56 protein-coding genes (2 of these 56 running past the window's edge) are annotated in these 55,771 nt (G+C 71.3%); 8 read left to right on the top strand and 48 right to left on the bottom strand.

The annotated features are described in order from the left end of the window. The 10 genes from pheT to infC form a co-directional block, all read right to left on the bottom strand. On the bottom strand, positions 1-263 hold the 5' portion of the coding sequence (pheT, locus tag ABIC29_RS17405; protein WP_354247460.1) for a phenylalanine--tRNA ligase subunit beta. It extends 2,278 nt beyond the left edge of the window; 263 of the gene's 2,541 nt are visible here — the first part of the coding sequence; the start codon lies at positions 261-263; the stop codon falls past the left edge of the window. A gap of 4 nt (positions 264-267) precedes the next feature. After that, positions 268-1,308, bottom strand: a complete 1,041-nt coding sequence (gene pheS, locus ABIC29_RS17400; RefSeq protein WP_116082663.1) for a phenylalanine--tRNA ligase subunit alpha — start codon at positions 1,306-1,308, stop codon at positions 268-270. Positions 1,309-1,374: 66 nt separating this feature from the next. Continuing rightward, positions 1,375-2,301: an amino acid ABC transporter permease gene (locus tag ABIC29_RS17395; protein ID WP_116082665.1), complete on the bottom strand. Its 927-nt coding sequence runs from the start codon at positions 2,299-2,301 to the stop codon at positions 1,375-1,377. Further along, the gene (locus ABIC29_RS17390; protein WP_116082668.1) at positions 2,298-2,948 is read right to left on the bottom strand and encodes an amino acid ABC transporter permease; all 651 of its coding nucleotides are present in this window, start codon (positions 2,946-2,948) and stop codon (positions 2,298-2,300) included. The genes ABIC29_RS17395 and ABIC29_RS17390 overlap by 4 nt, the downstream gene beginning before the upstream one ends. 60 nt (positions 2,949-3,008) lie before the next feature. Further along, the gene (locus tag ABIC29_RS17385) at positions 3,009-3,869 is read right to left on the bottom strand and encodes a glutamate ABC transporter substrate-binding protein (protein ID WP_354247456.1); all 861 of its coding nucleotides are present in this window, start codon (positions 3,867-3,869) and stop codon (positions 3,009-3,011) included. Between the two features lie 53 nt (positions 3,870-3,922). Further along, positions 3,923-4,711 (bottom strand): amino acid ABC transporter ATP-binding protein, encoded by a 789-nt coding sequence (locus ABIC29_RS17380; protein ID WP_116082673.1) that lies wholly within the window; start codon positions 4,709-4,711, stop codon positions 3,923-3,925. Positions 4,712-4,790: 79 nt separating this feature from the next. Then, entirely contained in the window at positions 4,791-5,594 is an 804-nt protein-coding gene (locus ABIC29_RS17375) for a TrmH family RNA methyltransferase (RefSeq protein WP_116082675.1), read from the bottom strand. A gap of 96 nt (positions 5,595-5,690) precedes the next feature. Next, entirely contained in the window at positions 5,691-6,077 is a 387-nt protein-coding gene (gene rplT, locus ABIC29_RS17370; protein ID WP_067877568.1) for a 50S ribosomal protein L20, read from the bottom strand. Positions 6,078-6,108: 31 nt separating this feature from the next. Further along, a complete protein-coding gene (gene rpmI, locus ABIC29_RS17365; protein ID WP_092968518.1) occupies positions 6,109-6,303 on the bottom strand; it encodes a 50S ribosomal protein L35 in 195 nt (64 codons plus the stop codon). A 54-nt stretch (positions 6,304-6,357) separates the two neighbouring features. Then, the gene (infC, locus tag ABIC29_RS17360) at positions 6,358-6,978 is read right to left on the bottom strand and encodes a translation initiation factor IF-3 (protein ID WP_116082678.1); all 621 of its coding nucleotides are present in this window, start codon (positions 6,976-6,978) and stop codon (positions 6,358-6,360) included. A gap of 336 nt (positions 6,979-7,314) precedes the next feature. Here infC and ABIC29_RS17355 point away from each other — a divergent pair, with 336 nt between their 5' ends. After that, entirely contained in the window at positions 7,315-7,770 is a 456-nt protein-coding gene (locus ABIC29_RS17355; RefSeq protein WP_354247451.1) for a DUF1844 domain-containing protein, read from the top strand. A gap of 51 nt (positions 7,771-7,821) precedes the next feature. Here ABIC29_RS17355 and ABIC29_RS17350 read toward each other — a convergent pair whose 3' ends face one another. The 9 genes from ABIC29_RS17350 to ABIC29_RS17310 all read right to left on the bottom strand — a co-directional run bounded on the left by ABIC29_RS17350 (position 7,822) and on the right by ABIC29_RS17310 (position 19,174). After that, positions 7,822-8,601 (bottom strand): DNA-formamidopyrimidine glycosylase family protein, encoded by a 780-nt coding sequence (locus ABIC29_RS17350; protein ID WP_354247448.1) that lies wholly within the window; start codon positions 8,599-8,601, stop codon positions 7,822-7,824. After that, the gene (locus ABIC29_RS17345; RefSeq protein WP_354247445.1) at positions 8,588-13,141 is read right to left on the bottom strand and encodes an ATP-dependent helicase; all 4,554 of its coding nucleotides are present in this window, start codon (positions 13,139-13,141) and stop codon (positions 8,588-8,590) included. Before ABIC29_RS17345 ends, ABIC29_RS17350 begins: the two co-directional genes overlap by 14 nt. Positions 13,142-13,201: 60 nt before the next feature. Beyond that, positions 13,202-14,575 (bottom strand): pyridoxal phosphate-dependent decarboxylase family protein, encoded by a 1,374-nt coding sequence (locus ABIC29_RS17340; RefSeq protein WP_354247442.1) that lies wholly within the window; start codon positions 14,573-14,575, stop codon positions 13,202-13,204. Between the two features lie 91 nt (positions 14,576-14,666). Next, positions 14,667-15,434 (bottom strand): SseB family protein, encoded by a 768-nt coding sequence (locus ABIC29_RS17335; protein WP_354247510.1) that lies wholly within the window; start codon positions 15,432-15,434, stop codon positions 14,667-14,669. An 85-nt stretch (positions 15,435-15,519) separates the two neighbouring features. Then, a complete protein-coding gene (gene priA, locus ABIC29_RS17330; RefSeq protein ID WP_116082690.1) occupies positions 15,520-16,269 on the bottom strand; it encodes a bifunctional 1-(5-phosphoribosyl)-5-((5-phosphoribosylamino)methylideneamino)imidazole-4-carboxamide isomerase/phosphoribosylanthranilate isomerase PriA in 750 nt (249 codons plus the stop codon). A 104-nt stretch (positions 16,270-16,373) separates the two neighbouring features. Next, on the bottom strand, positions 16,374-17,012 hold the full coding sequence (hisH, locus tag ABIC29_RS17325) for an imidazole glycerol phosphate synthase subunit HisH (RefSeq protein WP_116082692.1): 639 nt from the start codon (positions 17,010-17,012) through the stop codon (positions 16,374-16,376). Further along, complete coding sequence (gene hisB, locus ABIC29_RS17320; protein ID WP_116082694.1) at positions 17,009-17,623, bottom strand: imidazoleglycerol-phosphate dehydratase HisB; 615 nt, start codon at positions 17,621-17,623, stop codon at positions 17,009-17,011. The genes hisH and hisB overlap by 4 nt, the downstream gene beginning before the upstream one ends. A gap of 9 nt (positions 17,624-17,632) precedes the next feature. Further along, positions 17,633-18,736, bottom strand: coding sequence for a histidinol-phosphate transaminase (locus tag ABIC29_RS17315; RefSeq protein WP_116082696.1), 1,104 nt, complete (start codon positions 18,734-18,736; stop codon positions 17,633-17,635). Between the two features lie 96 nt (positions 18,737-18,832). Beyond that, positions 18,833-19,174 carry a LysM peptidoglycan-binding domain-containing protein gene (locus ABIC29_RS17310; protein WP_116082698.1) on the bottom strand — a complete coding sequence of 114 codons (342 nt, stop codon included), beginning with the start codon at positions 19,172-19,174 and terminating at the stop codon, positions 18,833-18,835. Between the two features lie 325 nt (positions 19,175-19,499). On the opposite strand from ABIC29_RS17310, the gene lexA reads away from it, so the two are divergent. Then, complete coding sequence (gene lexA, locus ABIC29_RS17305; RefSeq protein ID WP_116082701.1) at positions 19,500-20,192, top strand: transcriptional repressor LexA; 693 nt, start codon at positions 19,500-19,502, stop codon at positions 20,190-20,192. A 96-nt stretch (positions 20,193-20,288) separates the two neighbouring features. On the opposite strand, the gene metE is transcribed toward lexA, so the two are convergent. The 3 genes from metE to hflX all read right to left on the bottom strand — a co-directional run bounded on the left by metE (position 20,289) and on the right by hflX (position 25,466). After that, positions 20,289-22,637, bottom strand: a complete 2,349-nt coding sequence (metE, locus tag ABIC29_RS17300) for a 5-methyltetrahydropteroyltriglutamate--homocysteine S-methyltransferase (protein ID WP_354247435.1) — start codon at positions 22,635-22,637, stop codon at positions 20,289-20,291. Beyond that, entirely contained in the window at positions 22,634-23,617 is a 984-nt protein-coding gene (locus ABIC29_RS17295) for a methylenetetrahydrofolate reductase (RefSeq protein WP_116082706.1), read from the bottom strand. The genes metE and ABIC29_RS17295 overlap by 4 nt, the downstream gene beginning before the upstream one ends. 325 nt (positions 23,618-23,942) lie before the next feature. Next, positions 23,943-25,466, bottom strand: coding sequence for a GTPase HflX (gene hflX, locus ABIC29_RS17290; RefSeq protein ID WP_354247432.1), 1,524 nt, complete (start codon positions 25,464-25,466; stop codon positions 23,943-23,945). Positions 25,467-25,545: 79 nt separating this feature from the next. Here hflX and ABIC29_RS17285 point away from each other — a divergent pair, with 79 nt between their 5' ends. Further along, positions 25,546-26,154 carry a class I SAM-dependent methyltransferase gene (locus ABIC29_RS17285; RefSeq protein WP_354247429.1) on the top strand — a complete coding sequence of 203 codons (609 nt, stop codon included), beginning with the start codon at positions 25,546-25,548 and terminating at the stop codon, positions 26,152-26,154. Between the two features lie 62 nt (positions 26,155-26,216). Here ABIC29_RS17285 and dapF read toward each other — a convergent pair whose 3' ends face one another. From dapF to ABIC29_RS17200, 16 genes are all read right to left on the bottom strand, one after another. Further along, the gene (gene dapF, locus ABIC29_RS17280) at positions 26,217-27,098 is read right to left on the bottom strand and encodes a diaminopimelate epimerase (RefSeq protein ID WP_116082712.1); all 882 of its coding nucleotides are present in this window, start codon (positions 27,096-27,098) and stop codon (positions 26,217-26,219) included. 4 nt (positions 27,099-27,102) lie between these two features. After that, positions 27,103-28,023, bottom strand: a complete 921-nt coding sequence (gene miaA / locus ABIC29_RS17275) for a tRNA (adenosine(37)-N6)-dimethylallyltransferase MiaA (protein WP_116082714.1) — start codon at positions 28,021-28,023, stop codon at positions 27,103-27,105. A 16-nt stretch (positions 28,024-28,039) separates the two neighbouring features. Then, complete coding sequence (gene miaB, locus ABIC29_RS17270; RefSeq protein WP_354247425.1) at positions 28,040-29,668, bottom strand: tRNA (N6-isopentenyl adenosine(37)-C2)-methylthiotransferase MiaB; 1,629 nt, start codon at positions 29,666-29,668, stop codon at positions 28,040-28,042. A 12-nt stretch (positions 29,669-29,680) separates the two neighbouring features. Further along, positions 29,681-30,523 (bottom strand): regulatory protein RecX, encoded by an 843-nt coding sequence (locus tag ABIC29_RS17265; RefSeq protein WP_116082719.1) that lies wholly within the window; start codon positions 30,521-30,523, stop codon positions 29,681-29,683. Positions 30,524-30,560: 37 nt separating this feature from the next. Next, complete coding sequence (gene recA / locus ABIC29_RS17260; RefSeq protein ID WP_116082722.1) at positions 30,561-31,643, bottom strand: recombinase RecA; 1,083 nt, start codon at positions 31,641-31,643, stop codon at positions 30,561-30,563. A 271-nt stretch (positions 31,644-31,914) separates the two neighbouring features. Then, positions 31,915-32,154 carry a DUF3046 domain-containing protein gene (locus ABIC29_RS17255; protein WP_354247421.1) on the bottom strand — a complete coding sequence of 80 codons (240 nt, stop codon included), beginning with the start codon at positions 32,152-32,154 and terminating at the stop codon, positions 31,915-31,917. Between the two features lie 82 nt (positions 32,155-32,236). Then, positions 32,237-32,545: a helix-turn-helix domain-containing protein gene (locus tag ABIC29_RS17250; protein WP_055858886.1), complete on the bottom strand. Its 309-nt coding sequence runs from the start codon at positions 32,543-32,545 to the stop codon at positions 32,237-32,239. Between the two features lie 192 nt (positions 32,546-32,737). Continuing rightward, positions 32,738-33,265 (bottom strand): CinA family protein, encoded by a 528-nt coding sequence (locus tag ABIC29_RS17245; protein ID WP_116082727.1) that lies wholly within the window; start codon positions 33,263-33,265, stop codon positions 32,738-32,740. Between the two features lie 5 nt (positions 33,266-33,270). Then, complete coding sequence (gene pgsA / locus ABIC29_RS17240; RefSeq protein WP_354247417.1) at positions 33,271-33,882, bottom strand: CDP-diacylglycerol--glycerol-3-phosphate 3-phosphatidyltransferase; 612 nt, start codon at positions 33,880-33,882, stop codon at positions 33,271-33,273. An 83-nt stretch (positions 33,883-33,965) separates the two neighbouring features. Next, entirely contained in the window at positions 33,966-36,896 is a 2,931-nt protein-coding gene (locus tag ABIC29_RS17235) for an FtsK/SpoIIIE family DNA translocase (RefSeq protein ID WP_354247414.1), read from the bottom strand. A gap of 110 nt (positions 36,897-37,006) precedes the next feature. Next, positions 37,007-37,498, bottom strand: coding sequence for a GNAT family N-acetyltransferase (locus tag ABIC29_RS17230; protein ID WP_116082735.1), 492 nt, complete (start codon positions 37,496-37,498; stop codon positions 37,007-37,009). Between the two features lie 193 nt (positions 37,499-37,691). After that, positions 37,692-39,368 carry a ribonuclease J gene (locus ABIC29_RS17225; protein WP_354247411.1) on the bottom strand — a complete coding sequence of 559 codons (1,677 nt, stop codon included), beginning with the start codon at positions 39,366-39,368 and terminating at the stop codon, positions 37,692-37,694. Positions 39,369-39,472: 104 nt separating this feature from the next. Beyond that, positions 39,473-40,447, bottom strand: coding sequence for a 4-hydroxy-tetrahydrodipicolinate synthase (gene dapA, locus ABIC29_RS17220; RefSeq protein WP_055858911.1), 975 nt, complete (start codon positions 40,445-40,447; stop codon positions 39,473-39,475). A 167-nt stretch (positions 40,448-40,614) separates the two neighbouring features. Beyond that, the gene (locus tag ABIC29_RS19035; RefSeq protein WP_502915500.1) at positions 40,615-41,502 is read right to left on the bottom strand and encodes a type IV toxin-antitoxin system AbiEi family antitoxin domain-containing protein; all 888 of its coding nucleotides are present in this window, start codon (positions 41,500-41,502) and stop codon (positions 40,615-40,617) included. A 228-nt stretch (positions 41,503-41,730) separates the two neighbouring features. Next, on the bottom strand, positions 41,731-42,336 hold the full coding sequence (locus ABIC29_RS17205; RefSeq protein WP_116082743.1) for a dihydrofolate reductase: 606 nt from the start codon (positions 42,334-42,336) through the stop codon (positions 41,731-41,733). Next, positions 42,333-43,142: a thymidylate synthase gene (locus tag ABIC29_RS17200; protein WP_116082745.1), complete on the bottom strand. Its 810-nt coding sequence runs from the start codon at positions 43,140-43,142 to the stop codon at positions 42,333-42,335. Before ABIC29_RS17200 ends, ABIC29_RS17205 begins: the two co-directional genes overlap by 4 nt. A gap of 155 nt (positions 43,143-43,297) precedes the next feature. Between ABIC29_RS17200 and ABIC29_RS17195 the strand changes: the two genes are divergently transcribed. From ABIC29_RS17195 to ABIC29_RS17180, 4 genes are all read left to right on the top strand, one after another. Continuing rightward, positions 43,298-43,765: a thioredoxin family protein gene (locus ABIC29_RS17195; protein ID WP_354247407.1), complete on the top strand. Its 468-nt coding sequence runs from the start codon at positions 43,298-43,300 to the stop codon at positions 43,763-43,765. Beyond that, positions 43,752-44,258, top strand: coding sequence for a DUF4395 domain-containing protein (locus ABIC29_RS17190; RefSeq protein ID WP_354247404.1), 507 nt, complete (start codon positions 43,752-43,754; stop codon positions 44,256-44,258). Before ABIC29_RS17195 ends, ABIC29_RS17190 begins: the two co-directional genes overlap by 14 nt. 78 nt (positions 44,259-44,336) lie before the next feature. Continuing rightward, positions 44,337-44,762, top strand: a complete 426-nt coding sequence (locus ABIC29_RS17185; RefSeq protein WP_116082753.1) for an OsmC family peroxiredoxin — start codon at positions 44,337-44,339, stop codon at positions 44,760-44,762. Position 44,763: 1 nt separating this feature from the next. After that, positions 44,764-45,666 carry a TIGR01777 family oxidoreductase gene (locus ABIC29_RS17180; protein WP_116082755.1) on the top strand — a complete coding sequence of 301 codons (903 nt, stop codon included), beginning with the start codon at positions 44,764-44,766 and terminating at the stop codon, positions 45,664-45,666. Here ABIC29_RS17180 and ABIC29_RS17175 read toward each other — a convergent pair. Beyond that, entirely contained in the window at positions 45,641-46,078 is a 438-nt protein-coding gene (locus ABIC29_RS17175; protein ID WP_354247400.1) for a hypothetical protein, read from the bottom strand. The two genes, ABIC29_RS17180 and ABIC29_RS17175, sit on opposite strands and share 26 nt — an antisense overlap. A 25-nt stretch (positions 46,079-46,103) precedes the next feature. Next, the gene (dapB, locus tag ABIC29_RS17170) at positions 46,104-46,898 is read right to left on the bottom strand and encodes a 4-hydroxy-tetrahydrodipicolinate reductase (RefSeq protein WP_116084673.1); all 795 of its coding nucleotides are present in this window, start codon (positions 46,896-46,898) and stop codon (positions 46,104-46,106) included. A 38-nt stretch (positions 46,899-46,936) separates the two neighbouring features. On the opposite strand from dapB, the gene ABIC29_RS17165 reads away from it, so the two are divergent. Then, complete coding sequence (locus ABIC29_RS17165) at positions 46,937-47,458, top strand: GNAT family N-acetyltransferase (RefSeq protein WP_354247396.1); 522 nt, start codon at positions 46,937-46,939, stop codon at positions 47,456-47,458. 128 nt (positions 47,459-47,586) lie between these two features. Here ABIC29_RS17165 and ABIC29_RS17160 read toward each other — a convergent pair whose 3' ends face one another. From ABIC29_RS17160 to ABIC29_RS17125, 8 genes are all read right to left on the bottom strand, one after another. Continuing rightward, entirely contained in the window at positions 47,587-48,189 is a 603-nt protein-coding gene (locus tag ABIC29_RS17160) for a histidine phosphatase family protein (RefSeq protein ID WP_116082762.1), read from the bottom strand. A 24-nt stretch (positions 48,190-48,213) separates the two neighbouring features. Then, positions 48,214-49,596, bottom strand: a complete 1,383-nt coding sequence (locus ABIC29_RS17155) for a M16 family metallopeptidase (RefSeq protein WP_354247393.1) — start codon at positions 49,594-49,596, stop codon at positions 48,214-48,216. Positions 49,597-49,645: 49 nt separating this feature from the next. Continuing rightward, on the bottom strand, positions 49,646-50,743 hold the full coding sequence (locus tag ABIC29_RS17150; protein ID WP_354247390.1) for an aldo/keto reductase: 1,098 nt from the start codon (positions 50,741-50,743) through the stop codon (positions 49,646-49,648). A 208-nt stretch (positions 50,744-50,951) separates the two neighbouring features. Further along, on the bottom strand, positions 50,952-51,764 hold the full coding sequence (locus ABIC29_RS17145; RefSeq protein WP_354247387.1) for an HpcH/HpaI aldolase/citrate lyase family protein: 813 nt from the start codon (positions 51,762-51,764) through the stop codon (positions 50,952-50,954). After that, on the bottom strand, positions 51,761-52,318 hold the full coding sequence (locus ABIC29_RS17140) for a MaoC family dehydratase (RefSeq protein ID WP_354247384.1): 558 nt from the start codon (positions 52,316-52,318) through the stop codon (positions 51,761-51,763). Before ABIC29_RS17140 ends, ABIC29_RS17145 begins: the two co-directional genes overlap by 4 nt. Before the next feature lie 9 nt (positions 52,319-52,327). Then, a complete protein-coding gene (locus ABIC29_RS17135) occupies positions 52,328-53,515 on the bottom strand; it encodes an acyl-CoA dehydrogenase family protein (protein WP_354247382.1) in 1,188 nt (395 codons plus the stop codon). Then, on the bottom strand, positions 53,505-55,571 hold the full coding sequence (locus ABIC29_RS17130; protein ID WP_354247379.1) for an acetyl/propionyl/methylcrotonyl-CoA carboxylase subunit alpha: 2,067 nt from the start codon (positions 55,569-55,571) through the stop codon (positions 53,505-53,507). Before ABIC29_RS17130 ends, ABIC29_RS17135 begins: the two co-directional genes overlap by 11 nt. Positions 55,572-55,686: 115 nt before the next feature. Further along, positions 55,687-55,771, bottom strand: the 3' portion of a protein-coding gene (locus ABIC29_RS17125; RefSeq protein ID WP_116082775.1) for a TetR/AcrR family transcriptional regulator. It continues 497 nt past the right edge of the window; only the last 85 of its 582 coding nucleotides appear in the window; the start codon falls outside the window, past its right edge; it ends in the stop codon at positions 55,687-55,689.

Below are 55,771 nucleotides of genomic sequence, written 5' to 3'. Positions count from 1 at the left end.
CCGTGCACGGCCTCGCCGCCATCGGCCGCGGTCTCGCCCTCCGGCGCGACGCGCACCTGGCACCAGCGGATCGTCTTGCCGTTCGACTGCGGTTCCTCGACGAACTCGAGCACCTCGCCGACGACGATGGGGCCGACGAGGTCGAACGTGTGCACGCCCTCCTCCTCGAGTCCGAGCTCGACCAGGGCGGCGTGCACCTGCTCGGGCGTCGTTCCGGGAACGAGCTCGACGTACTCGGCGAGCCAACTCAGCGGCACTCGCATGTCTTCAGACCACCATTCCGAACTGCTGGGAGAACCGGATGTCTCCCTCGACCATCTCGCGCATGTCCTGCACGCCGTTGCGGAGCATGAGGCCCCGCTCGATGCCCATGCCGAACGCGAACCCCGTGTAGACCTCGGGGTCGATGCCCGCCGAGCGGAGCACGTTCGGGTGCACCATGCCGCATCCGCCCCACTCGATCCAGCGCGGACCCGACTTGAAGGTCGGGTGCCAGAAGTCGAGCTCGGCCGACGGCTCGGTGAACGGGAAGTAGCTCGGGCGCAGGCGCACCTTGGCCTCGTCGCCGAAGATCGACTTCACGAAGTGGTCGAGCGTGCCCTTGAGATGGGCCATCGTGAGGCCCTTGTCGACCGCGAGGCCCTCGAACTGCATGAAGACCGGCAGGTGCGTGGCGTCGAACTCGTCGGTGCGGTACACGCGGCCCGGAGCGAGCACGTAGATCGGCACGTCGCGGTCGAGCATCGAGCGCACCTGCACGGGGCTCGTGTGCGTGCGCATCACGAGGTGCGCCTCGGGCGGGTCGACGAAGAAGGTGTCCTGCATGGCGCGCGCCGGGTGGTCGGCGTCGAAGTTCAGCGCGTCGAAGTTGAACCACTCGCTCTCGACCTCCGGGCCCTCGGCGATCTCCCAGCCCATGCCCGTGAACACGTCGCACACACGGTCTTCGAGGAGGGCGAGCGGATGCCGCGAGCCGGCGGTGTACCGCGACGGCAGCGCCGTGACATCCACCGCCTCGGCCTCGAGCTGGGCTGCCGCCTCGGCGGCGACGATCTCGTTCTCGCGGGCGGCGAAGGCCTGGTTCACCCGACCACGCGCCCCGCCGACGAGCTTGCCGAGGGCGGCCTTCTGGTCGTTGGGGACGTTGCGGAGTTCGGCGTTCAGCTGGGCGAGTTCGCTCTTCTCGCCGGTGTGCTCGGCGCGGACGGCCTTCAGCGCGGCGGAATCGCCGGCCGAGGCGATCGCGGCGAGGGCCGCGGCGACCGCGGACTCGACGGACTGCTCGGTGATTTCACGGGGCTCGGACACAAGGAACGAGTCTAGCGGTCGGGCGCGGTCGGGACGGCCGGGCGAACGGCTCCCGACGCGCGGGCGTCAGCCCTGGCCGCGGCTCTCGGACTCTCGTGCCGACGCGACCGCCTGGGCCACGAGGAGGCCCTGGGTCGGGTCGTCCGCCGCCGGGCCCTTGCCCGTGTGGTAGCGGCGGTCGGTGCGCCTCGCCAGCCAGCGGGCGAACCACGAGAGCGACAGGTCGATCACGAGGTAGAACACGAACGCGATGCACCACAGGGTGAACAGGTACCGGTTTCCGTAGAAGCTGCCGAGGTTGTTCAGCGTGACGCGGAGCAGCTCGGGGTAGCCGACGATGTAGGCGAGCGACGTGTCCTTCAGCAGGACGACGAGCTGGGCGACGATGATCGGCAGCATCTGACGGAACGCCTGCGGGAACTCCACGAGCATCTTGGACTGCAGCGGGCGCATGCCCACGCTGAGCGCCGCCTCGCGCTGCCCCCTCGGCAGCGCCACGAGACCCGCCCTGAGCGCTTCGCCGATGAGCGCGCCGTTGTAGATCGCGAGCGCGGAGACGACGGCCCAGTACTGACCGGTGCCGGCGACGAGCAGGATGAACAGCATCATCAGCAGCACGGGCATGCCGCGGAAGAACTCGATGAGCACGGCCGTGGGAATGCGGATCCACGCGATCGTCGAGCTGCGCAGCAGCGAGAGGACGATGCCGAGGGCGATGGCAAGCACCGCGGCGACGGCAGCGGCGCGCAGCGTTCCCCAGACGCCGACGCTGATGATGAACCCCCACATCTCGGGGTCGGAGGCGATGTTCCAGCGAACCGCGTCGAACATGCCCGGCAGGGTGACGCCCCCGGATTCGCGCGGCGCGTTGAGGGTCGCGAAGACCCAGCCGAGGCCGGCGACCACGACGACGGCCGTGACCGCCGAGAGGATGCGGGAGAGGCGACGGGCCTTGGGCCCGGGCGCATCGAACAGGACACTGGCGCCGCTCATCGCTGCACCACCCACTTCCGCTCGAGTTGCGTCGCGAGCAGGCCGAGCGGCACGGTCACGATGAGGTAGAAGAACGCGACGCCGACCAGCACCGCGATGACGGCGTCGCCGTTCGCGTTCGCGAGCGTGCGGCCGACGCCGAACAGCTCGCTCACGAATCCGACGCCGCCGACGACCGAGGTGTTCTTCGTGAGGGCGATCAGGACGTTGATGAGCGGAGGGATCGTCATGCGGAACGCCTGCGGCAGCACGATGAGCGAGACCGTCAGGCTGAAGCCGAGACCGAGGCTGCGTGCGGCCTCGGCCTGGCCGACGGGCACGCCGTTGATGCCGGACCGCAGTGCCTCGGCGATGAACGGGGACGTGTAGACCGCGAGCGCGATCATGCCGGCGGCGAGGTACGGGAGCTCCGAACCCAGGATCGGGAGGATCACCGCGCAGAAGATCACCACGAGCGTCAGCGGCGTGTTGCGGATGATCTCGGTGTAGACCGTGGCGATCACGCGCAACGTCGCGATCGGCGAGATGCGCATCGCGGCGATGAGCGTGCCGAGCACGAGCGCGCCCGCCCCGCCGACCGCGAGGAGCAGCACCGTCATGCTGAAGCCCTGCAGGTAGAGCGGGAGATTCGCGATGACGACGTCCACGCGGTTCCTCTCGGTGGGAAGGAGCGGACCCGGGCCCAGCGGGGCCCGGGTCCGTTCGGATCAGTAGCGGTCGACCGCGGGCGGGTCCACGAACGGCAGCACCGTGCCGGCCGTGGCGTTCCAGGCCTCCTCGTAGCGGCCGTCCTCGTAGGCCTCTTCGAGCACGTCGTTGATGAACATGCGGAAGTCGGTGTCGTCGAGCTTCACGCCGATGCCGTAGGGCTCCTCGGTGAACGGCTCGCCGACCACCTTGAACTCGCCCTCGTTCTGCGCGGCGAGGCCGGCGAGGATCACGTTGTCGGTGGAGACCGCGACGACGGCGCCCTGGCGGAGCGGCTCGAGGCAGTTCGAGTACGTGTCGGTCTCGAGCACCTCGGCACCGAGTTCCTTGAGGTTCGCCGCCGGCGTCGAGCCGGTCACCGAGCACACGGGCTGGCCGACGAGGTCCTCTTCGCTCGTGATGTCGTCGTTGTCGGCGAGCACGAGGATCGACTGCCCGGCCAGGTAGTACGGACCGGCGAAGGAGATGACCTCCTTGCGCTTGTCGTTGATCGTGTACGTGGCGACGACGAGGTCGACCTGGCCGCCCTCGATGAACGGCTCGCGGTTGGCCGAGACGGTCTCGGTCCAGGTGATGTTCTCCTCGTCGATGCCGAGCTCGGACGCGATGATCTTGCCGATCTCGACGTCGAAGCCCTCGGGGTCGCCGGACGGGCCGACGAGGCCGAAGAGAGGCTGGTCGAACTTCGTGCCGATCGTGATCTTGCCGGCCTCCTGCAGGCGCGCCATCGTGGTGCCCGCCTCGAAGGTGGGGGCCGGCTCGGCCGTCTCCTCGGCTTCGCCGCCGCCGCTCGTGCAGCCTGCGAGGGCGAGTGCTGCGGCCGCTGCGGCCGCGACGAGGGCGATTCTCATGCGTGTCATGTCCGTTGCCTCTTTCTGTGTGGTGATTCCCCGCCGCTCGTGACGGCGCGGGTCTAGTGGTCGAGGATCTTGGAGAGGAAGTCCTTCGCGCGGTCGGACTTCGGATCGTCGAAGAAGTCCGCAGGCGTCGCCTCCTCGACGATGCGACCGTCGGCCATGAACAGCACCCGGTCGGCCGCCTTGCGCGCGAACCCCATCTCGTGGGTCACGACGATCATCGTCATGCCGTCCTTCGCGAGCCCGACCATGACGTCGAGGACCTCGTTGATCATCTCGGGGTCGAGCGCGCTCGTCGGCTCGTCCATGAGGATGAGCTTCGGGTTCATCGCGAGCGAACGGGCGATCGCCACGCGCTGCTGCTGCCCGCCCGAGAGCTGGGCGGGGAGCTTCTTCGCCTGGTTCGCGACGCCCACGCGCTCGAGGAGCGTCATCGCCTCGGCCTCGGCGGCCTTGCGCGACATCCGCTTCACCTTGATCGGCGCCAGGGTGACGTTCTCGAGCACGGTCTTGTGCGCGAACAGGTTGAACGACTGGAAGACCATGCCGACGTCGGCACGGAGCTTCGCGAGCCCCGCGCCCTCTTCGGGCAGTCGCTGCCCGTCGATCGAGATCGTGCCCGAATCGATGGTCTCGAGCCGGTTGATGGCACGGCAGAGGGTCGATTTACCCGATCCGCTCGGGCCGATGACCACGACCACCTCGCCGCGGTTCACGACCGTGTTGATGTCGTTCAGGACGTGCAGTTCGCCGAAGTGCTTCTCGACGTTCTCGATCACGACGAGCGGCTCCCCCCGACGCACCGAGATGTTCGACGTCGGCGGTTCGGGCTGGGTCGGGTCCATACCCCCCAAACTAGGGCGCGCAGGGCACCGCGGTCAGGATCGCACGCGCTTGGTTACCTTTTCGTAACCCGCCACGGCGTCAGGCGCTGCGCTGGGCGAACGCGCTCTCGTACAGGCAGACGGATGCCGCGGTCGCGAGGTTCATCGACTCGGCGTGCCCGTAGATGGGCACCGTGACGACGCGGTCGGCGAGCTCGAGCTGCTCGTCGAGCAGCCCCCTGGCCTCGTTGCCGAAGAGCCACGCCGTCGGCTTCGCCAGGACCCCGTCGGTGCGCGCGGCGAGGAGGTCGTCGCCCTTCACGTCGGCGGCGAGCACGGTCAGGCCGGCGGCCCTGGCACGCACGAGCACGTCGGCCAGGTCGGCTCCGACCGCGACCGGCACGTGGAAGATCGACCCCGTCGAGCTGCGCACGACCTTGGGGTTGTAGAGGTCGACCGCGCGACCCGTGAAGACGACCGCGTCGGCGCCCGCGGCATCCGCGGCCCGGACGATCGTGCCGGCGTTGCCGGGGTCGCGCACCTCTTCGAGGATCGCGATGAGCTTCGGGGATGCCGCGAAGACGTCTTTCACCGCGGTCGGGAACTGGCGGCACACGGCCACGAACCCCTGCGGGGTCACCGTGTCGGCCATGGACTCGAGCACCTCTTCGGTGACGTACTCGAGCTCGAGGTCGACCTCCTCGGCCGCGGCGACGATCTCGGGGTGGCGTTCGACGGCCGTGGGCGTGGCGAAGAGCTCGAGGACGAGCTCCGGCCGGAACCGCAGCGCCTCGGAGACCGCCTGCGGCCCCTCGAGCAGGAACAGCCCGGTCTCGGAGCGCGACGCCTTCTTGGCGAGCTTCGCGACCGAGCGGACACGGGGCGACCTGGGGTTCTCGAGCATGAGGCAATTCTAGGGCGGGAACGCGGAACGGCCCGGCACCACCCTGCTGATCGTGCAGGGGGTGCCGGGCCGTTCGACGTGCGTCGAAGGTGCTGCTTACGCGGCGGTCTTCGGAGCCGAGGTGTCGGCCGGGAGGGCCTTCTTGGCCGACTCGACGAGCGCGGCGAACGTCGCGGGCTCGTTCACGGCGAGCTCGGCGAGGATACGACGGTCGACCTCGATGCCCGCAAGGCCGAGGCCCTGGATGAGGCGGTTGTACGTGAGGCCGTTCGCACGCGACGCCGCGTTGATCCGCTGGATCCAGAGGCGACGGAAGTCGCCCTTCTTCTTGCGGCGGTCGTTGTACGAGTAGACGAGGGAGTGGGTGACCTGCTCCTTGGCCTTGCGGTACAGACGCGAACGCTGGCCGCGGTAGCCCGCAGCGCGCTCGAGGATGACGCGACGCTTCTTGTGGGCGTTGACCGCCCTCTTCACTCTTGCCATGACTCTGTTTCTTCCTTACGGGTCTCGCGGCTCAGTGGCCGAGAAGCTTCTTGATGACCTTGGCGTCGGGGGCCGACACGACCTTGTCCTGGTTCAGACGGGCCTTGCGCTTCGAGGCCTTGACCTCGAGGTTGTGGCGCATTCCGGCCTGCTGCTTCTTGATCTTGCCGCTGCCGGTGATCTTGAAGCGCTTCTTGGACCCGGAGTGGGTCTTCTGCTTCGGCATCTCGTGTGTCTCCTTGGTTCTGCCGCCAACTCGTGGCGGACGTGGGTGTCTGGCCTACGCCTCTGCGGCGTCGGCCGTCTGCGTCTCGGCCTCGCCGTCGGCATCCGCCGACGGGCGCGACTTCGCCGCAGCACGCTGTGCATTCGCCTCGGCCTTGGCCTCGGACTTGTTCTTGAGAGGGGCGATCACCATGACCATGTTGCGGCCGTCGATCGTGGGGTTGTGCTCGACCGTGCCGAACTCGGCGACGTCTTCGGCGAAACGCTGCAGGAGGCGGACGCCCATCTCGGGGCGCGACTGCTCGCGGCCTCGGAAGAGGATCATGGCCTTGACCTTGTCGCCGGACTTCAGGAAGCCGATGGCGCGCTTCATCTTGGTCTCGTAGTCGTGCTTGTCGATCTTGAGACGGAACCGGACCTCTTTGAGGATCGTGTTCGCCTGGTTGCGCCGGGCCTCTTTCGCCTTCTGCGCAGCCTCGTACTTGAACTTGCCGTAGTCCATGATCTTGGCGACCGGGGGCTTGGAGTTCGGAGCGACCTCGACGAGGTCGAGATCGGCTTCCTGCGCGAGCCGCAGGGCCACCTCGATCTTCACGACGCCGACCTGCTCTCCTGCGGGACCCACGAGGCGGACCTCGGGAACGCGGATACGGTCGTTGGTACGGGGATCGCTGATGCGGGTACTCCTCTACTCAAGCTTCTTCACTCGATGGGAGACCGGATGCCGCCCATCGTTTCGAGAGCGAAGATCCACGCACGCCGAACGGAATCACACCGATCTGCACTGCGGCCCCCTGACTACCCCAGGCTCTCGACCGTTGCGGGTCTCGGGCCATGCGGCGGAGGGCATTCAACCCGGTAACCTTGATGAAGCGGTAAGCGCGGGTGGGAGAATCTCCACTTTCGTACTGGGACAAGCCCAGCCGTACTGGGACAAGCCCAGCCATGCCGGGGCAAGCCCCGACGTGCCGGGTTCGAGACCCGGACCGAACGAGTCTAGCAGAGGATGTCTGTGATCGAGAATTCAGACGAGCCCACCTTCGCCGGCGGATCCCACGAGGATCACGTCGACGGACGCACCGAGAGCCGGCCGGCCGGCCGCGAGGCGGACACCGGGCCGGATCACGCCGACCTCGAGGAGGCGGTCGACGACGCCACGCGCGACATCGCCGAGGTGCCCGCCGTCGAGATCATCACCACCGCGGCCGTGCACCTGATGAGCGCCGCCGCCGTCAAGGTCGGCCTCGCCGACGACCCGGCGTCGCAGATCGACCTCGACGAGGCGCGCAAGCTCATCAACGCGCTCGCCGGGCTCATCACCGCCGGCGCGCCCGAGATCAGCGACATGCACGCGCGCTCCCTGCGCGACGGCCTCCGCTCGCTGCAGCTCGCGTTCCGCGAGGCATCCGTCATCCCCGACGCCATCGGCCAGGGGCCGGGCGAGAAGTGGACCGGACCGGTCAACTGACCTCGCCCACGCGCTCACCCCTGAGGGGTCGCCGCGCTCCGCGGCGACCCCTCAGAGCTGGCAGCTCGGGCACCAGAACGTCACCCGCTCCTCGAGGTCGGTGCGGCCGAGGTCGCCGCGCTCGATGCGCGTGCCGCAGCGTCGGCACGCCTCGCCGGCGCGCCCGTACACCCAGAGCCGCCGTCCGCGACGATCGACGCCGGTCGTCACGCGTGCGGCGCGATCGCGGTTCGCGACGATCAGGCGCCGCCCGAGCGCCACGACCGCCGGCAGGTCTGGCACGCTCGCCACGGTGCGCTGCGGTCGGATGCCGCGGAGGAAGCACAGCTCGTTGACGTAGACGTTGCCGAGGCCCGCCAGGTTGCGCTGGTCGAGCAGCGCGACGGCGACGGGCGTCTCCGAGCTCGCCGCGAGCCGGCGGACGGCTTCGTCGGCGCTCCAGTCGGGGCCGAGCAGATCGGGGCCGAGGTGCTCGAGCGCGGCGGCCTCGTCGGCCCGTGCCAGCACCTCGAGGAGCCCGAGCTCGAAGCCGATCGCCGTCGCGTCGGCCGTCTCGAGCACGACGCGCGCGAGGTGCGCCGGCTTGGGCCAGCGCTCCCCCGGTGCCACGACGCGCCACTCGCCCTCCATCTTCAGGTGCGAGTGGATGCTCCACCTAGGGGTCCGGATGAGCAGGTGCTTGCCGCGGGCGACGACCTCGTCGACCCGCTCCCCGGCGAGATCCGCCGTCGCGAACCTCGGCACCCGGAAGTCGGTCCGCAGGAACTCAGCCCCCGCGAGCGCCGCGTGCAGGCGCGCAGCCGCCCGGAAGACGGTGTCACCCTCTGGCATCGAGTCGCAGTCCCTTCGGCGTCTCGCCGAAGCCCGCGGCCCGCAGGGCATCACCGAACGGGGTGCCGAGCACGAATGCGCCGTTGACGCTCTCGACGGCCAGCCGTCGCACACGACCGGTGCGCACCAGCGCGGCGACGGCCTCGGCGGCCTGCTTCAGCACGACCTCGTCGGCGACGTAGGAGAGCATCGTCTTGCCGCCGCGCTCGACGTACGCGACGAGCTCGCCGTCGGCGACCACCGCGAGCGCGCCCGCCTTCCGCGCGGCGCGATGCGAGCTCTCGCCGGGAGGATCGGGCCAGGGCAGCGCCGCGCCGTACGCATTCGCGGGGTCGGTCGCCGCGAGCACGAATACCGTGCGGGTTGCGTCGGGCCGATCGTCGCGGTCTGCGAAGCCGCGCAATCGGTCGACGGCGCCCGGGCCGGCGAACTGCGCTGCGCCGAGCCCCTCGACGAAGTAGCCGCGTCGCGCGCGACCCGACTCCTCGAATCCGCTGAGCGTGCGGTAGACGAGGGCGAAGCCGCCGAGCACGCCCTCGGCGACCGCCGTGCCGCGCGTCACGACGCCGTGGCGGTCGAGCATGGTCTCGGCGAGCGCGTGCGCGCGACGGGTGGCATCGGCATCGGGCACCGGGAGGATCGACCAGCGCCCCGCGACCGACGGCGGCCCGGAGCGCATCACCGCCGACGAGGCGCGCGGGAGGGAGCGGCCCCGCATCATGCGCGAACGCGGCGTGGGGCGCGTCGTGCGATGCGCGCTGCGCCCGCCGGCGATGAGCGAGCGGACCGGCGCGAAGGTGTCGTTCGTGACGAGGCCGGCCCACACGAGACCCCACAGCGCCTCGACGAGTTCATCGTCGACCACTGGTGCCTCGAGGCTTCCGAACCGGCCGACGGCGTCGGAGAGCTGCCGGAAGAAGTAGGCGCCGCCCGACCCGAGCGCGACGAGCACCTCGCGCTGCAACGCGGTCGTCTCGACGCCGATCGGCGGGTCGAGGGTCAGCGGCGCGGACTCGGCGAGGTGCAGCGTGATCCAGCCGTCGTCGCCCGCGAGCGAACCCGACCCCGACCACACGACCTCGCCCGTGGTCATGAGCTCGTCGAGCATCGCCGGACTGTAGTCGGACACCCGGGCCGGCAGCACGAGCGACTCCCACGCGGACGCCGGAAGGCGCACGCCCTCGAGCTGCTCGACCACCGAGAGCACCCCGTCGATGCCGCGGAGCCGCCCGCCGACGTTCTGCCAGACGGGCAGGAACCGCGCGAGCACAGGCTGCGGCACCGGTTCGACCTCGTGTCGGAGCGCCGCGAGCGAGCGCCGCCGGATCTTGCGGAGCACCTCGGCGTCGCACCACTCGGTCGCGGTGCCGTTCGGGCGGAACTCGCCCTCGACGACCCGACGCTCATCGGCGAGCCGGCGCAGCGCACCCTTCGCGACCGCGACCCCGATGCCGAACCGGTCCGCGAGCTCGTCGGCGGAGAACGGCCCGTGCGTGCGTGCGTAGCGGCTCACGAGATCGCCGAGCGGGTCGCCGACGTGCTCGGCGAACGCGACCGCGACGCCGGGTGGAACGGGCACGCCGAGCGCATCGCGGAGGCGCCCGACGTCTTCGATCGCCGCCACGTGCGCTCGCCCTGCGAAGGTCAGCCGGACCGCCCGACGCGCGGCCACGAGCTCGTCGACCGCGGCGACCGGATCGGTCTCGGCCTGCACGCGCTCGGCGAGCTCGTCGGCGGTGAGCGGACCGAGCCACCGCAACGCGTCGGCCACCCCCTCGACGCCGCGCACCCGGCGGTCGTCGGCCAGGCGCTGCAGCTCGCGCTCGGTCGTCGTGATGACGCCGGGATCGAGCAGCTCGCGCAGTTCGACGCGACCGAGCAGTTCGCCGAGCAGGGCCGTGTCGATCGCGAGGGCCGCGGCCCTGCGCTCGGCGAGCGGCGAATCGCCCTCGTACATGAACGCGCCGACGTAGCCGAACAGGAGCGAGCTCGCGAACGGGCTCGGCGACTCGGTCGTGGTCTCGACGAGGCGCACACGGCGCGCACCGACATCCCGGACCAACTCGACGAGTGCGGGCACGTCGTAGACGTCTTGGAGCACCTCGCGCACGGTCTCGAGGATGATCGGGAAGGTCGGGAACGCGCTCGCGACCTCGAGCAGCTGCGCCGAACGCTGGCGCTGCTGCCACAGCGGCGAGCGCCGCCCCGGTTGGTAGTTGGGCAGCAGCAGCGCCCGCGCCGCGCACTCGCGGAAGCGGCTCGCGAACAGCGCCGACCCCCCGACCTCGTCGGTCACGAGCTGCTCGAGCTCGTCGGCCTCGAACACGAACAGGTCGGCGCCGGGCGGGTCGACCCCCGTGTCGGGGATGCGCACGATGATGCCGTCGTCGGCCGCGACGGCCGCACCGTCGACCCCGTGCCGTTCCCTGACCCGCGCGGCGACGGCGAGCGCCCACGGCGCGTGCACCGGCATGCCGAACGGCGAGTGCAGGATGACGCGCCAATCGCCGAGCTCGTCGCGCGTGCGCTCGACGACGAGCGTGCGATCGGACGGCACGTGACCCGTGGCCTTCGCCTGGTCGGCGAGGAAGGTGACGAGGTTGCGCGCTGCGAAGGCGTCGAGCCCGGCGGCCGTGACCCGATCGCGTGCGTCGGACTCGTCGGCCGCGACGATCTCGCGCATGAACGCGCCGAGGGCGCGCCCGAGTTCGGCCGGTCGGCCGAGTCCGTCGCCCTTCCAGAACGGCACCCGGCCGGGTTGCCCGAATGCCGGGACGACGTTGACGCGATCGAAGGTGATCTCCTGGATGCGCCAGCTCGTGGCGCCGAGCGCGAACACGTCGCCGACGCGGGACTCGTAGACCATCTCCTCGTCGAGCTCGCCGACGCGCCGGCCCCCGGACTCGTCGCCGACGAGGAAGACGCCGAACATGCCGCGGTCGGGGATCGTGCCGCCGCTCGTGACGGCGAGGCGCTGCGCGCCGGGCCGGCCGACGAGGGAGCCCGCCTCGCGGTCCCAGATAAGGCGCGGCCGGAGCTCGCCGAAGCGATCGGACGGGTACCGGCCGGCGAGCAGGTCGAGCGTCGCCTCGTAGGCCGAGCGCGGAAGGCCGCCGAACGGGGCGGCCCGGCGCACGGCATCGAACCACTCGTCGACGTCGAGCTCGTCGACCGCCGCCGCCGCGATCGTCTGCTGGGCGAGGATGTCGAGCGGGTTCGCGGGCACCCGCATGGTCTCGATCGCGCCGGCGAGCATGCGTTCGCTCGTCACGGCGGCGTGCACGAGGTCGGCACGCTGCTTCGGGAAGATCACCCCGCGCGAGACCTCGCCCACCTGGTGGCCGGCACGCCCGAGCCGCTGCAGCCCGCTCGAGACCGAGGGCGGCGACTCGACCTGCACGACGAGGTCGACCGCACCCATGTCGATGCCGAGCTCGAGGCTCGAGGTGGCGACCACGCACCGGAGCCGGCCGCTCTTGAGGTCGTCCTCGATCTCGGCGCGCTGCTCCTTGCTGACCGACCCGTGGTGCGCTCGCGCCAGCAGCGGGGGCGCACCGGACGTCTGGCCCGACTGCGCCATGACGGCGGCGGGTGGCCCGCTGCCGGCGGCCGCGACCAGCAGCGCCTCGCGCTCCGTCGCCTCGAGCGAGAGCTCGTTGAGCCGTGCCGTGAGCCGCTCGGCCAGGCGCCGGGAGTTCGCGAACACGATCGACGAGCGGTGCGCGAGCACCCGGTCGAGGATCGCCTCCTCGACGTGCGGCCAGATCGAGCCCGTCGCGTCGTCGCTCGCGGGCAGTTGCGCCATGTCCTCGACGGGGACGACCACCCGCAGGTCGAACTTCTTCTCGCTCGGCGGTGCGACGATCTCGACGGGCGCGCTCGCGCAGAGGAACCTCGCGACCTCCTCGACCGGGCGAACGGTCGCGGAGAGGCCGATGCGCTGCGCGGGCTTCGGCAGCAGCGCGTCGAGGCGTTCGAGCGAGAGCGCGAGATGGGCGCCGCGCTTCGTGGCGGCGACCGCGTGGATCTCGTCGACGATGATCGTCTCGACCGTGCGGAGGGTCTCGCGCGCCTGCGAGGTGAGCATGAGGAACAACGACTCCGGGGTCGTGATCAGGATGTCGGGAGGCGTGCGCAGCATGGCCCGCCGATCACTGGCGGGGGTGTCGCCCGACCTGACGCCGACGCTCACGTGCGGCGGCTCGACGCCGAGCCGCTCGGACACGCGGGCGATGCCCGTGAGGGGTGCGCGCAGGTTGCGCTCGACGTCGACCCCGAGCGCCTTCAACGGCGAGAGGTAGAGCACCCGGGTTCCCGGCGGACGGGGACCGCCCTCGCCCGGCTCCGCTTCGGCGTGCAGACGATCGATGGCGGAGAGGAACGCCGAGAGCGTCTTGCCCGAACCGGTGGGGGCGACGACGAGCGCGTGCGCGCCTCGGCCGATCGCCCGCCACGCGGCGGACTGCACGGCCGTGGGCGCGCGGAAGGACTCCGCGAACCACGTTCGCGTCGCTTCGGAGAAGGCCTCGAGCGCGTCCACCCCTCCATCCTGCCGCCCACGGCCGACAGCCGGGCCTCCCGAGGCCGGATCCGCGGTGGTTCAGCCCGCCAGCGCGCGCCGGACGGCGTCGAGCGTCGCGTCGGCCGCTGCGGCATCCGTCGCCCGATTGCTGACCGAGAACCGCAAGATGTCGCGGCCGCGCCACCGCGACGGATGCGCGAGCGCGACGCCGTCGACGTCGAGGGCGCGTGCGATCGTCGCGACGTCGTGGCCCTCGAACCCGACGCACACCTGCGTGAACACGACCTCGTTCAGCACCTCGACGCCGTCGATGCGACCGAGGCCCTCGGCGAGCGCCGTCGCCGAGTCGGCGAGCCCGTCGACGAGGTCGGCGACCCCCGAGCGTCCGAGGGCGCGCAGTGCCGCATAGGTCGGCACCCCCCGCGCGCGCCGCGAGAGCTCGAGCACCCGGTCGGCCGCGTCGATGCCGGTCTCCGCGGCCGGCAGGTAGGCCGCGTGCATCGTCATGGCGGCCACGAGCGGGGCGGGATCGGCCACGGCGACGATGCCGGCGTCGTAGGGCACGTTGAGCGTCTTGTGCGCGTCGGTCGCCCACGAGTCGGCCTCCTCGACGCCCGCCACGAGGTGCCGCAGCCGCCCGCTCGCCGCCGCCCAGAGCCCGAACGCGCCGTCGACGTGCGCCCACGCCCCCGCCGCGTGGGCGATGCCGATGCACGCCTCGAACGGGTCGGATGCGCCCGAGTGGATGTTCCCGGCCTGCAGGCACACGATCGCCGGGCCCGATCCCCCGGCGAGCGCCGCGGCGAGCGCGTCGGGCAGGATGGCACCCTGGCGGTCGGTGGGCACGTCGATCGGCCGGCCGAGGCCGAGCCAGCGGAGCGCGACGTCCACCGACGGGTGATGCTCGTCGCCCGCGAGCACCCGGATGCGCGGCGCCCCCTGGATGCCGTCGGCTGCGTCGTCCCACCCGACCCGCTCGAGCACGGCATGCCTGGCCGCCGCGAGCGCGACGAGATTCGCGGTGGTCGCCCCGGTCGTGAACCCCGCGACCGTGCCCTCCGGCAGGCCGAGGAGGTCGCAGGTCCATTCGGCCGCGAGTTCCTCTGCGGCGTTCACCCCCGGCGTGACCTCGCGGAGCGCCGCGTTCTGGTCCCATGCCGTGACCAGCCAGTCGGCCGCGAGCGGCGCCGGCGCGGTGCCGCCGATCACCCAGCCGAAGAACCGCGGCGACTGCATCACGATGAGTCCGGGTTCGACGGCCGCACTCAGCTCCTCGACGACCAGGGCGGCGTCCATGCCGCCGTCGGCGAGCTCGCGGCCGAGCGCGTCCTTCACCTCGTCGATGCCGACGCTCGGCGCGATCCGGCGATCGCGGATGCCGTCGAGCCATCGGCCGGCCAGCCGCGCGGCGGTCTCGAGCGGTTCGTGGAACTCGTCTGCGACTCCGGGCATCATCGCTCCTTCTCGGCGCGATTCTCCACCCGTGCGGGGAGTACGGCAACCGCCGCCCTGCCGGGCGACCGGGAGAGCTCCGGACGCCGGTTCAGGATGCCGCGCGCAGCCGCACCTTCAGCGAGTCAACGCCCGTCGCGATGACGTCGTCGGCCGCCCACCGTTGCGCGAGGCGGGCGAGCACCGCGTCGAGCTCGGCGCGCTCCAGCCCGGAGACCAGTTCGAGCACGACGACGAGCTCCGGCCCGAGCAGGCGCATGTCGGGATCGCCGTCGACGAGATCGACGCCGAGCACCGCGAGTTCGGTCGCGATCGAGCGCGCGAACGCCTCGCGGACCGTCTCGGACTCCGCCGCCGGCCGCCATTCGTGGCTCTGCGCCACCGCCCACACCGCGCCGCGGCGCAGGCCGAACTCGGTCTCGGAGCCGGGGTCGAGCACCACGTGATCGGTGCCGTCGTCGGCGGCCGCGAGTGCGACGCGCACGCCGTCGGCGGGCACCGGGCGGGCGTTCGGGTTCCAGCGCCGCATCGCGTCGACCGAGCTGAACACGGGCAGCACGGGCCGGCCGTCGGGGCCCTGCACGGTGACGATCGAGAGCTCCTGGCTCTTCTCGACCGCGAGCCCGTGCTCGCCGATCTCCGTGCCGCCGTCGCCGAGCTCGGCGAGCAGCGGGATCAGCACGCGCGAGGTCGCGAACGCCTGCACCACGTCGACCGGGCCGCCGTCGCCGGCGCGGAACCGCGCGATCGCGGCCACGAGGTGCGGCGGCGCGCTGCCGTCGTCCTGCGCATGCGCGTTCGACTCGAACGACCGGCCCGCCCACGGGGTCCCGGCCGAGTCCGCGGTGCCGCCCGGCATCAAACGGTCGGGCGTCTCCGGCGCGACGCCGCCGTCGGCGACCTGGCCGGTGCCGCCGCGACCCTCGTCACCGACCGCCTCGGGGTCAGTGGGACGCGACATCCAGCGCCTCGGGCAGCGTGAACGCGCCCGCGTACAGCGCCTTGCCGACGATCGCGCCCTCGAGGCCGAGCGGCACGAGCTCGCGGAGCGCGACGATGTCGTCGAGGCTCGAGATGCCGCCGGATGCGACGACCGGGCGGTGCGTGCGGTCCATCACCTGGCGCAGCAGGTCGAGGTTCGGGCCCTGCAGCGTGCCGTCCTTCGTGACGTCGGTCACGACGTAGCGCGCGGCGCCGGCCTCTTCGAGGCGGTCCATGACCTGCCAGAGGTCGCCGCCGTCCTGCGTCCAGCCGCGGGCGGCGAGGGTCGTGCCGCGCACGTCGAGCCCGACGGCGATCGCCTCGCCGTACTGCGCGATGACGGATGCCGCCCACTCGGGGTTCTCGAGGGCCGCGGTGCCGAGGTTGATGCGCTTCGCGCCGATCTCGAGCGCGTGCTCGAGCGACTCGTCGTCGCGGATGCCGCCGGAGAGCTCGACGTTCACGCGACCGCGCACCTGGCGGATCGCCTTCTTCAGGATGCCGCCGTTCGAACCGCGACCGAACGCCGCGTCGAGGTCGACGAGGTGGATCCACTCCGCACCCTGGTCGGCCCAGTCGACGGCCGCGTCGATCGGGTCGCCGTAGTTGGTCTCGGTGCCGGCCTCGCCCTTCGTCAGACGGACGGCCTTGCCGCCCGCGACGTCGACCGCCGGCAGCAGCACCAGGCGGGGGGTCTTGTTGAACTCACTCATCACTGTCCTCGAAATCGGATGCCTGAGAATGCGGCATCGGCACAGTCACAGAATCCTAGTCCGCACCGCTGGGTGCGGTCGGATCATGTGACGCGGCGGGGCGTTCAGCCGAGCGATCGGAGCCAATTCGACAGCAGGCGGATGCCGGCGTCCGCAGACTTCTCGGGATGGAACTGGGTCGCCGACAGCGGCCCGTTCTCGACCGCGGCGAGGAACGGGCCGCCGTGCTCGGCCCACGTGAGCCGGGGCTTCGGAAACGGCGGCATGACGTCGAGGGTCCACTGCTGCGCGGCGTAGGAGTGCACGAAGTAGAAGCGCTCGTCGGCGATGCCGTCGAAGAGCACGGACCCCTCGTCGGGCGCGACCGTGTTCCAGCCCATGTGCGGCAGCACGGGTGCGGGCAGCTCGGTGACCTCGCCAGGCCACTCGCCGAGGCCCTCGGTGTCGGCGCCGCGCTCGACGCCGCGCTCGAAGAGCACCTGCATGCCGACGCAGATGCCGAGCACGTGCCGCCCGCCGGCGAGCCGACGGTCGATGATCTCGTCGCCGCGCACCGCGCGGAGCTGGTCCATGACGGCCTGGAAGGCGCCGACGCCGGGCACGAGCAGCCCGTCGGCCTCGAGGGCGGCCGTTCGGTCGGAGGTGACCTCGACCTCGGCACCCGCCCGCTCGACGGCCTTCGCCGCCGAGTGCACGTTGCCCGAGCCGTAGTCGAGCACGACCACGCGAGCCGTTCGGGTCACAGGGCGCCCTTCGTCGACGGGATGCCGCTGACGAGCGGGTCGAACGTCTTCGCCTGGCGGAACGCGCGCGCGAACGCCTTGAACTCCGCCTCGGCGATGTGGTGCGCGTCGCGGCCGCCGAGCACGTTGACGTGCACCGTGAGCCCCGCGTTGAAGGTGATGGCCTCGAAGACGTGGCGGACCATCGAACCCGTGAAGTGGCCGCCGATGAGGTGGTACTCGAAGCCGGCGGGTTCGCCGGTGTGCACGAGGTACGGACGCCCCGAGATGTCGACGACGGCCTGCACGAGCGCCTCGTCGAGCGGCACGAGCGCGTCGCCGTACCGGGAGATGCCGCGCTTGTCGCCGAGCGCCTGGCGGATCGCCTGGCCGAGCACGATGCCGACGTCTTCGACCGTGTGGTGCACGTCGATCTCGATGTCGCCCTTCGCGCGCACCGTGAGGTCGGTCAGGGAGTGCTTCGCGAACGCCGTGAGCAGGTGGTCGTAGAACGGCACCGAGGTCTCGATGTCGCTCGTGCCCGTGCCGTCGAGGTCGATCGAGAGGTCGATGCTCGACTCGCTCGTCTCGCGCTGCACGCGCGCGGTGCGCGCTGCGTTCGAAGTCGTCATGATGCCATCCTATTCAGCGTGCGACGGGGCGGCCGGTGCCGGTGCGAACGCCGCGATCGCCTCGAGGAACGCGGTCGTCTCGGTCTCGGTGCCCGCGGTGACCCTGAGGCATCCGGGCAGCCCGATGTCGCGGATCAGGATGCCGCGCTCGAGGAGGGCCTCGAAGACCGCGTGCGGGTCGTCGACCCCGCCGAAGAGCACGAAGTTCGCACCGCTGCGGTACGGACGGAACCCGAGGCGGGCCAGCTCGTCGACGATGCGCTCGCGCTGCCCTCGGATCTCGTCGACCATCGCGAGCATCTCGTCGGAGTGGGCGAGCGCGCCGAGCGCGGCCGCCTGGGTGAGCGCGGAGAGGTGGTAGGGCAGGCGCACGAGCCGCAGGGCGTCGACGACGGCGGGATCCGCGGCCAGGTAGCCGACCCGGGCGCCGGCGAACGCGAACGCCTTGCTCATGGTGCGCGAGACGACGAGCCGCGGACGGCCCTCGAGCAGCGTGAGGGCGCTCGGCGTGCCGGGATCGGCGAACTCGTGGTACGCCTCGTCGACGACGACGATGCCGCGTGCGGCGTCGGCGACAGCGGTGATCGTCTCGATCGAGAGCGGCGTTCCCGTCGGGTTGTTCGGCGCGCACAGGATGACGAGGTCGGGGTCGTGCTCGAGCACCGCCGCGACGGCGGTCTCGGGCGAGAGCTCGAAGTCGTCGTCGCGGGGAGCGCCGATCCACTCGGTGCCCGTTCCCGCCGAGAGCAGCCCGTACATCGAGTACGTGGGAGCGAAGCCGAGGGCCGTGCGACCGGGACCGCCGAACGCCTGCAGCACGTGCTGGAGCACCTCGTTGGAACCGTTGGCCGCCCAGATCCCGCGTTCGTCGAGGCCGTGCCCGAGATAGGCCGCGAACGCGCGACGCAGTTCGGTGAACTCGCGGTCGGGGTACCGGTTCAGGTGCAGGATCGCGGCGGCGACGCGGGCGACGATGTCGTGCGCGACCGACTCGGGGATCGGATGCGTGTTCTCGTTGACGTTGAGCGCGACGGGCACGGCCTTCTGCGGTGCACCGTAGGGAGCGCGCCCACGGAGGTCGTCGCGGATGGGCAGGTCTTCGAGGTCGGTCACCTGATCAATGCTATCGACCACCACCGGACGCAGAAGGCCGCAGTGACGCTCCGAGACGACCCCGACCGCACCCGCCCGATGGTTCGGGGGCTGCGGCTACTGCGCCGGGAGCGCGAGCCGCTGCCCGGGCTGCACGACGGAGTCGTCGAGCCCGTTGAGGCGCATGATCTCGGCGATGAGGTCGCGGGGGTCGCCGTTCGGGGCGAGCGACTCGGCGATGCTCCAGAGGGACTCGCCGTCGGAGACGGTGAGGTACGCGAGGCTCGTGCCGCGAGCCCCTTCGCCGTCGGCGGCCGCACCACCGCCGCCGAGCACCAGGGAGGCCGCGAGGAGCGCGATCGGGATCGCGGCGAGCACCGTGAACACCGCGCGCCCGCGACGCGTGAGGCGCAGACGGCTGCGCACGACGACGGCCGCGTCGCCGACGTCGAAGGACATGGGCCGATCGGCGTACGAACCGTACGAACCGCCTACCGAGACGGCATTGACCGTTACTGCACTCATCTCGCACCTCCTGGGGTGAATCGCATCCGACCCTCGGCCGGGAGGGCCGGATGCGAAACTCTGTTCCGAATATATCTTCGAATTTCGAACCTCGCAAGCATCTCGACGCCGAAGACTTCGGCCCCGGATCTCGCGACACACTCGAACAGATGTTTGCCGCACCCCTGCGGGGCGGATACAGTTTCGAATGTCCGACGACAGTCGAACAGACACCACCGACATCCGTTCGCCAGAACAGCGATCACGAGGAGCGACGACGATGAGCACCGAACTCGACGACTTGCGCGAGTCCGGCCGCAGCCGCCGCCGCAAGAGCCTCAGCGCCAAGCAGATCTCGATCCTCGAGGTCATCCAGCGCTCGGTGGCCGGCCGCGGGTATCCGCCCAGCATGCGCGAGATCGGCGACGCCGTCGGGCTCTCCTCGCTCTCGAGCGTCACGCACCAGCTCAACCAGCTCGAGCTCGCCGGCTACCTGCGCCGCGACCCGAACCGGCCCAGGGCCCTCGAGGTGCTCATCGAGCTGCCCGGCATCGAGTCGCGCGGGTCGTCGAGCAGCGAGTCGGCGCCGGTCGTCGGCGACGCCGCGATGGTGCCGCTCGTGGGTCGCATCGCCGCGGGCGTGCCGATCACCGCCGAGCAGCAGATCGACGAGGTGTTCCCGCTCCCCCGCCAACTCGTGGGCAAGGGCGACCTCTTCATGCTCAAGGTCGTCGGCGACTCCATGATCGACGCGGCCATCTGCGACGGCGACTGGGTCGTCGTGCGATCCCAGCGCACCGCCGAGAACGGCGAGATCGTCGCGGCCATGCTCGACGGCGAGGCGACCGTCAAGGTGTTCCGCCAGCGCGACGGCCACACGTGGCTGCTCCCGCGCAACAGCGCCTTCGAACCGATCCTCGGCGACGCCGCCGAGGTGCTCGGCAAGATCGTCGCGGTGCTGCGCGCGGTCTGACCGCGACCAGGGCGCATCGTGCCGGGACGTGCCGCACGCCGTGCGGAGACGCGGACGGGCGACGCCGAAGCGCCGCCCGTCCGTGACATCCGACCGCTAGGAAGCGGCGCCCACCCGCTCGAGACGGGACGCGCGCACCGCACGCGTCGCCTCGATGATGTGCTCGAGCGAGGCGACGGTCTCGTCGTAGCCGCGGGTCTTCAGCCCGCAGTCGGGGTTGACCCAGAGCCGGTTCGCCGGGATCTCGCCGACGGCACGCTCGAGCAGCGTCGTGACCTCGTCGACGCTCGGCACGCGCGGCGAGTGGATGTCGTAGACACCCGGCCCGATGCCGTGGTCGAAGCCGCTCGTCGCGAGGTCGTCGACGACCTCCATGCGGCTGCGCGCGGCCTCGATCGACGTCACGTCGGCATCGAGGTTCTTGATCGCGTCGATGATCACGCCGAACTCCGAGTAGCAGAGGTGCGTGTGCACCTGGGTCCCGGATGCCGCGCCGGCCGTCGCGAGCCGGAACGACCCGACCGACCAGTCGAGGTAGGCGGGCTGGTCGGCCAGCTTCAGCGGCAGGAGCTCGCGCAGCGCGGGCTCGTCGACCTGGATGATGCGGATGCCGGCGGCCTCGAGATCGGTGATCTCGTCGCGCAGGGCGAGCGCGACCTGTCGCGCGGTGTCCCCGAGCGGCAGGTCGTCGCGTACGAACGACCACGCGAGGATCGTGACCGGCCCGGTGAGCATGCCCTTGACGTGCTGCCCGGTCAGCGACTGCGCGTACTCGGCCCAGGCGACGGTCATCGGCTCGGGTCGCGAGACGTCGCCCCAGAGGATCGACGGGCGCGTGCAGCGCGAACCGTAGGACTGCACCCAGCCGTGCTCGGTGACCGCGAAGCCGTCGAGCAGTTCGGCGAAGTACTGCACCATGTCGTTGCGCTCGGGCTCGCCGTGCACGAGCACGTCGAGGCCGAGCTCCTCCTGCAGGCGGATGACGCGCTCGATCTCCTCGCGCATGAGTCCCGTGTACTCGGCGGCCGAGATCGCCCCGCTGGTGAGGCTCGCGCGGGCGCGGCGGATCTCGCCGGTCTGCGGGAAGGAGCCGATCGTCGTGGTCGGCAGCTCCGGCAGGTCGAGGGACTCCTGCGCGATGAGGCGCTCGTCGTAGGCGGCGCGGTCGAAGTCGCCCCGCTGCAGGCCGGCGAGACGCTCGCGCACGGCGGGAACCCGCACGCCCGGTGCGCCGGCGCGGTCGGCCAGGGCGACGGATGCCGCGTCGAGCGCATCGGCGACGGCGTCGCGCCCCTCGGCGAGGCCGCGCGCGAGCGTCGCGACCTGCCCCACCTTCTGGTCGGCGAAGGCGAGCCAGCTCACGAGCCGCGCATCGAGCTTGGATTCGTCGTCGACGTCGTGCGGCACGTGCAGGAGCGAGGTCGACGTCGAGACGGCGACGGAGCCCGAGCGCGACTGCAGCGCCTCGACCTTCGCGAACGCCGCGGCGAGGTCGCCGCGCCAGATGTTGTGGCCGTCGACGACGCCGGCGACGAGCGTCTTCGCGGCGAGCGACTCCTCGGTGGCGGGGTCGAGCGCGTCGGGCAGCGAGCCGCGCACGAGGTCGAGGGAGATCGCCTCGACGGGCGCCGCGGCGAGGGCCGGCAGCGCGTCGTCGAGCGCGCCGTAGGGCGCGGCGACGAAGATCGAGGGACGGGCCTCGGCCTCGCCGAGCACGTCGTAGGCGGCGCCGATCGACGCGATCACGCGGTCGCGCGACTCGTCGAGGCTCTCGCTGACCAGGGCCGGCTCATCGAACTGCACCCACGCGGCGCCGGCCTCGGCGAGCTTCGCGAGCAGGCGGGCGTAGACGGGCACGAGGTCGTCGAGGCGGTCGATCGGGCTGAACCCGGCGGGCGCGTCATCCGGCGCCTTCGCGAGCAGCAGGAACGTGATCGGGCCGACGACGACCGGACGCGTGAGGTATCCGGCCTCGCGCGCCTCGACGAACTCGGCGACGATGCGCTCGGCGTGCAGCGAGAACTCGGTCTCGGGCGAGATCTCGGGCACGAGGTAGTGGTAGTTCGAATCGAACCACTTCGTCATCTCGAGCGGTGCGTCGTCGCCCTCGCCGCGGGCGATGGTGAAGTAGGCGGCGAGGTCGAGGCCGCCGTCGGCGCCCCGCAGGCGCTCGAACCGCTCGGGGATCGCGCCAACCGCGACCGCGGCGTCGAGCACCTGGTCGTAGAACGAGAACGACTCGGGAATGGCCGAATCGTCACGGCCGAGCCCGAGGTCGGCCAGGCGTGCACGCGTCGCGGCGCGGAGCTCGGCGGCCGTGGCCTCGAGTTCCGCGGCGTCGATGCGGCCGGCCCAGAAGGACTCGACGGCGCGCTTGAGCTCGCGGCGGCGTCCGATCCTCGGGTAGCCGATGATCGTCCCGGTGGGGAAGGGTGTTGCGGTCATCGCTCGGTGTTCCTCTCGTTGGCGAGCTGGTGCGGTGTTGCGATCCCGAGGCGTCCGACGACGTCGAGCACGGCCTCGTGGCGGTTGTAGGTGTAGAGGTGCAGGCCGGGTGCGCCGCCATCGAGCACCTCGGCGGCGAGCCCGGTCGCGAACGAGATGCCGAGCTCGGCCTGCGCCGCGGCATCCGGTTCGATCTCGAGCGCGATCGCGAACTCGGCGGGCGGCTCCACCTCGGTGAGCTCGGCGAGCCTCGCGAGGCGTGCGGAGGTCGTGGTCGGCATGATGCCGGGCAGGATCGGCATCGTGACGCCCGCGGCGCGGGCGCGGTCGACGAAGCCGAGGTAGTCGTCGGCACGCCAGAAGAGCTGCGTGATCGCGAGGTTCGCGCCCGCGACCTCCTTCGCGAGCAGGATGTCGACATCCTGCGCGAGGTCCTTGGATCGCGGATGTCCCGTGGGGAACGTCGCGACGGCCACGCGCGTCGGGCGCCCGCGTTCGCGGATGCGCCGCGCCACCGGGTTGCCGGCCACGGCCACCTGCCGGAACGGCTCGCGCTCCTGCTGCACCCGGTGGATGAGCTGCACGAGCTCGGCGGCGGTGGCGAGGTCGCCGAGCGGCGCGTCGGGGTCCGAACCGGCCGGCGGGTCGCCCCGAAGCGCGAGGAAGCTCCGGATGCCCGCGTCGAGGAACCGACGCACGAGCTCGTTCGCCTCGGCGTGCGACGACCCGACGCAGGTGAGGTGCGCCATGGGCTCGATATCGGTGTTCTCGAGGATGTACCGCAGCACCGTGAGCGAGCGGTCGCGCGACGTGCCGCCGGCGCCGAACGTGACGGAGATGAACGCGGGGTCGACGTCGGCGAGGCGGTCGATCGTGCGACCGAGCGCGATCGCCGCGGCATCCGTTCGAGGCGGGAAGAGCTCGAACGACAGCGCGGTGCGTTCGGGCGTCGCCGCCGGGTCGGGTGCGATCGGTGCCATGCTGCGCTCCAGGGTCCGTGAACCGTGGGCGGGTCGGGCACACGTGCCGCGTACCCCGGCCGTCACGGCTGGTGGTCTCGCGGGCGGGTGCCGGGCTCGGCTGTCGCTCCAGGTGATCGGCATCCGGCCGATCACGTTCGATCAGTGGCGACGATACGCGGGTTTCGGGACGACCGGGGCGAACTGTGACCTTCGGTGACGTGTCATGACCCGGTGCGTCCCGAATGGATCGCCGAACACCGGGTCGCGATCGACCGGAGCGTCGGATGCCGCGGCGAACCGCATGCGGCATCCGGACGCCGCCGTGCGACCCGCCGGAGCTGGCTCAGACCGCGGCGGAGGCCACGGCGAACCCCGCGAGCTGCGCCGCCTGCTCCGGCGAGGCGAACGCGCGCACGCGCGTGCCCTCGTCGACGTAGTCGACCGAGATGACGCGGCCCGACTCGTGCAGCAGGGACACCACGTCGCCGCGGTCGTAGGGCACGAGCAGGTCGATCTCGACTGCGGGATCGGGCAGCATGCGCGTGACCGCCGCGAGCACCTCGTCGATGCCCTCGCCGGTGCGCGCCGAGGCGAAGACCGCGTCGGGTGCGAGCCCGCGCAGCACGAGCCGCTCCTCCGGACCGACGAGATCGGCCTTGTTGAAGACGATGAGCTCGGGGATGTCGCGCGCACCGACATCGCCGATGACGTCGCGGACGGTCGCGATCTGCCCTGCGGGATCGGGGTGGGCCGCGTCGACCACGTGCACGATGAGGTCGGAGTCGCCCACCTCTTCGAGCGTGGAGCGGAACGCCTCGACGAGCTGGTGCGGGAGGTGGCGCACGAACCCGACGGTGTCGGCGATCGTGTAGATGCGACCGTCGGCGGTGGTGTTGCGACGCACGGTCGCGTCGAGGGTCGCGAACAGCGCGTTCTCGACGAGCAGGCCGGCGCCCGTGATGCGGTTCAGCAGGCTCGACTTGCCCGCGTTCGTGTAGCCCGCGATCGCGACGGACGGGATCGCGTTGCGCCGACGGTTGGCGCGCTTGGCGTCGCGCGCCGGCTTCATGCCCGCGATCTGCTTGCGCAGCTTCGCCATGCGGGAGTGGATGCGCCGACGGTCGAGTTCGATCTTCGTCTCACCCGGACCACGCGACCCCATGCCGGCTCCGGCGCCGCCGACCTGGCCACCGGCCTGCCGCGACATCGACTCGCCCCAGCCTCGCAGGCGCGGCAGGAGGTACTCGAGCTGCGCGAGTTCGACCTGCGCCTTGCCCTCGCGGCTCTTCGCGTGCTGGCTGAAGATGTCGAGGATCACCGCGGTGCGGTCGATCACCTTGACCTTCACGACGTCTTCGAGGGCACGCCGCTGGCTCGGCGCGAGCTCCGTGTCGGCGATCACGGTGTCGGCGCCGACGGCCGCGACGATGTGCCGCAGCTCCTCAGCCTTGCCCTTGCCGAGGTACGTGCTGGGATCGGGGTGGGGGCGACGCTGCAGCAGGCCGTCGAGCACGCGCGCGCCCGCCGTCTCGGCGAGGGCCGCGAGCTCGCGCATCGAATTGTCGGCGTCGGCCTGCGAGCCCTGCGAGTACACGCCGATGAGCACGACGTTCTCGAGGCGCAGCTGCCGGTACTCGACCTCGGTGACGTCTTCGAGCTCGGTCGACAGTCCCGCGACCCGGCGAAGGGCCGCGCGGTCCTCACGCTCGAACTGGTCGCCGTCGGTCGAGGAGCCGCCCGGGGCATCCGTTCGCATGATCGACGTGGCTTCGCCCGCGCCGAACCGCGCCACGCTCGCGGTGGAGTCCGCGGTGCGCAGCACCCGGTCGACGGCGTCGTCGGTGGGGCGGTCTTCGGCTTCGTTCATTCTCTCAACCCTACTTCGCTCTGCGTGCTTCTGCTTCGTCGTGCGGTGCCGCCACATCCCGGTGCGCTACCGTGCTGGCATGGGCTCCGACCACTACTTCTCCGCGTCTCCTCGGAGCAATGCCAGCACCCGCACCATCCGCGTCCGACTCGCCGGCCGCGATCTCGACCTGTCGACCGCCGCCGGGGTGTTCAGTCCCGAGCACCTCGACCAGGGCACCTCGCTGCTGCTCGAGACGGTTCCGGCACCGCCATCGACCGGGAACCTGCTCGACCTCGGCACCGGATGGGGGCCGATCGCCCTGTCGCTCGCGCTGCAGGCGCCGGATGCGACGGTCTGGGCCGTCGACGTCAACGAACGTGCGCTGAGCCTCGTGCGCGACAACGCCGCGCGCCTCGGCCTCACCAACGTCAACGCGGTGCTGCCCGCGGATGTTCCCGACGACCTCGTGTTCGACACGATCTGGTCGAACCCGCCCATCCGCGTCGGCAAGCAGGAACTGCACGCGATGCTGACGCAGTGGCTCCCCCGGCTCGCCGACGACGCGACCGCCTGGCTCGTCGTGGCCAAGCACCTCGGCGCCGAATCGCTGCAGCGCTGGCTCGCCGCCGACCTCGGCCTCGACGTCGAGCGCGCCGAGAACTCCAAGGGGTTCCGCGTGCTCGCGGCGGGGCGTCTGCCCGCCTGACGCCCGCCTCGCGGACCGCCGGCGGACCGTCATCGAACGCGAACTCGGTCAGCGGTCAGCGGTCAGGCGAGTGCGAGCACCCCGTCGAAGACGAGCTCGGCAGGCCCTGACAGCGCGACGTGCTCGCCGTCGGATGCCGCGAACATGCGCACCCCGACGACGCCGCCCGGCACCTGCACGCGCCAGTCGTCGGGCGCGCCGCTGCCGGCCCAGAACCGCACGGCCAGGGCGGACGCGACCGCACCCGTTCCGCACGAGAGCGTCTCGCCGGAGCCGCGCTCGTGCACGCGCATGCGGATGCGCCCCACGCCGCCCTCGACGAGCGGCTCCGACGGCACCACGAACTCGACGTTCGCGCCGGCCGCTGGCTCGGGGTCGAGGATGGGCAGGTACGCGAGGTCGAGACCGGCGAGCTCGTCATCGTCGGCGAGGGCCACGACCACGTGCGGGTTGCCGACGTCGATGCCGAGGCCGGGCCGCGCGACCGAGAGGCCCTTGGCTCGCACGAGCGGCTCGCCGCCCTCGCGGCGCCACAGGCCCATGTCGACCTCGAACCCGTTCTCGGCGAGGCTCACGCGGCGCACGCCGGCGCGCGTGCCGATGGCGATCGACTCGCCGGGGCCGAGCTCGGCGAGCCCCTGGTCGATGAGGAAGCGCGTGAAGACGCGCACGCCGTTGCCGCACATCTCGGACACCGAGCCGTCGGCGTTCCAGTAGTCCATGAACCAGACGGCCTCGGGGTCTTCATCGAGGGCGGATGCCCCGTCGCCGAGATTCTCGGAACGCACGGCTCGGATCAGGCCGTCGCCGCCGACGCCGAAGTGGCGGTCGCAGACCGCCGCGATCTGCGTGGGCGTGAGCACCGTGTCGCCGTCGGGGTCGGCAAACAGTACGAAGTCGTTGCCGGTGCCGTGGCCCTTGGTGAAGCGCAGGTCGAAGGACATCTGCTCAGTCTATGGCCGCCAGACGGGCCAGTCCTGCTGCCCTGGCGATCGGGTCGCCGGCGTCCAGTTCGACCGCATCGCGGTAGCGCCGGAACCATCCCACCTGCCGTCTGGCGTACGTTCGCGTGAGCTGCTGCGTCTCCGCGATCGCGTCGGCACGCGGCATCCGCTCCTGGAGTTCGGCGAGGGCCTGGGCGTAGCCGATCGCGCGTCGCGCGGTGACGCCCCGTTCGAGCCCGAGCGGCACGAGGTCGCGCACCTCGTCGACGAGGCCGTCGTGCCACATGCGCACCGCACGCGCGTCGAGCCGCTCGACGAGCTGCGCGCGCTCGGTGCGCAGGTGCACGATGCGGTGGTCTCGCCATGGGACCGGCTCGTCGGGCAGGCGCGCGGCCTTCGGCTCGCCGGTCACCTCGATGACCTCGAGCGCCCGCACGATGCGCCGGCCGTTCGCCGCGTCGACGGCCGCCGCCGTCTCGGCGTCGATCTCGCGCAGGCGAGCGTGCATGAGGCCGGGACCGAGCTCGACGAGCTCGGCCTCGAGGCGCGCGCGCACGACCGCGTCGGTGCCCGGGAACCGGAAGTCGTGGATCACCGAAGAGACGTAGAGTCCCGAGCCGCCGACGAGCAGCGCGACCCTCCCGCGCGCGATGATGTCGTCGATGCACGCGCGCGCATCGCGCTGGTAGGCGGCGACGGATGCCTCGTCGGTGACGTCGAGCACGTCGAGCAGGTGATGCGGCACGCCGCGTCGTTCGTCGGGCGAGAGCTTCGCCGTGCCGATGTCCATGCCGCGGTACAGCTGCATGGCGTCGGCGTTCACGACCTCGGACGCGCGCCCGGCGCGGGCGAACGCCTCGGCGAGGTCGAGGGCGAAGTCGGACTTGCCGGTGCCGGTCGCGCCGACGACCGCGATCAGGGTCATGCGTTGCCCGTCGCGCTCAGCGGAGGTCGTCGTCGACGTCGTAGATGGGGAACGTGCCGAAGCCAGGCTTGATGAGCGGCTCGCTCGTCGACGGCAGCACGCGCACCGACGGCAGCCCGAGCGAGACGCGCGCGGCGCCGCCGCTCGAGGTACCAACGCCCGGACCTGCGGGCACGCCGCAGCTCTCGGCCTGCGAGCGATCCCACGCATCGCCCGAACGCGTCCGACGGATCGCGAGCGGTGCGCCGTCGGTCGAGTCGGCGATGAGGTGGAAGGGTGCCGCCTGCGTGATCGTGACGCTCACGACGTCGCCGGGGCGGGGCTGCTCGCTGCCGACGGGAACCTCGAAGTGCACGAGTCGGCTGTCTTCGGCCCGACCGCTCAGGCGGTGGGTCTCAGCGTCCTTCTTGCCCTCGCCCGTGGAGACGAGCACCTCGACGCTGCGGCCGATGAGCTTCTGGTTCTCCTCCCAGGAGATGCGGTCCTGCAGGGCGATGAGACGTTCGTAGCGCTCCTGCACGACCTCCTTCGGCACCTGTTCGTCCATGGTCGCCGCAGGGGTGCCCGGGCGGATCGAGTACTGGAACGTGAACGCGGAGGCGAATCGTGCAGCCTCGACCACGCGCATCGTCTCGAGGAAGTCGGCTTCGGTCTCACCCGGGAACCCGACGATGATGTCGGTCGAGATCGCCGCGTTCGGGATCTTCGCCCGCACCCGGTCGAGGATGCCGAGGAACTTCTCCGAGCGGTACGACCGGCGCATGGCCTTCAGGATGCGGTCGGAGCCCGACTGGAGCGGCATGTGCAGCTGCGGCATGACCGCTGGCGTCTCGGCCATCGCGTCGATCACGTCGTCGGTGAACGCCGCCGGATGCGGGCTCGTGAACCGGATGCGCTCGAGCCCGTCGATCTCGCCGGCCGCGCGCAACAGCTTGCCGAACGCCTGCCGGTCGCCGAACTCGACGCCGTAGGAGTTGACGTTCTGGCCGAGCAGGGTGACCTCCATGGCCCCGTCTTCGACGAGCGCCTGCACCTCGGCGAGGACCTCGCCGGGCCGTCGGTCCTTCTCCTTGCCGCGCAGCGACGGCACGATGCAGAAGGTGCACGTGTTGTTGCAGCCGACCGAGATCGAGACCCAGCCGCTGTACGTGGAGTCGCGCTTGGTGGGGAGCGTCGACGGGAAGACCTCGAGGGCGTCGAGGATCTCGAGCTGCGCCTCGTCATTGTGGCGAGCCCGCTCGAGCAGGCTCGGCAGGGACCCCATGTTGTGCGTGCCGAACACCACGTCGACCCATGGCGCCTTCTCGAGGATGACGTTCTTGTCCTTCTGCGCCAGGCAGCCGCCGACCGCGATCTGCATGCCCGCATGGCGGCGCTTGACGCCCGCGAGATGCCCGAGGTTGCCGTAGAGCTTGTTGTCGGCGTTCTCGCGCACGGCGCAGGTGTTGATCACCACGATGTCGGGCTCGGCTCCATCGGCGGGCACGTACCCGGCCGCCTCGAGCGAGCCGGAGAGCCGCTCGGAGTCGTGCACGTTCATCTGGCAGCCGAACGTTCGCACCTCGTAGGTGCGAGGGGTGACGGCAACATCGATCTGCTCGGCGGCGACGACGTCCGCGACCGCGGTCTCGTGATTGGCGCTCATGATCGCACCAGTTTACGAGCCGTCGGCTGCGAGAACCTCCGTGACGACCTGTCGGACCACGTCTCCCCTGTAGCCGCGCCGCTGGAGGAACGCCGAGAGGCGCCGCTCGGCCGTCGTGCGGTCGAGACCGCGCAGCTGCCTGGCCCGCCGCTCGGCCGTCGTGCGGGCGTTGTCGAACTCGGTGTCGGGGTCGAGGTCGGCGATAGCGGAGCGAGCCTCGTCGGCGTCGATGCCGCGACGCGTGAGCTCTTGCAGGATCGCGCCACTGCCGCGCCCCCGCCGCTCGGAGTTCACGTGCACGAGCTGCTCGGCGAGACGGGCGTCGTCGAGGTACCCGAGTCGCTCGTAGCGCTCGATCCACTCCTCGATCTCGATCTCGTGCAGGCCGTGCTCGGCGAGCACGGAGCGCACCTCGGCGACCGAGAGCGCCGAGCGGCGCAACCGGGACACGACGAGCCGATCGATGCGATCGTCCCGCTGCGGACCCGTCTCGGCATCGCGATCGTCGACGGCCTCGGGCCCGACATCTGCGGACCCGCCGAACCGACGACGCGAGCCGCCGCTGCCGGATCGCCGCGAACCGCCGAACTCGCTGCTGACCTGCCCAGAACGCGCGGCGCGATCATCGCGCCCGACTCGGCCGCCTGATGCTCGATCCGACCGGATCGGGCGGGCAGCCGCCACGGCAGCGCCGGTGTCGTCGACGGGATCCGCGCCGAGCTCGCCCTGGTCACCCGGGTCGATCTTCTCGTCGTCGGAGGAGTCCGGCTGGTCGGAACCGCCGGCGGGCGTCACGCCGGGCGTCGCCCACGGCAGATACGAGACCGGGGCGAGGCGCTCGGAGGCGTCATCCATCTCGGCTCCCCTCCCCGGTCTCGATCGTCACGATGGCTCAGGCGCCCTTGCGCACTTGCTTCGGCGCGATCGGCTCGACGTTCGTCGGCGCGGCAGCCACTGCGGCAGCACCCGCGGCACCCGCCGGGCCGATGCCGAGCTTGACGAGGATCTTCTTCTCGATGTCGGCGGCGATGTCGGGGTTCGACAACAGGAAGTTGCGGGCGTTCTCTTTGCCCTGGCCGAGCTGGTCGCCGTCGTAGGTGTACCAGGCGCCGGACTTCTTGACGATCGCCTGGTCGACGCCGTAGTCGATGAGGCTGCCCTCGCGGGAGATGCCGACACCGTAGAGGATGTCGAACTCGGCCTGCTTGAAGGGCGGCGCCATCTTGTTCTTCACGACCTTGACGCGCGTGCGGTTGCCGACGGCCTCGGTGCCGTCCTTCAGGGTCTCGATACGACGGATGTCGAGACGCACCGATGCGTAGAACTTCAGCGCCTTGCCGCCCGCGGTGGTCTCGGGGCTGCCGAAGAAGACGCCGATCTTCTCGCGCAGCTGGTTGATGAAGATCATCGTGGTGTTGGTCTGGTTGAGGCCACCCGTGAGCTTTCGGAGCGCCTGCGACATGAGTCGGGCCTGCAGACCCACGTGGGAATCGCCCATCTCGCCCTCGATCTCGGCACGCGGCACGAGCGCCGCCACCGAGTCGATCACGATGAGGTCGATCGAGCCGGAGCGCACGAGCATGTCCGCGATCTCGAGCGCCTGCTCACCCGTGTCGGGCTGCGAGACGAGGAGCGCGTCGATGTCGACGCCGAGCTTCTTGGCGTACTCGGGGTCGAGCGCGTGCTCCGCGTCGACGAACGCCGCGATGCCGCCGGCGCGCTGCGCGTTCGCGATCGCGTGCAGCGTGAGCGTGGTCTTGCCCGAGGACTCGGGACCGTAGATCTCGATGATGCGGCCGCGGGGCAGGCCGCCGACGCCGAGCGCGACGTCGAGCGCGATGGAGCCCGTGGGGATGACCTCGACCGGTGCGCGGTCTTCGCTGCCGAGCCGCATCACCGAGCCCTTGCCGAACTGGCGGTCGATCTGGGCGAGGGCGGTCTCGAGGGCTTTCTCGCGGTCTACTGCTGATGGCATGGTGGGCTCCTTCGGTGATGATGCGGCTGCCTCTAGGCTGTCGTTGCTCGTGCGGGCCGTGACCTGCGACGTCTGGCGACAAGGCGGTTGCGGTGTGTTCCGACGCTTCGACCGTATGGTCGGCCACCGACATCCGTCACGTCGACCGTGCCGGATGTGGAGAGCAGCGTCGTGCCTCCTGCTTGTTGAGGAGCCTAGCCTCGAATCCGAACGGATGTTCGAACGGCGCGCCGCGTGTCGAACACGTGTTCACCCGGCATCCGACCCGCCGTCAGATCGACGAACCGCTGCCCTCCGGCGTGGGTCGGCCGACGCCGTGCCGGCGCTGTTCGGGCACATCGGCCGCGTCGCAGAGCGCCAACCAGACCTCGCGCGCGCCGACGCCGTCGGACAGGGCCTCGCGGGCGGTGCGACCGCCGACGCCCCTGAGCGCGAGATCGTTGACCACGACGGCGCCGTAGGCCGCGCCGAACTCCTGCTCGACGGCGATCTGGAACTCACTCAGCTTCATCGGGTCTCCTGCACGGCACGAAGGGGGAACGCACGAACGGCCGGTCGCAAGACCGGCCGTTCGGCATCGTGAATGTCGTGGATCAGCGCACCATCAGGCCTGCATCGAACTCGGCGACGAGCTCGTCGGGCAGGCTGTCGGGCACGACCGAGAGGCTCTCGAGCACCGCGAGGCGGTCTCCGACCTCGTGCATGATGACCGAGATGGGCGTGTCGAGTGCGTCGGCGACCGACGCGAGGATCTCGGAGGACGCCTCTTTCTGACCACGCTCGACCTCGCTGAGGTAGCCGAGCGCGACGCTGGCCTTGGACGCCACCTGACGGAGCGTACGGCCTTTCTGCAGTCGGAAGTCCCTCAAAACATCGCCGATCTCCTGTCGAACCAGAACCATCGGGAACCTCCTTCAATCTGCCTGCGACTCCGCGAGAGTCGGAAACGGGAGCGTCAGTCTACCTGAAACTCGGTGCTTCCAACCTAGCGTCGCACACTGGGGCTTTCGTGTGAACCTGCAGGATGTAACAGGGTCTTCATGTGGAGTATTCCGGGGTGGGCGGACACTGCCCGATCGGTCGATGCCATGCCGTCATCCGGGCGGATGGCCGTGGTCCGGCAGGGCATCGAACACGGCCGCGATCGCCGCGTCGACCGTCGCGCGACGGATCTCGGCGCGATCGCCGCGCAGCGCGAGCTCGCGCACCTCGGTGCGATCGTCGATCGACACGCCCACGAAGACCACGCCGGGGGGCCTGCCGTCCTGCGGATCGGGGCCGGCCACGCCCGTCGTCGCGACGCCGATCGACGCGGGAACGCCGTCGACTGCGAGCGCACGCCGCACCCCCTCGGCCATGCCGGCCGCGACCTCGGGATGCACCGCGCCCTCCCGCGCCAACAGCTCCGCCGAGACACCGAGCAGCGAGTGCTTGACGGGGGTCGCGTAGGCCACCACCCCGCCGCGCACGACCGCGGACGCCCCTGGGACGCGGACGAGCTCGGCAACGAGCAGGCCACCCGTGAGGGACTCCGCGACCGCGATGGTGAGACCGCGGCTCGTGAGGAACGCGATGAGGCCGGCGGCCGGATCGGCGTCGGCGCGCGACACCCGCTCGCCCATCGTCGTCAACTGCCGGCGCCGTCGGTGCGCTCGCTTCGCGCCAGGCGGATCGCGTCGCGCACGTAGAGCAGGCCGGACCAGAGCGTGAGCACGACGGCGGCCGTCATCAGCACTCCGTTGAGCCAGTGGACCCACTCGCCGAAGACCGTCCAGAGCGGCACGAGCGCGAACGAGATGGCCACGGCCTGCACGACGGTCTTCAGCTTGCCGCCGGATGACGCGGGCACGACGTTGCCTCGGCGCAGCTCGACGAGCCGCCAGACCGTGATGCCGACCTCCCGCACGACGATGATCGCCGTGACCCACCAGGGCAGCTCGCCGAGGATCGACAGGCAGACGAGCGCGCCGCTCGTGAGGAGCTTGTCGGCGATCGGGTCGAGGATCTTGCCGAGGTCGGTGACGAGCCCGCGCGAACGTGCGATGTGGCCGTCGATGCCGTCGGTCGCGATCGCGATGATGAACAGCGCCGCCGCCGCCCAGCGGAGCCAGCCGTCGGCCCCGTCATCGACGAGGAGCATCCAGAAGAAGATGGGCGCGAGCAGGATGCGCACGATCGTGATCGCGTTCGGCAGATTCCAGTTCGCCGATCGTCCGGAGCTACCGGCGGAGGAGGTCATACCGGCAAGGATAGCGGGACGCCGCGGACGGCCGGGCGCACGCCGGCGGACCGGTCGGGACTCGTCTCGCGACGGCCCCTCGGTCAGTCGCGACCGGTGAGGCCCCAGGCGTCCTCGTCGGAGTCGCCCTCGACCTCGGCGAGCCCCTGCGTGGCCCTGGCAACGGGGTCGTCGTCGTAGCGGTCGTCGGGCTCGAACGCCTCCGTTTGCGACGGGGTCGTCGGTGCAGCTGCTGCGGGGGCCGCCGCTTGCGGCGGCCGTGCGGCCGGCTCCTCGCCTCGGAGCCGCGCGAGCACCCCGGGCAGCTGATCGGCCGTGACCAGCAGGTCTCGCGCCTTGGAGCCCTCGGACGGGCCGACGATCTCGCGCGACTCGAGGAGGTCCATGAGGCGACCCGCCTTGGCGAAGCCGACCCTGAGCTTGCGCTGCAGCATCGACGTCGACCCGAACTGGGTCGAGACGACGAGCTCGGCGGCTGCGAGCAGCAGCTCGAGGTCGTCGCCGATGTCGGCGTCGATCTCCTTGCGCTCGACGGAGGCCGCGACATCCTGCCGGTAGTCGGGCCGGGCCTGGCGCGTGACGTGCGTGACGACCTTCTCGATCTCGGCCTCGCTGACCCACGCGCCCTGCACGCGGATCGGCTTCGACGCGCCCATCGGCAGGAACAGGCCGTCGCCCTGCCCGATGAGCTTGTCGGCACCGGGCTGGTCGAGGATGACGCGCGAGTCGGTGACGCTCGTGACCGCGAACGCGAGCCTGGACGGCACGTTGGCCTTGATGAGGCCCGTCACGACGTCGACCGACGGACGCTGCGTGGCGAGGACGAGGTGGATGCCGGAGGCGCGCGCGAGCTGGGTGATGCGCACGATCGAGTCCTCGACGTCGCGCGGGGCGACCATCATGAGGTCGGCGAGCTCGTCGACGACGACGAGCAGGTACGGATAGGGCTTGAGCTTGCGCTCGCTGCCGGCCGGGAGCACGATCTCGTTGCTCACCACGGCCTTGTTGAAGTCGTCGATGTGACGGAAGCCGAACGACGCGAGGTCGTCGTACCGCATGTCCATCTCCTTGACGACCCACTGCAGCGCCTCGGCTGCCTTCTTCGGGTTCGTGATGATGGGCGTGATCAGGTGCGGCACCCCGGCGTACGGAGCGAGCTCGACGCGCTTCGGGTCGATGAGGACCATGCGCACGTCTGACGGCTTCGCGCGCATCAGCAGCGACGTGATCATCGAGTTCACGAAGCTCGACTTGCCCGAACCGGTCGACCCCGCGACGAGCAGGTGGGGCATCTTCGCGAGGTTCGCGACGACGTGCCCGCCGCCGACGTCCTTGCCGACGCCGATGGTCATCGGATGCTTGGCGTGCGAGGCCGCGCCCGAGCGCAGGATGTCTCCGAGCGTGACGATCTCACGGTCGGCGTTCGGGATCTCGACGCCGATCGCGCTCTTGCCGGGGATCGGCGACAGGATGCGGACCTCGTTGGAGGCCACCGCGTAGGCCAGGTTCTTCGAGAGCGCGATGACCCGCTCGACCTTGACGCCCGGACCGAGCTCGATCTCGTACTGCGTCACGGTGGGGCCGCGGCTGAACCCGGTGACCTTCGCGTCGACGCCGAACTGGTCGAGCACGCTCGTGATCTGGCGCACCACCTCGTCGTTGGCGGCCGAGCGCACCTTCGCCGGGGCACCGGCGGCGAGCGTCGATGCCGCGGGCAGGTTGTAGGGCCGATCGGGCTCCGCGTCGTCTGGTGCGTCGATCGGGGCGGGGGCGGATGCCGCGGCGGCACCCGTCGCATCGCCCGCGAGCTCGTCGGCCGCTGCGACGTCGAACACCGAGAGCACGCCCGTCGCTCCGGCGTCGTCGTCTTTCAGCGCCGTTCCGCCGCGCGGCACGTCGCCTGTGAACCGCTGCAGCGCGTTCTCGGCCCGCTGCAGGTCGTCGAGCACCTCGGCGCCGTACGTCGTGCCGCCGCCCGCGCCCTCGATGGGCGAGTCGAAGCCGCCCGCGCCGGTCGCCTCTCCGAACACCGCCGTGAGGCCGTCGGCCCCGGGCGCGGCGAACTCGGGATCGACCTCGCGGTTGGACTCGTTGCGACGCCACCACGGGAGCATGCCCGACTTGCCGCCGCCATCGGCGGCGTCGTCGGCGGCGTCGAGTGTCTCGAGCCCGTCGAGCTCGACCGGCACGGACTTGCGCCCGCGCTTCGGCTTCTCGGCCGTCGTCGCGGCCGCCGCGTCGGACTCGTCGACCTCGGGTGCGCCGAACAGCCAGGCGTAGAGCTCGCGGAACCGCGCCGGAATGCGGTTCGGCGGGGTCTTCGTGATGATCAGCAGCGAGAGCAGCGCCAGCACGATGACGACGATCGTCGCGCCGACCTGGGTGATGAGCAGCGCGAGCGGCTCGGCGAGCATCCACCCGAGGATGCCGCCGGCGCGAGCGAGCACCGGCATGCCCTCGCTGGGCGCTGGTCGCCCACCGAAGAGATGGCACAGCGCGGAGACCGAGAGCAGCAGGATCGCGAGCCCGATGCCGATGCGCGTGTTGTCGTGCACGGAGCTCGGGTGCCGGAACAGCCACACCGCGAAGACCAGCAGGATCACGGGCAACGCGAATGCGACGCGGCCGAAGAGTCCGCCGAAGGTCCACGTGTCGAGCGACTGCGCGACCGGCTCGTTGATGAAGAACCACTCGACCACCGCACCCGTGACGGCGAGCAGCACGAGGAAGAACGGCAGTCCGTCGCGGCGCTCCTCCTTGCTGAGCGTCTCGGGGCCGAGCGCGCGTGCCGCACCGCCGGTGACGTGCGCCAGCCCCATCCACATGCGGACGAGGATGTTCGGGCGATCGGATGCCGCGGCAGCCGCCTTCGCAGACGTCGCGCGCGTGGTCGTGGCGGGCAGCTTCTTCGTGGGCGCCATCTTGGCGCCCGACGTCTTCGCACTCGTCGACCTCGAACCCGCGCGCGCAGGCGTGCCGGGGGCACGCCCGTTCGACCTGGTGCTCGTAGCCATGGGCTCTACGTTACGGCCGACCGCCGACGCCGCCCGACAGGACGCCGCGAGTGTCCGCGATCCGCGGGCGCGCGCCGATCGCCGCGCAGTTCGCCGCTCGGCAGCGGGGCTCAGCCGAGCAGCCGCACCATGGTGTCGCGGTTGCCGCGCGAAGCGACGACCGCGAACCCCTCGCTGCGGTACAGGCTCTCGGCGAAGTTGCCGTGCTCCACGCTCAGCGCGAGTCGTGCGTAGCCCGCCGTGCGCGCGACATCCGTCAGCGCCTGGATGAGCGCGCGCCCCACGCCCTGCGCGCGCCAGACGGGGCGCACGCCGATGATGAGCTCGGGCACGCCGGCGGCGACGAAGCCGTGCGCCGGCACGTCGGAGGCCAGGAGCCGGTACCAGGCAGCCCCGATCGGGCGATCCTGGGTGTCGACCGCGACGAACCCCCGGTCGGCCGGCCGCTGCCAGCCGGCGATGTAGTTGCGATACACGGGGTCGCTCAGCACGGCGGGTCGGGGGCGCGTCGCGCCCGCTTGCCAGTTCGCCGCCTCGACCACCATGTCCGCGAGGAAGGATCCGTCGCTCAGGACAGCCGGGCGAATCGTGAAGTCCGCCATGACCGGATGCTAGGGCACGCCCGTTTCGACGGTGTTTCGTGCGCGGCCGTCGGCGGTCCTGCCGTGTGTCGTCGCGCCCGCACCTGGCGAACGGGAACGCCTGCCGTCCGGATCGCACCCGATCGGGACCGACGCAGGGGCGGCTCGGGATGACCCGAACCGCCCCTGCGAGCGCGTGGTGCCGAAGGCTCGCTTACGCCTCGATGACGAGCGGCACGAGCATCGGACGGCGGCGCAGGCGACGGTTCACCCACGTGCCGACCGTGCGACGCACGATCTGCTGCAGCGCGTGCGAATCCCGCACGCCGCTCTGCGCGGCCTCGAGGAGCGCCGCCGAGATCCTCGGCTTCACCTCTTCGAACACCGAGTCGTCTTCGGCGAACCCGCGCGCATGGATCTCGGGCCCGACGATGATGCGCCCCGTCGAGGCGTCGACCACGATGATGACCGAGATGAAGCCCTCCTCGCCGAGGATGCGACGGTCCTTCAGGTCGGCGTCGGTGATCTCGCCGACCGTCGAGCCGTCGACGTAGACGAAGCCGAGGTCGAGCTGGCCCGCCACCTTCATCTCGCCGTCGAGCAGGTCGTAGACCGTGCCGTTCTCGCCGATGAACGTGTTGCGCTCGGGGATGCCGGTGTCGCGGGCGAGCTTCGCGTTCGCGAACAGGTGCCGGTACTCGCCGTGGATCGGCAGCACGTTCTTCGGCTTCAGGATGTTGTAGCAGTAGAGCAGCTCGCCGGCCGCCGCGTGGCCGGAGACGTGCACCTTCGCGTTGCCCTTGTGCACGACGTTGGCGCCGAGCTTCGTGAGGCCGTCGATCACGCGGTACACCGCGTTCTCGTTGCCCGGGATCAGGCTCGACGCGAGGATCACCGTGTCGCCCTCGCCGACCTCGATCTGGTGGTCGCGGTTCGCCATGCGCGACAGCACCGCCATCGGCTCGCCCTGCGACCCGGTCGACATGTAGACGATCTTGTCGTCGGGGATGTCGCCGGCCTTCTTGTAGTCGACGAGCACGCCCGCCGGCACGTTGAGGTACCCGAGGTCTGCGGCGATGGTCATGTTGCGGACCATGCTGCGGCCGAGCAGGGCCACGCGACGGCCGTTCTGGTGTGCCGCATCGAGCACCTGCTGCACGCGGTGCACGTGGCTCGAGAAGCTCGCCACGATGACCCGGCGCGGGGCACGCGCGATGACCTCGTCGAGCACGGGGCCGATCGCACGCTCGAGCGGCGTGAAGCCGGGGACATCCGCGTTGGTGGAATCGACCATGAACAGGTCGACGCCCTCCTCGCCGAGGCGGGCGAACTCGCGGAGGTCGGTGAGGCGTCCGTCGAGCGGCAGCTGGTCCATCTTGAAGTCGCCCGTGGCGAGCACGGTGCCGGCGTCGGTGTGGATCGCGACGGCGAGCGCGTCGGGGATCGAGTGGTTGACCGCGATGAACTCGAGGTCGAACGGGCCGATCTCCTCGTCTTGGCCCTCCTTCACCGTGAGGCTGTAGGGCTTGATGCGGTGCTCCTTGAGCTTCGCCTCGACGAGCGCGAGGGTCAGCTGCGAGCCGATCAGGGGGATGTCGGCGCGCAGGCGCAGCAGGTAGGGCACGCCGCCGATGTGGTCCTCGTGGCCGTGGGTGAGCACGACGCCGACGATGTCGTCGATGCGGTCGCGCAGGAACCCGAAGTCGGGCAGGATCAGGTCGACGCCCGGCTGGTGCTCTTCAGGGAACAGCACGCCGCAGTCGACGATGAGGATCTTGCCGTCGATCTCGTAGCTCGTCATGTTGCGGCCGACCTCGCCGAGGCCGCCGATGGGGATGATGCGAAGCGTCCCGGGGGTCAGCGGGGCAGGTTCGATGATGGAATCGGGCATGGGCCCTCCTTCAGATCTCGGTGTTCAGTTCGGTGCGACCCTCGGGGCCGCGGATGTCTCGGGGCGGATGCGGCGCGACGACGTTCGCCGCGACATCCGCGGGTCTAACGGGTGGTGCCTGCGACCTTCGGCAGCGCACCGCCGGCGGCGGCGTTGCGGTCGGGTCGGAAGTTTCGGAAGTCGACGCCCGCGATGCCGCGGACGTGGTCGATCTCGTCCTCGATGAGGGCGGCCTCCCACTCCTCGGGGCCGACGAGGGGCAGGCGCACGCGCGGGCTGCCGATGCGGCCGAGGCCGTGCAGGATGTACTTCGCGGCCACGGTGCCCGGCACGTGCGTCATGACGGCGCGCACGAGCGGCTCGAGCTGCTGGTGCGCTGCGGTCGCGGTGGCCAGGTCGCCGCGGTTCACGGCGTCGACGATGGTGCGGTACGGCGCGGGAGCGATGTTGGCGGTGACGCCGATGAGCCCGGTCGCGCCGATCGAGAGGTGCGGCAGCGCGTTCGCGTCGTCGCCCGAGAAGTACATGAGGTCGGTCTGGTTCAGCACCCGGCTGACCTCGGAGAAGTCGCCCTTGGCGTCTTTCACGGCGAGGATGTTCGGGTGCTTGGCGAGGCGCAGGATCGTCTCGTACTTGATCGGCACACCCGTTCGGCCCGGGATGTCGTAGAGGATCACCGGCAGGTCGGTCGCGTCGGCGACCATGCGGAAGTGCGTGAGGATGCCCGCCTGCGTCGGCTTGTTGTAGTACGGCGTGACGATCATGATGCCGTCGGCGCCGGCCTGCTCGGAGTGCTTGTACAGCTCGATCGCGTGCGCGGTCTCGTTCGAGCCGCCACCCGTGATGATCTTGGCGCGCCCCGCCGCGACGTCTTTGCCGACCTCGACGAGGCGGATCTTCTCGGGGTCGGTGAGCGTGCTCGTCTCACCGGTGGTGCCGGTGACGACGATGCCGTCGGCGCCGCCTTCGATGAGGTGGTCGATGTGCTTCTCGACCCCGGGCCAGTCGACTTCGCCGTCGGCCGTGAACGGGGTGACGAGCGCGACGAGTACCTGTCCGAAGGGGTTTTCCTGAGTCACGCAGTCAAGGCTATCGGGTCGAGCGGATGTCGCGTGGCGACGTCGCTCCCGTTCAACTCGGCGGATATACGATCCGCCGCGCCGTGCGCCGCCCGATCTACGCGGCGAGCCAGATCGTATATCCGCCGTTCTGGACGTGCGCGGGCGGATTACACCCTCCTGTCGGGTCAGGCCATGCGCACGCGCTCGGCCCACGGATCGAGGTGAGTGTCGCGGCCGACCGCTGCGAGGATCGCCTGTTCGACCAGCGCCCAGTCGTGCACTACCAGGGCGTAGTCGAATCGGAGCGTCACGAAGCCATGCGACGAAGCGACGGCATCGCGCACACGGTCGCGATGACGGTCATCAGGGTCGTCATGCCCCGCTCGACCGTCGACTTCCAGGATCAGCCGGTCGCCGAGTACGAAGTCGACGCGTCCGACACCGGGAATCTCGACCTGCGTGCGAAGAGCCAAGCCCAATCGGTGCAGCCGGATGCGGAGCAATGATTCGAGGCCACTCTCGGCGTCGGTGCCGGCGAGGTCGACGAGCCAGCGTGCCGATTCGGTGATCCGGGCTCGCAGCTCCCGCCGTGCCCTCTTGTCGAGCGCACCGAGATGGAGTGCCGACTCGAACGTCGCGAAGAATGCGTCATCGCCGAGACATCCGCGAATCTGGAGCAGGGCGTCGACGAGGGTGACCTCGGTCGTCGCTGGAGTCGGGAATTCGTTCCAGTGCTGCACGCACTCGCAGCGAGCGTGCTCGCGCGCGTGCCCGTTGGGTGGGAGCGAGACGTGCACGGTCGAATCGAGCGGCAGCACCCAGAGTCCGCGGAGTCGTGCCACCGACACGCACGCCAGGACTCCCCCGTGCCCGAGGGCCGTCCTCGTCGAAACCGGCAGGTCGGGGCTCGAATAGAGGCCCGACCGGACCCTGATCACCTCGCCGGTCGCCACGGCGCGTCGCAGTGCTCGGCCATCGAGACCGAGCTGCACGAGATCGCCGCGGCGGACCACGCCGCCGAGCTCGCGAGCCAGTCGGCCGAGCTCACCTGGGGTCCACCGCGGACTTCTCACGACGACAGGCTGGACTGGTCGAACAACGCGAGGCGGGCATCCGCGTCGGGAGCCGGAATCCCCGCGCTCCGGGCTTGCCGGGGAGGACGGGTTCTTTTCGGCGGATATACGATCGGGCTCGCCGTGCCGGCTGCGCGCTCGGCGGCGTGCCGGATCGTATATCCGCCGTGTTGGGCAGGATCGGAGTGCGGTGGCGGGCTGGGCCGCAGGCCTTCGGGCGGCCCCGCGTCAGACGCGGTGGTAGGTGACGAAGCGGTAGCGGATGCCGCTGCTCGACGTGTGCTCGTCGCCGCGGGTTGCGGTGAACCCTGGCCCGACGGGCGGTGCCAGCACGTCGCCCTCGGCCGGCCGGAAGGCGCCGTCGGCGTGCCGGAGCTCGGTGACCTCGAGCCGGTCGGCGAGGGCGAGGGTCGAGCGGAGGAGCTCGGATCCGCCGATGACCCAGACCCGGTCGACGTCGCCGACGAGGGCGAGGGCCGACTCGACGGATGCCGCGGCATCCGCCCCATCGGCAGCCCAGCCGGCCTGGCGGGTCACGACGATGTTGCGGCGACCCGGCAGCGGGCGGAACCGGGGGTTCAGGGAGTCCCACGTCTTGCGGCCCATGACGACGGGTGCGCCGAGCGTGACGGCCTTGAAGTGCGCGAGGTCTTCTGGCACGTGCCACGGCATGCCGCCGTCGCGTCCGATGACGCCGCCCTCGGCCTCGGCCCAGACGAGCCCGACCGCCGGTCGAGCCTCACCGGCCGAGAACGTCGCGCCGGACGGGCGCGCTTCACCGGCCGGGCCGGGCGGGTCGCCCACAAGCGGCCCGCCCGCGGCATCCGTGCTCATACGGCGACGGCGCCGCGGATCGCGGGGTGGTGCTGGTAGCCCTCGACCGCGAAGTCGTCGTACTCGTAGTCGAAGATCGAGGCGGGCGTTCGCGTGAGTCGCAGCGTCGGCGGCGCGAACGGCTCGCGCTCGAGCTGCGTGCGCACCTGCTCGACGTGGTTGTCGTAGATGTGGCAGTCGCCGCCGGTCCAGACGAAGTCGCCGACCTCGAGTCCGGTCTGCGCGGCGACCATGTGCGTGAGCAGCGCGTACGAGGCGATGTTGAAGGGCACGCCGAGGAACAGGTCGGCGCTGCGCTGGTAGAGCTGGCAGCTCAGCTTGCCGTCGGCCACGTAGAACTGGAACACCGCATGGCAGGGGGCGAGGGCCATGTCGGGAATGTCGGCGGGGTTCCAGGCGGAGACGATGAGGCGCCGCGAGTCGGGGTTGCGGCGGATCTGGTCGACGACCTCGGAGATCTGGTCGATCGTCTCGCCGTTCGCCGTCGGCCACGAGCGCCACTGCACGCCGTAGACCGGGCCGAGCTCGCCGTCGGCGTCGGCCCATTCGTCCCAGATCGTGACGCCGTGCTCGCGCAGCCAGCCGACGTTCGACTCGCCGCGGAGGAACCAGAGCAGCTCGTACGCGATCGACTTGAAGTGCACGCGCTTGGTCGTGACGAGCGGGAACCCCTCGGCGAGGTCGAACCGCAACTGGCGACCGAACACGCTCGTGGTGCCTGTGCCGGTGCGGTCGGTCTTGCGCGTGCCGTGCTCGAGCACGTCGCGCAGGAGGTCTTCGTACGGGGTGCTGATCGTCTCGGACATCGCATCGATGCTATCCCGGCTCGCCGACATCGAGGCCGATTTCGCACCCGAAAGCCGGGTGGATGCCGCGTGGCGGCGGCGGGCGCACGGCGGCACGGCGCGTCATCCGTCGTCACACTCGACACGCCGTCTCGGGGCGCTCGTATCTTTGGCGCATGGACTGGCAGGCGGCGCTCATCGTCGGCCTCGGCCTGCCCGCGCTCGCGACGGCCGTCGGTCTGATCTGGCGGGCGCGCACCGGCCGGGTGCGACCCACGACGACGACAACGACGGATGTCGCGGCCACGCGGAGCGCGTCGGCCGCCGCGCTCGGGCTCGCCGACACCGACCTCGGCACCGCTGCAACGCTCGTGCAGTTCTCGACCGATTACTGCAGCCGGTGCCCGTCGACCGCGCGCCAGCTCACCGCGGTCGCCGACGGGTACGAGGGCGTCCGGCACGTCGAGATCGACCTCACGCACCGCGCCGATCTCGCCGATCGGTTCCACGTGCGGCAGACGCCGACGACGCTGGTCCTCCGCGCCGACGGCACCACGACCGCTCGCATCGGCGGAGTCCCCCGCCTGGCGGCGGTCCGCACCCACCTCGAGACCATCACCCGGAGTCCCCATGTCGCATCCTGAATCCGCCGAAGCCGCGACCGGCGCCGGCGCCGGAACCAGCGCCGGCGCACCCGCCGGCATCGACCCCCGCGCACCGCGGTTCGCTGCGGCGATCACCACCGTGCTCCTGCTCGTCGTCGTCGTGCTCTCGGTCGCGGGCGCGTCCGTCGCCGCGTGGGCGCTGCTCGCGGTGCTCTCCGCGATCTTCCTCTGGGGCGCGGTCGCGGGCGTCAAGCGGCATCCGTTCGGCGCGATCTACCGCGCCTGGGTGCGCCCTCGCCTCGCACCGCCGACGGAGCTCGAGGACCCGCGCCCGCCGACGTTCGCCCAGCTCGTGGGGTTCATCGTGACGATCGCGGGCGTCGTGCTCGGGCTCCTCGGGTTCGAGTACGCCGTCGCGATCGCGGCCGGCGTCGCCTTCATCGCGGCGTTCCTGAACGCGGTCTTCGACTACTGCCTCGGATGCCAGATCTACCTGCTGCTCGTTCGTGCGCGTCTCGTGCAGCGCGCCTGACATCTCGGCCGCAGAGGGCCTGCCGCTCGGCACCGCCTGCGGGCTAGGCTGAGGGTTCCGGCGCGACGAGGAGGACCCATGGCCGTCACGAGTGAATCGACCACCGTCTGGACCGGCACCCTCACCGAAGGCTCGGGCACGACGAAGCTCGATTCCTCGGGGGTCGCCGAGTTCCCCGTGAACTGGCGGGCCCGCTCGGCGGGCGAGGCCGGCACCACGAACCCGGAGGAGCTCCTCGGAGCGGCCCACTCCGCCTGTTTCTCGATGGCCCTCGCTCACGCCCTCACGGGCGCAGGCCACGCGCCGGAGTCGATCCAGACGACCGCGGCCGTGACGTTCGAGGCCGGTCGCGGCGTGCTCGGAAGCCACCTGCTCGTGAGCGCCAGGGTTCCCGGTCTCACCGAGGCGGAGTTCGAGGCCTTCGCCGCGGACGCGAAGGCGAACTGCCCGATCTCGCAGGCCCTGGCGGGCATCCCGATCACGATCGAAGCCGAACTCGCCTGACGTGCGCGTGCTCATCGCCGGCGCGTCCGGCTTCATCGGCACGACGCTCGTCGAACGCCTCGTCGCCGACGGGCACGAGGTGCTGCGCCTCGTTCGCAGGCGCACCGCCTCGCTCGACGAGGTGACCTGGTCGCCCGCGGCGGGCATCATCGACTTCACGGTCATGGATCGCGTCGACGCCGTGATCAACCTCTCGGGCGCCTCGCTGTCGCACCTGCCGTGGACGAAGTCGTACCGCGGCGAGATCCTCGAGTCCCGCGTGAGCGCCACCCGGACCCTCGCCGACGCCATGCGCAAGGCGCGCACTCCTCCGTCGGTGTTCCTCAGCGGATCGGCCGTCGGCTACTACGGCAATCGCCCGGGCGAGCTGCTCGGCGAGACGGCTCCGGCCGGCAGCGGATTCCTCGCCGACATCGTCGAGCGCTGGGAGAAGGCCGCCGCGCTCGCGCCCCACGAGACGCGCACCGTGAACCTGCGCACCGGGCTCGTGATCGGTCGCGGCGGGGCGATGAAGCCGGTCGGCCTGCTCACGAAGCTCGGCATCTCGGCACGGCTCGGCACCGGCGGCCAGCACTGGCCGTGGGTCGCCCTCGACGACGAGGTGTCGGCGATCGTGCACCTGCTCCACTCCCCGCTCTCGGGGCCCGTCAACATCGTCGGCCCGACGCCCGCGACAGCCGATCGCGTGATGAGCGCGATGGCGCAGCAGATGCATCGGCCGTACTCCCTCGCGGTTCCCGAGCGCGTACTCGAGGCCGCGCTGGGTCAGGCCGCCGACGACCTGCTGCTCGCGAGCGCGAAGGTCGTGCCGCACCGACTCCTCGACGATGGCTTCACGTTCGAGCACGAGACCGTGGAGTCCGCGATCGGCGCGATGCTCAGCTCGCCCGCGAGAGCTCGATAGCCCGGCGCACGGCCCGGCGCGCACGCCGTCGGTCGCCCGCGGCGTCGTAGGCCATGCCGAGCCGCATCCACGCGCGCCACGAGTCGGGCTCGGCCTCGGCATCGGCGCGGAACCGTGCGAACTCCTCGTCGGCCGAAGCCCGGTCGGCACGGCCGCTCGGGGTGGTCTGGATGCCGAGGTCGGTGGCGCCCTCGGCTTCGAGGCGCTTCACGAGCTGCTGCGACCGGATGCCGAACGAGAGCTCGCGCCAGATCGCCCACGCGGCGATGAGCGGGAGCACGATGAGGGCGATGCCGATGCCGATCGCGACGGGTTCGCCGGTGGCCGCGAACTGCACGGCCCGCCACCCGACGAGGGCGACGTAGATCGCGAGCAGCACGGCCATCGAGATGGCGCCGACCTTCGCGCTCATGCGGCACGCCCCGCGATCGGGGTGCTCACTCGGCGACCGCGCCGGTGGCGGCTGCGGCCGGGTCGGCTGGGGCGGTCGAACCCGGCAGGTCGAGCCCGAGGAGCCCGCCGAGTCCGACGGTCACGCCGGTCGCCTCGGGCGCGTGGCGCAGCGCGAGCAGGATGCCGGCCTCGTACGAGCTCGACGAGAGCGTCGAGTGCGCGATCGTGAGGGTCTCGCCATCGCCGCCGAGCACGACCCGCTGCTCGGCGAGCAGCCCGGACATGCGCAGGCTGTGCACCGGGACGCCGGAGACGAGCTGGCCGCGGGCACGCTGGTCGGCGTGCGGCGCACCCACCGGACCGACGGCGGCGCGCGCCTCGCCGATGAGCTCGGCCGTGCGCACGGCCGTGCCCGAGGGCGAGTCGACCTTGCCCGCGTGGTGCGCCTCGACGATCTCGATGGAGTCGAACCAGGGCGCAGCGAGCGCCGCGAACGCGGTGCCGAGCGTGCTGCCGATGGAGAAGTTGGGGATGAACAGCACCGCGCCGGCCTCGTCGTGCCCGCGCACGAAGCGCTCGATCTCGGCGATGCGGTCGGCCGACCAGCCCGAGGTGCCGACGACGATCGGGATGCCGGCGCCGGTCGCGAACTCGACGATGCCTGCGCTGGCCGCGGGATGCGTGACGTCGAGCACGACGTCGGCGCCGAGCATCTCGTCGAGCTCGGACTTCGACGACAGCGCCGCGTGCAGCTCGAGGTCGCCTGCCGCCTCGACGAGTGCGAGCGCCAGTTGTCCCATCTTGCCCGTGGCCCCGGCCACGGCGACCCGTATCGTCACGTGCTTCACCCTACCAAGCGCCGATTAGGCTGGGCCGCATGCAGTTCCGAGCGGTGCCGGTCAGCGGCCAAGAGGCCAACGGCATGCTCACGATGTACTTCGCCGAGCGTGCGGCCGGGTTCCCGGCCGAACAGGGGGAATATCGTCCGACCTTCCCCGTCGACGCGGCCTTCACTCCGCCCGACGGCGTGTTCCTCATCGTCGACGACGGGCCCGGCGCGGCCGACGACGGCAGCCGAGCTGACGGCTCAGGCGCGACGGGCATCGGCTGCGGCGGCATCCGTCGCATCGAACCCGACCCCGCGACCGGGCTCGTGCGCTTCGAGGTCAAGCACCTCTGGTTGACGGATGCCGCGCGCGGCCGTGGCACCGGACGTGCACTGCTCGTCGAGCTCGAGCGCCGTGCCCGCGAGTTCGGCGCCGACGCGCTCGTGCTCGACACGAACGCGAGCCTCGCCGCGGCGGGCGGCCTCTACCGCTCGAGCGGATTCGTCGAGATCGCGCCGTACAACGACAACCCCAACGCGACGACCTGGTACGCCAAACGGCTCACGGGCTGATGCGGTCGGCCGCCGACCCCGGCTGCTGACGCGAGCCTGCTGACGTCGGCCTGCTGACGTCGGCCTGCTGACGCGAGCCGGCCGAGCCGGCCGACCCCGTGGCATCCGGCATCCGGCTCGCCCGCCGGTCAGACCGCGAAGGGCTCGGGCAGGCCGGTGCGCAGCTCGAACGGCAAGTGGGCGAGGTCGTTGTGCACGACGAGGTTCCAGGGCCGGCCCGACTTCTGGGTGAGCACCGTGAGGCCGCAGTTCGCCTGGTTGATCGAGAGCCAGCGCCAGTCGGGGGCGCTGAGCACCTCGCGCACGAACCAGCCGATGACGAAGTTGTGGGTGATGAGCAGGTCGTGGCGATCGTCGCGGTGCGAGCGGAGGAACTCGGCGGCCGCGTCCTCCATCTGGGCGGTGCCGGCCTCGATCTCGGCCTCGGTGACGGATCCGAAGAACGCGTCGTAGGCCTTCGGCGTCGCGGGCGCAGGCCCCGAGGGGATGCAGTCGAAGAGGAGGGCCGACGGCTCGGGCGAGAGCGAGGGCATCTTCGCGGCGATGATCTGCGCCGTCTCGGTCGCGCGCTGCAGCGGCGAGTGCCAGGCGTTGTCGAACGGGATGCCGCCGAGCCGCTCGCCCAGCAGTTCGGCCTGCCGTCGACCGCGCGGCGACAGGGGGCCGTCCTGCAGGCCGTGTTCGGCGTCGAGCTGTTCGCCGTGGCGGACGAGGTAGAGGTGGTGGGGCACGATGGGCGTCCTGTGCTGTTCGGCCTAGGCGGCGTCGGATGTCGGTGGGAGGTCGATCGCGTCGGTGAAGTCGGCCTCGTCGCTGGCGCCGACGGCGACGAGCGAGTACGGCCGCGATGCGAGGTCGGCCGCGAGCGCACGCACGTCTTCGGCCGTGACCCTGGCGATGCGGCGGAGCGCCTCGTCGAGGTCGACGAACTCGCCGAGGGTGAGCTCCGCGCGGCCCAGGCGCGACATCCGCGTGTCGGAGTCCTCGAGGGCGAGGGCGGATGCCCCGGCGAGCTGGCCCGTGGCACGGCGCAGTTCTTCGGCCGTGATGCCGTCGCGTGCGAGCCGATCGAGTTCGACCCGCATGAGCTCGGCGACGGTCGGCGCCTTCGACGGCGCGCAGCCGGCGTACATGCCGAACAGGCCCGCATCGGAGTACGACGGCGCGAAGGAGTAGACCGCGTAGGCGAGGCCGCGCCGCTCGCGGACCTCTTGGAAGAGGCGCGAGGACATGCCGGAGCCGAAGACCGTGTTGAGCACGCTCATCGTGGAGCGTCGCTCGTCGGTCGCGACGAGGCCGCGGGCGCCGAGCATGAGGTTGACCTGCTCGATCGGCCGCTGCACGACCGTGAGCTCACGCGGTGGCGCGAGCTCGACCGCGGAGCGCGAGCGGCGCTCGACCGGCGCCGCCTCGATGCCGAGGTCCCAGCCGCCGACGGTCAGCGCGCGCTGCAGCGCGGCGACGAGCTCATCGTGATCGACGGCGCCTGCCGCGGTGACGACGAGGTCGTTCGGCCGGTAGTTCGCCGCGTAGTGCTCGAACACGGCCTCGCGCGTGGCCTGGTTGATCGTGTCGGGGCTTCCGCCGATGGGTCGCCCGAGGGGGTGCTCGCCGAGCACGGCCTCGAAGAAGCGCTCGTTCGCGACGTCGCCCGGATCGTCGCCGGCCATCGACAGCTCTTCGAGGATGACACCGCGCTCGTTGTCGAACTCGACGGGGTCGAGCAGCGACGACGTGAACATGTCGGAGAGCACCTCGACCGCCATCGGCAGGTCCCTGTCCTGCACCTTGGCGTAGTAGCAGGTGTACTCCTTGGCGGTCATGGCGTTGTGCTCGCCGCCGACCGCATCGAAGGAGATCGCGATGTCGAGGGCCGTGCGCGTCGGCGTGCCCTTGAACAGCAGGTGCTCGAGGAAATGCGTCGATCCGAAGGTCGCCGGATGCGCCCCGTCGGCCGCGCTCTCGTCGCGCGACCCGACGGCGACCCAGAAGCCGATGGTCGCGCTGCGGCTGCCCGGAACCTGCTCGGTGAGCACGCGCACGCCCGACGGGAGGATCGTTCGACGGACGAGGGCATCACCGGCAGCGGTGAAGGAGAGTTCGGCTGTGCCGAGAGGAAGGTCGACGGCGCCGTTCATCCCCCCAAGCCTAGGCCACGCACCCTCGCCGTGGGTGGTGCCGCGCTCGTCAGTGCGAGGCGCGGTCGAGTTCGACGAGCTCCGAGCGGTGCAGGTCGACGGATGCCGCGGCGATGAGGGCGTCGACCTGGTCGGCGTTCGTCGCGCTCACGACCGGTGCAACGACGGTCGGCCGCGCGAGCAGCCAGGCAAGGGCGACCGTGGCGGGCGCCACGCTGTGGGACAGGGCGATCTCGTCGAGCGCGGCGAGCACGCGGAGACCGCGTCGTCCGAGGTGCACGCCGGCGCGGGCGCCGCGCGCGTCGTGCCGGACGTCGCTCCGGCGGCGGATGCCCCCGGCCAGGAATCCGTTCGCGAGGGCGAAGTAGGGCATGACTGCGAGCCCCTGCGCGTGCGCGACGAGTTCGGTCGCCCCCTCGAACCCGCTGCGCTCCATGAGGCTGTACCGCGTCGTGAGCGTCTGGAAGCGGGGCAGGCCGTTGGCGGCGAGCACGCGGGCCTCGATGAGGCGTTCGGGGCCGAAGTCGCTCGCGCCGACCGCACGCACCTTGCCGGCGTCGACGAGCGCCCCCACGGCGCCGAGGGACTCCTCGAGGGGAACCTCCGGGTCTTCGCCGTGCAGGTACAGCACGTCGATGCGGTCGGTGCCGAGCCGCTGGAGGCTCGCGTCGACGGCCGCGCGGATCGTGTCGGGCGCGAGTCCGGGCAGGTCTGGGTTTCGGCCGACCTTGGTCATGAGGTGCATGCGGTCGCGGCAGCCGCGCGAGGCCATCCACGCGCCGATGATCGACTCGCTGCGCCCCGCGGCGTAGCTGTCGGCCGTGTCGATGAGGTCGCCGCCGGTTCCGGCGAAGCGGTCGAGGATCGCGTACGCGTCTTCGGACCCGAGGGTCCAGCCGAACGTACTGCCGCCGATCGCCAGGCGGTGCACGCTCATGTCGGTGTCGCCGAGGCGTGCGCGGAGCGGCACGAGGATCGGACCCGAGAAGGTGTTGCTGGAGACGACCTCGGCGCGGTGCGCCGCCGTGCGCGGCTCGTCGAGGATCGTCGACCCCGATGCATCCGTGCCTTGGAATGCGTCTCGTTCTGCGAGTGCGACCGCCGCATGATGCGGATCGCGCCCCCCTGCCAAGTGCCTTCTCGCCACCTTCTCCTCCTCCCCAGGATTGAAACGACCTTATGATGCCCCCGACGGCTTGTGGATGCCGCCGCGGGAATTTCCGATGAACTGTTACCCAATCGTTTCGAGTCGGCCCCCGAACGGAGGCCGAATCGTGCTGATCACGGGTGATTCTCGGAAGTGGTTCGGAGCCGACCGCGCATCGGATCGGATCCGGACCGAAACGGACCGAACGCTAGCCCGCGCGTCGCAGCACGGCCTCCGCCTGGCGCAGCACCGGCCCGTCGACCATGCGACCGCGGAACGCGAAGACGCCGGGCTCGCCGGTCGCCGCCGCGAGCACCTCCCGTGCCCATTCGAGCTGCTCCGCGCTCGGCCGGTAGGCCGCACGCACGGTGTCGACCTGGGACGGGTGGATGCAGGCCGTCGCCGCGAACCCGAGCGCCGCGGCATCCCGAGCCTCGTCGCCGAGCCCCTCGAGGTCGGCGATGTCCAGGTGCACGGTGTCGATCGCGGCGACGTCGTGCGCGGCCGCCGCGAGCTGCACGTGCGCGCGGGCGTGGGCGGCGACGCCCCGGTACCGCGCGTCGTCGTGCCGGCTCGAGTACCCGCCGAGCGAGGCGACGAGGTCCTCGGCCCCCCACATGAGCGCGGAGACGTTCGGCAGCGCCGCGACGGACTCGGCCGCGAGCACGCCGCGCGCCGTCTCGCAGAGCGCGATGACCTCGAAGGGCTCGAGCGAGACGAGGTCGGCCGTTCCCTCGCACTTGGCGAGCATCACCGTGCGGTACGGGGACGCCGCGAGCATGGCGACGTCGGCGGCGAACGCCTCGGTCGTGGCCGGGTTGACGCGCACGATCACGCGCTCGGGATCGAGGGCGGAGGCCGCGACCGCCCGCCGCGCGTCGGCCTTCGCGTCGGCGGCGACCGCGTCCTCGAGATCCAGGATCACCGCGTCGGCCCGTTCGAGCGCCTTCGCGAAGCGGTCTGGTCGATCGGCCGGGCAGAACAGCAGCGCCGGGCCGAAGCGGAACGGCGGCCGCGTCATCCGCTCGCCCGATCGTCGGACCGCCGTTCGCCGCCCCCATGCGCCGACCGCCGCTCGCCGGCCTCGCGGGTGTGGACCAGCATCGTGCGCGAGGCGGTCGCGACCACGACGCCGTGCTGGTTGCGTGCGGTGTGCGCGAGCACGACGACCCCCTCGCCCGGGCGCGACGACGACAGCCGCTTCGACTCGACGAGCGACTCGCCGTACAGCGTGTCGCCGACGAACACCGGGTTCGGGAACGCAACCTCGCCGAAGCCGAGGTTCGCGACGAGCGTGCCGAGCGTCAGCTGCCCGACCGACTGGCCGACCAGGGTCGAGAGCGTGAACAGCGAGTTGACGAGGATGCGCCCGAACGGCTGCGCGGCGGCGAACTCCGCATCGAGGTGCAGCGGCTGCGGGTTCATCGTCAGCGTCGTGAAGAGGACGTTGTCGGCCTCGGTCACGGTGCGTCCGGGTCGGTGCAGGTAGCGCACGCCCGCCTCGAACTCCTCGAACCAGAGGCCGCGCTGCACGACCTCGCGCACCGGCACTGCGTCGCTCGCGGCATCCGTCATCGTCTGCTCCTAGGCGGTCGGCACGAGCTGCTCGGCGCCGATGCCGAGCTCGCGGGTGATGATCATGAGCTGCACCTCGGTGGTGCCCTCGCCGATCTCGAGGATCTTCGAGTCACGGTAGTGGCGGGCCACGGCGTTCTCGTTCATGAAGCCGTAGCCGCCGAAGATCTGCGTGGCGTCGCGCGCGTTGTCCATGGCCGCCTCCCCGCACACCATCTTGGCGATGGATGCCTCGAGCGTGAAGGGCTTGCCCGCATCGAGCTTGCGCGCCGCGTCGTGCCAGGCGAGCCTGGCCTGGTGCACGCGGGCCTGCATGCGCGCGATCTTGAACGCGATGTGCTGGTTCGAGCCGATGCTCGTGCCGAACACGCGACGCTCGTTCGCGTAGCGCAGCGCCTCTTCGAGGCAGCCCTGCGCGGCGCCCGTGGCGAGCGCGGCGAACGCGACCCGCCCCTCGTTGAGTGTTCGCAGGAAGTTCGCGTAGCCGCGTCCGCGCTCGCCGAGCAGGTTCGACGCGGGCACGCGCACGTCGCGGAGCGTCAGCGGGTGCGTGTCGGAGGTGTGCCAGCCGACCTTGTCGTAGCTCGCCTCGACGGTGAAGCCCGGGGTGTCGTTCGGCACGATGATCGTCGAGAGCTCGGGCTTGATCTCGCCGCGGGCCCCGATGCGCTGCCCGGTCACGGCCGTGATCGTCACGAATCGCGTGATCGGCGTGCCCGAGTTGGTGATGAACTGCTTCGAGCCGTTGATGACCCACTGGTCGCCGGCGAGGTCGGCCGTGGTCGCCGTGGCGCCCGCGTCGCTGCCCGCGCCGGCCTCGGTGAGCCCGAATCCGGCGAGCGCCCGCCCCGAGACGAGGTCTGGCAGGTACTCCGCCTGCTGCGCCGGCGTGCCGTGCCGGTAGATCGGCATCACGCCGAGTCCGACGCCGGCCTCGAGGGTCACGCCGATCGACTGGTCGACGCGGCCGAGCGCCTCGACGGCGAGGCAGAGCTGGAAGTAGGTCTTTCCCTGGCCGCCGACCTCCTTCGGGAAGGGCAGGCCGAACAGGCCCATGTCGCCCATCTGCGCGATGATCTCCATCGGCAGGCGGCGCTTCGTGTCGTACTCGTAGGCGGCGGGCGCGACGACGCGGTCGGCGAAGTCGGCGACGTCGTCGGAGAGGCGCTGCTCCTCGTCGGTGAGGTCATACTGCATGCGTTGGCTCCTGTTCGTGTTCCCCCTGGTTCGCAGGGGGCGCGGATTCGGGTGCGGATGCTGCGTCGATGGTGTCGTTCGCAGGCTCGATGCGCGCGACGGATTGGTCGCGCGAGACCAGGTCGCCGACGGATGCCGCGAGGCGCACGGTTCCGGCGGTCGTGGCGGTGATGCGGTGCTCCATCTTCATCGCCTCGATCGCGATGATCGGGGCGCCCGCCTCGACGGCGTCGCCGTCGGTGACGAACACCGCGGTGACGGTGCCGGGCATGGGGGCTCGGAGCTCCGGGTTCGCGACGACCCCGCCGCGCTCGGCGAGCGCTCGATGGGCTTCCGCCGCGGCACGGCGGTCGACGTGCACGAAGGCGGTCGTGCCGTGGCGGTCGTGCACCCAGATCTCGCCGTCGTCGGCGATGCGCACGGTCGTCGTGTCGGTCGTCGTGTCGGTCGTGGGGGCGGCGGCCGATCGCGCTGCGGTCGCCGTCACCACGGCGGACGGCTCGTCGCGCGGGGCGAGCAGCACGCTCGGCCGGCGGTGGACGCCGAGGCGCCAACCCGCGGTGTCCACGTGCGTCCACGCCTGCGGGCTGCCCGAGACACGGGCGCGGCCTTCGCCTGCGGTGCGCGCGAGCAGGGCGGATGCCGCGGCGGCGAGCTGTTCGGGTCGCGGCGTCCCGGCGGCGGCGGGCGGCATCCGATCGATGAGGTTCGTGTCGAGCGCGCCGGCGCGCACGTCGGGCTCGGCGAGCAGGCGCCGGACGAACGCGATGTTCGTGTCGACGCCGAGCACGACGGTCTCGGCGAGCGCCGCTTCGAGTCGGTCGAGCGCCTCGGCACGGTCGCCGCCGTACGCGATGACCTTCGCGAGCATCGGGTCGTAGTCGGCCGTGACGTGCTGGCCGGTGCGGATGCCCGCGTCGACGCGCACACCCTCGCCGGTCGGCGCCCGCCAGGCGAGCACCTCGCCGGTCGAGGGGAGGAAGCCGCGTTCGGGCGACTCGGCGTAGATGCGCGCCTCGATGGCGTGCCCCGTGAGCCGCACGTCGCGCTGCGCGAGGCCCAGCGGCTCCCCGGCCGCGATGCGCAGCTGCTGCTCGACGAGGTCGACGCCGGTGACGAGTTCGGTCACGGGGTGCTCGACCTGCAGCCGGGTGTTCATCTCGATGAAGAAGAACTCGTCGGGCGCGACATCCGACACGAGGAACTCGACCGTGCCCGCGCCGAGGTAGGCGACGCTGCGGGCCGCGTCGCAGGCCGCCCGGCCGATGCGCTCGCGGGTCGCCTCGTCGAGGAGCGGCGACGGCGCCTCCTCGACGACCTTCTGGTGGCGACGCTGCAGCGAGCACTCGCGCTCGCCGAGGTGGATGACGGCGCCCGCGGCGTCGGCGAGCACCTGCACCTCGATGTGCCTCGGGCGTTCGATGAGGCGTTCGAGCAGCAGCGTGTCGTCGCCGAACGAGGTACGGGCGACGCGACGCGCGGCCGGGATCGCCTCGGCGAGCTCGGCGGCGTCGCGGGCGATCTGCATGCCCTTGCCGCCGCCGCCCGCCGAGGGCTTCACGAGGAGCGGGAACCCGACCTGCTCCCCCGCGGCGAGCAGCGCCTCGTCGTCGAGGTCGGGGTCGGACACCCCCGGCACGACGGGAACGCCGGATGCCGCGACGTGCCGCTTCGCGCGGATCTTGTCGCCCATCACGGCGAGGGCCTCGTCGCCGGGGCCGATGAAGACGATGCCGGCGTCGCGGCAGGCGGCGGCGAACCCCGCGTGCTCGGAGAGGAACCCGTAGCCGGGGTGCACGGCCTGCGCACCGGTCTCGAGCGCCGCGGCGACGAGTCTGGCGGGGTCGAGGTAACTCTGCGCGGCCGGCGCCGGGCCGATGCGCACGGCCTCGTCGGCGAGGCGCACATGCGGCGCGTCGGCATCGGCATCCGAGAAGACGGCGATCGAGCGGATGCCGAGGCGGCGGAGGGTGCGCATGACGCGCACCGCGATCTCGCCGCGGTTCGCGACGAGCACGCGCTCGAACGGACGGCTGCCGGCGTCGATCGTGCCCATGTGCGTGTCTTCTGCCTCTCTGCAGGGCGCACGCCGCTCGAATCCGGTTAGCGTGCACTAACTGGAATCATGTTAGTGACCACTAACTGAAATCGCAAGGACGCCATGCCGACGCTCAGGTGCGCGGCGCCGGAGCCACCCCCGCGACCGCCGCGACGAGGGCCTCGACGCCGAAGTCGAACGCGCGGTCGACGTCGCCG

The sequence above is a fragment of the Agromyces sp. PvR057 genome, from assembly GCF_040547485.1.
GTDB lineage: Bacteria > Actinomycetota > Actinomycetes > Actinomycetales > Microbacteriaceae > Agromyces.
The sequence above is the reverse complement of the archived record's forward strand: the minus strand, read 5'-3'. Positions and strand labels throughout refer to the sequence as shown.

What these genes read in the sequence shown, in the direction of transcription:
- ABIC29_RS17395 (WP_116082665.1), bottom strand. Translation starts at nt 2,301, where the DNA reads ATGAGCGGCGCCAGTGTCCTGTTCGATGCGCCCGGGCCCAAGGCCCGT.
- ABIC29_RS17385 (WP_354247456.1), bottom strand. Translation starts at nt 3,869, where the DNA reads ATGACACGCATGAGAATCGCCCTCGTCGCGGCCGCAGCGGCCGCAGCA.
- ABIC29_RS17380 (WP_116082673.1), bottom strand. Translation starts at nt 4,711, where the DNA reads ATGGACCCGACCCAGCCCGAACCGCCGACGTCGAACATCTCGGTGCGT.
- ABIC29_RS17375 (WP_116082675.1), bottom strand. Translation starts at nt 5,594, where the DNA reads ATGCTCGAGAACCCCAGGTCGCCCCGTGTCCGCTCGGTCGCGAAGCTC.
- rplT (WP_067877568.1), bottom strand. Translation starts at nt 6,077, where the DNA reads ATGGCAAGAGTGAAGAGGGCGGTCAACGCCCACAAGAAGCGTCGCGTC.
- rpmI (WP_092968518.1), bottom strand. Translation starts at nt 6,303, where the DNA reads ATGCCGAAGCAGAAGACCCACTCCGGGTCCAAGAAGCGCTTCAAGATC.
- ABIC29_RS17350 (WP_354247448.1), bottom strand. Translation starts at nt 8,601, where the DNA reads ATGCCAGAGGGTGACACCGTCTTCCGGGCGGCTGCGCGCCTGCACGCG.
- ABIC29_RS17340 (WP_354247442.1), bottom strand. Translation starts at nt 14,575, where the DNA reads ATGCCCGGAGTCGCAGACGAGTTCCACGAACCGCTCGAGACCGCCGCG.
- ABIC29_RS17335 (WP_354247510.1), bottom strand. Translation starts at nt 15,434, where the DNA reads ATGCCGGGCGGCACCGCGGACTCGGCCGGGACCCCGTGGGCGGGCCGG.
- priA (WP_116082690.1), bottom strand. Translation starts at nt 16,269, where the DNA reads ATGAGTGAGTTCAACAAGACCCCCCGCCTGGTGCTGCTGCCGGCGGTC.
- hisB (WP_116082694.1), bottom strand. Translation starts at nt 17,623, where the DNA reads ATGACGACTTCGAACGCAGCGCGCACCGCGCGCGTGCAGCGCGAGACG.
- ABIC29_RS17310 (WP_116082698.1), bottom strand. Translation starts at nt 19,174, where the DNA reads ATGTCCTTCGACGTCGGCGACGCGGCCGTCGTCGTGCGCAGCCGTCTG.
- lexA (WP_116082701.1), top strand. Translation starts at nt 19,500, where the DNA reads ATGAGCACCGAACTCGACGACTTGCGCGAGTCCGGCCGCAGCCGCCGC.
- metE (WP_354247435.1), bottom strand. Translation starts at nt 22,637, where the DNA reads ATGACCGCAACACCCTTCCCCACCGGGACGATCATCGGCTACCCGAGG.
- ABIC29_RS17295 (WP_116082706.1), bottom strand. Translation starts at nt 23,617, where the DNA reads ATGGCACCGATCGCACCCGACCCGGCGGCGACGCCCGAACGCACCGCG.
- hflX (WP_354247432.1), bottom strand. Translation starts at nt 25,466, where the DNA reads ATGAACGAAGCCGAAGACCGCCCCACCGACGACGCCGTCGACCGGGTG.
- ABIC29_RS17285 (WP_354247429.1), top strand. Translation starts at nt 25,546, where the DNA reads ATGGGCTCCGACCACTACTTCTCCGCGTCTCCTCGGAGCAATGCCAGC.
- dapF (WP_116082712.1), bottom strand. Translation starts at nt 27,098, where the DNA reads ATGTCCTTCGACCTGCGCTTCACCAAGGGCCACGGCACCGGCAACGAC.
- miaA (WP_116082714.1), bottom strand. Translation starts at nt 28,023, where the DNA reads ATGACCCTGATCGCGGTCGTCGGCGCGACCGGCACCGGCAAGTCCGAC.
- miaB (WP_354247425.1), bottom strand. Translation starts at nt 29,668, where the DNA reads ATGAGCGCCAATCACGAGACCGCGGTCGCGGACGTCGTCGCCGCCGAG.
- ABIC29_RS17265 (WP_116082719.1), bottom strand. Translation starts at nt 30,523, where the DNA reads ATGGATGACGCCTCCGAGCGCCTCGCCCCGGTCTCGTATCTGCCGTGG.
- recA (WP_116082722.1), bottom strand. Translation starts at nt 31,643, where the DNA reads ATGCCATCAGCAGTAGACCGCGAGAAAGCCCTCGAGACCGCCCTCGCC.
- ABIC29_RS17255 (WP_354247421.1), bottom strand. Translation starts at nt 32,154, where the DNA reads ATGAAGCTGAGTGAGTTCCAGATCGCCGTCGAGCAGGAGTTCGGCGCG.
- ABIC29_RS17250 (WP_055858886.1), bottom strand. Translation starts at nt 32,545, where the DNA reads ATGGTTCTGGTTCGACAGGAGATCGGCGATGTTTTGAGGGACTTCCGA.
- ABIC29_RS17245 (WP_116082727.1), bottom strand. Translation starts at nt 33,265, where the DNA reads ATGGGCGAGCGGGTGTCGCGCGCCGACGCCGATCCGGCCGCCGGCCTC.
- pgsA (WP_354247417.1), bottom strand. Translation starts at nt 33,882, where the DNA reads ATGACCTCCTCCGCCGGTAGCTCCGGACGATCGGCGAACTGGAATCTG.
- ABIC29_RS17235 (WP_354247414.1), bottom strand. Translation starts at nt 36,896, where the DNA reads ATGGCTACGAGCACCAGGTCGAACGGGCGTGCCCCCGGCACGCCTGCG.
- ABIC29_RS17230 (WP_116082735.1), bottom strand. Translation starts at nt 37,498, where the DNA reads ATGGCGGACTTCACGATTCGCCCGGCTGTCCTGAGCGACGGATCCTTC.
- ABIC29_RS17225 (WP_354247411.1), bottom strand. Translation starts at nt 39,368, where the DNA reads ATGCCCGATTCCATCATCGAACCTGCCCCGCTGACCCCCGGGACGCTT.
- ABIC29_RS17205 (WP_116082743.1), bottom strand. Translation starts at nt 42,336, where the DNA reads ATGAGCACGGATGCCGCGGGCGGGCCGCTTGTGGGCGACCCGCCCGGC.
- ABIC29_RS17200 (WP_116082745.1), bottom strand. Translation starts at nt 43,142, where the DNA reads ATGTCCGAGACGATCAGCACCCCGTACGAAGACCTCCTGCGCGACGTG.
- ABIC29_RS17195 (WP_354247407.1), top strand. Translation starts at nt 43,298, where the DNA reads ATGGACTGGCAGGCGGCGCTCATCGTCGGCCTCGGCCTGCCCGCGCTC.
- ABIC29_RS17190 (WP_354247404.1), top strand. Translation starts at nt 43,752, where the DNA reads ATGTCGCATCCTGAATCCGCCGAAGCCGCGACCGGCGCCGGCGCCGGA.
- ABIC29_RS17185 (WP_116082753.1), top strand. Translation starts at nt 44,337, where the DNA reads ATGGCCGTCACGAGTGAATCGACCACCGTCTGGACCGGCACCCTCACC.
- ABIC29_RS17175 (WP_354247400.1), bottom strand. Translation starts at nt 46,078, where the DNA reads ATGAGCGCGAAGGTCGGCGCCATCTCGATGGCCGTGCTGCTCGCGATC.
- ABIC29_RS17165 (WP_354247396.1), top strand. Translation starts at nt 46,937, where the DNA reads ATGCAGTTCCGAGCGGTGCCGGTCAGCGGCCAAGAGGCCAACGGCATG.
- ABIC29_RS17155 (WP_354247393.1), bottom strand. Translation starts at nt 49,596, where the DNA reads ATGAACGGCGCCGTCGACCTTCCTCTCGGCACAGCCGAACTCTCCTTC.
- ABIC29_RS17145 (WP_354247387.1), bottom strand. Translation starts at nt 51,764, where the DNA reads ATGACGCGGCCGCCGTTCCGCTTCGGCCCGGCGCTGCTGTTCTGCCCG.
- ABIC29_RS17140 (WP_354247384.1), bottom strand. Translation starts at nt 52,318, where the DNA reads ATGACGGATGCCGCGAGCGACGCAGTGCCGGTGCGCGAGGTCGTGCAG.
- ABIC29_RS17135 (WP_354247382.1), bottom strand. Translation starts at nt 53,515, where the DNA reads ATGCAGTATGACCTCACCGACGAGGAGCAGCGCCTCTCCGACGACGTC.
- ABIC29_RS17130 (WP_354247379.1), bottom strand. Translation starts at nt 55,571, where the DNA reads ATGGGCACGATCGACGCCGGCAGCCGTCCGTTCGAGCGCGTGCTCGTC.